At 68.4% G+C, this 54,220-nt stretch carries 51 protein-coding genes, 1 tRNA gene and 1 pseudogene; 26 read left to right on the forward strand and 27 right to left on the reverse strand.

Annotated features, from left to right (window positions below):
• Nucleotides 1-52: 52 nt before the first annotated feature.
• The 4 genes from WG922_RS05045 to WG922_RS05060 all read left to right on the forward strand — a co-directional run bounded on the left by WG922_RS05045 (nt 53) and on the right by WG922_RS05060 (nt 3,265).
• On the forward strand, nt 53-1,024 hold the full coding sequence (locus WG922_RS05045) for a Bug family tripartite tricarboxylate transporter substrate binding protein (protein ID WP_340281093.1): 972 nt from the start codon (nt 53-55) through the stop codon (nt 1,022-1,024).
• 7 nt (nt 1,025-1,031) lie between these two features.
• Nucleotides 1,032-1,754 (forward strand): nuclear transport factor 2 family protein, encoded by a 723-nt coding sequence (locus WG922_RS05050; RefSeq protein WP_340281095.1) that lies wholly within the window; start codon nt 1,032-1,034, stop codon nt 1,752-1,754.
• 182 nt (nt 1,755-1,936) lie between these two features.
• Entirely contained in the window at nt 1,937-2,299 is a 363-nt protein-coding gene (locus WG922_RS05055) for a PA2779 family protein (RefSeq protein WP_340281097.1), read from the forward strand.
• Nucleotides 2,300-2,314: 15 nt separating this feature from the next.
• On the forward strand, nt 2,315-3,265 hold the full coding sequence (locus WG922_RS05060) for a PA2778 family cysteine peptidase (protein ID WP_340281098.1): 951 nt from the start codon (nt 2,315-2,317) through the stop codon (nt 3,263-3,265).
• 133 nt (nt 3,266-3,398) lie between these two features.
• On the opposite strand, the gene WG922_RS05065 is transcribed toward WG922_RS05060, so the two are convergent.
• From WG922_RS05065 to rfbC, 6 genes are all read right to left on the reverse strand, one after another.
• On the reverse strand, nt 3,399-4,367 hold the full coding sequence (locus WG922_RS05065; RefSeq protein ID WP_340281099.1) for an NAD(P)-dependent oxidoreductase: 969 nt from the start codon (nt 4,365-4,367) through the stop codon (nt 3,399-3,401).
• A gap of 29 nt (nt 4,368-4,396) precedes the next feature.
• Nucleotides 4,397-5,584: a mandelate racemase/muconate lactonizing enzyme family protein gene (locus WG922_RS05070; protein ID WP_340281100.1), complete on the reverse strand. Its 1,188-nt coding sequence runs from the start codon at nt 5,582-5,584 to the stop codon at nt 4,397-4,399.
• Between the two features lie 214 nt (nt 5,585-5,798).
• Nucleotides 5,799-7,151: a Rieske 2Fe-2S domain-containing protein gene (locus WG922_RS05075; RefSeq protein ID WP_340281101.1), complete on the reverse strand. Its 1,353-nt coding sequence runs from the start codon at nt 7,149-7,151 to the stop codon at nt 5,799-5,801.
• Nucleotides 7,152-7,198: 47 nt separating this feature from the next.
• Nucleotides 7,199-8,176, reverse strand: a complete 978-nt coding sequence (locus WG922_RS05080) for a Bug family tripartite tricarboxylate transporter substrate binding protein (RefSeq protein WP_340281102.1) — start codon at nt 8,174-8,176, stop codon at nt 7,199-7,201.
• A gap of 24 nt (nt 8,177-8,200) precedes the next feature.
• Nucleotides 8,201-9,175 carry a Bug family tripartite tricarboxylate transporter substrate binding protein gene (locus WG922_RS05085; RefSeq protein ID WP_340281103.1) on the reverse strand — a complete coding sequence of 325 codons (975 nt, stop codon included), beginning with the start codon at nt 9,173-9,175 and terminating at the stop codon, nt 8,201-8,203.
• A 52-nt stretch (nt 9,176-9,227) separates the two neighbouring features.
• Nucleotides 9,228-9,779: a dTDP-4-dehydrorhamnose 3,5-epimerase gene (gene rfbC, locus WG922_RS05090; protein WP_340281105.1), complete on the reverse strand. Its 552-nt coding sequence runs from the start codon at nt 9,777-9,779 to the stop codon at nt 9,228-9,230.
• A gap of 136 nt (nt 9,780-9,915) precedes the next feature.
• On the opposite strand from rfbC, the gene WG922_RS05095 reads away from it, so the two are divergent.
• The 4 genes from WG922_RS05095 to WG922_RS05110 all read left to right on the forward strand — a co-directional run bounded on the left by WG922_RS05095 (nt 9,916) and on the right by WG922_RS05110 (nt 14,404).
• Complete coding sequence (locus WG922_RS05095; protein ID WP_340281106.1) at nt 9,916-10,896, forward strand: DODA-type extradiol aromatic ring-opening family dioxygenase; 981 nt, start codon at nt 9,916-9,918, stop codon at nt 10,894-10,896.
• Between the two features lie 64 nt (nt 10,897-10,960).
• The gene (locus WG922_RS05100; RefSeq protein ID WP_340281107.1) at nt 10,961-11,932 is read left to right on the forward strand and encodes a PDR/VanB family oxidoreductase; all 972 of its coding nucleotides are present in this window, start codon (nt 10,961-10,963) and stop codon (nt 11,930-11,932) included.
• 61 nt (nt 11,933-11,993) lie between these two features.
• Complete coding sequence (locus WG922_RS05105) at nt 11,994-12,854, forward strand: IclR family transcriptional regulator (RefSeq protein ID WP_340281108.1); 861 nt, start codon at nt 11,994-11,996, stop codon at nt 12,852-12,854.
• A gap of 47 nt (nt 12,855-12,901) precedes the next feature.
• Nucleotides 12,902-14,404, forward strand: a complete 1,503-nt coding sequence (locus WG922_RS05110) for a carboxylesterase/lipase family protein (protein ID WP_340281110.1) — start codon at nt 12,902-12,904, stop codon at nt 14,402-14,404.
• 175 nt (nt 14,405-14,579) lie between these two features.
• On the opposite strand, the gene hemW is transcribed toward WG922_RS05110, so the two are convergent.
• The 5 genes from hemW to WG922_RS05135 form a co-directional block, all read right to left on the reverse strand.
• Nucleotides 14,580-15,767: a radical SAM family heme chaperone HemW gene (hemW, locus tag WG922_RS05115; protein ID WP_340281111.1), complete on the reverse strand. Its 1,188-nt coding sequence runs from the start codon at nt 15,765-15,767 to the stop codon at nt 14,580-14,582.
• A complete protein-coding gene (gene rdgB, locus WG922_RS05120; RefSeq protein ID WP_340281112.1) occupies nt 15,764-16,366 on the reverse strand; it encodes an RdgB/HAM1 family non-canonical purine NTP pyrophosphatase in 603 nt (200 codons plus the stop codon). Before rdgB ends, hemW begins: the two co-directional genes overlap by 4 nt.
• Nucleotides 16,367-16,515: 149 nt before the next feature.
• A complete protein-coding gene (gene rph, locus WG922_RS05125) occupies nt 16,516-17,268 on the reverse strand; it encodes a ribonuclease PH (RefSeq protein ID WP_340281113.1) in 753 nt (250 codons plus the stop codon).
• Nucleotides 17,269-17,284: 16 nt separating this feature from the next.
• Nucleotides 17,285-18,187, reverse strand: a complete 903-nt coding sequence (locus tag WG922_RS05130; protein ID WP_340281115.1) for a PP2C family protein-serine/threonine phosphatase — start codon at nt 18,185-18,187, stop codon at nt 17,285-17,287.
• 16 nt (nt 18,188-18,203) lie between these two features.
• Nucleotides 18,204-19,211: a serine/threonine protein kinase gene (locus WG922_RS05135; RefSeq protein WP_340281117.1), complete on the reverse strand. Its 1,008-nt coding sequence runs from the start codon at nt 19,209-19,211 to the stop codon at nt 18,204-18,206.
• An 80-nt stretch (nt 19,212-19,291) separates the two neighbouring features.
• On the opposite strand from WG922_RS05135, the gene WG922_RS05140 reads away from it, so the two are divergent.
• The 4 genes from WG922_RS05140 (at nt 19,292) to WG922_RS05155 (ending at nt 23,440) form a co-directional block, all read left to right on the forward strand.
• On the forward strand, nt 19,292-20,215 hold the full coding sequence (locus WG922_RS05140; protein ID WP_340281119.1) for a YicC/YloC family endoribonuclease: 924 nt from the start codon (nt 19,292-19,294) through the stop codon (nt 20,213-20,215).
• 8 nt (nt 20,216-20,223) lie between these two features.
• A complete protein-coding gene (gene gmk / locus WG922_RS05145; protein ID WP_340281120.1) occupies nt 20,224-20,844 on the forward strand; it encodes a guanylate kinase in 621 nt (206 codons plus the stop codon).
• 21 nt (nt 20,845-20,865) lie between these two features.
• The gene (rpoZ, locus tag WG922_RS05150; RefSeq protein WP_340281121.1) at nt 20,866-21,069 is read left to right on the forward strand and encodes a DNA-directed RNA polymerase subunit omega; all 204 of its coding nucleotides are present in this window, start codon (nt 20,866-20,868) and stop codon (nt 21,067-21,069) included.
• A gap of 106 nt (nt 21,070-21,175) precedes the next feature.
• The gene (locus tag WG922_RS05155; protein WP_340281122.1) at nt 21,176-23,440 is read left to right on the forward strand and encodes a RelA/SpoT family protein; all 2,265 of its coding nucleotides are present in this window, start codon (nt 21,176-21,178) and stop codon (nt 23,438-23,440) included.
• 11 nt (nt 23,441-23,451) lie between these two features.
• Here WG922_RS05155 and greB read toward each other — a convergent pair whose 3' ends face one another.
• Nucleotides 23,452-24,021, reverse strand: coding sequence for a transcription elongation factor GreB (gene greB / locus WG922_RS05160; protein WP_340281124.1), 570 nt, complete (start codon nt 24,019-24,021; stop codon nt 23,452-23,454).
• Between the two features lie 113 nt (nt 24,022-24,134).
• On the opposite strand from greB, the gene WG922_RS05165 reads away from it, so the two are divergent.
• A complete protein-coding gene (locus WG922_RS05165) occupies nt 24,135-24,881 on the forward strand; it encodes a hypothetical protein (protein WP_340281126.1) in 747 nt (248 codons plus the stop codon).
• A 46-nt stretch (nt 24,882-24,927) separates the two neighbouring features.
• Here the strand turns inward: WG922_RS05165 and WG922_RS05170 are convergent, their stop codons facing one another.
• Nucleotides 24,928-27,408 (reverse strand): sensor domain-containing protein, encoded by a 2,481-nt coding sequence (locus WG922_RS05170; RefSeq protein ID WP_340281127.1) that lies wholly within the window; start codon nt 27,406-27,408, stop codon nt 24,928-24,930.
• Between the two features lie 176 nt (nt 27,409-27,584).
• Between WG922_RS05170 and WG922_RS05175 the strand changes: the two genes are divergently transcribed.
• Complete coding sequence (locus WG922_RS05175) at nt 27,585-28,025, forward strand: response regulator (RefSeq protein WP_340281128.1); 441 nt, start codon at nt 27,585-27,587, stop codon at nt 28,023-28,025.
• 306 nt (nt 28,026-28,331) lie between these two features.
• Here WG922_RS05175 and WG922_RS05180 read toward each other — a convergent pair whose 3' ends face one another.
• Together WG922_RS05180 and WG922_RS05185 are read right to left on the reverse strand one after the other, a co-directional pair.
• Nucleotides 28,332-28,583 (reverse strand): hypothetical protein, encoded by a 252-nt coding sequence (locus WG922_RS05180; protein ID WP_340281129.1) that lies wholly within the window; start codon nt 28,581-28,583, stop codon nt 28,332-28,334.
• Nucleotides 28,584-28,832: 249 nt separating this feature from the next.
• A tRNA-Arg gene (locus tag WG922_RS05185) sits at nt 28,833-28,909 on the reverse strand.
• A gap of 309 nt (nt 28,910-29,218) precedes the next feature.
• Between WG922_RS05185 and WG922_RS05190 the strand changes: the two genes are divergently transcribed.
• The gene (locus WG922_RS05190) at nt 29,219-30,679 is read left to right on the forward strand and encodes a cytochrome ubiquinol oxidase subunit I (protein WP_340281130.1); all 1,461 of its coding nucleotides are present in this window, start codon (nt 29,219-29,221) and stop codon (nt 30,677-30,679) included.
• The gene (gene cydB / locus WG922_RS05195; protein WP_340281131.1) at nt 30,676-31,689 is read left to right on the forward strand and encodes a cytochrome d ubiquinol oxidase subunit II; all 1,014 of its coding nucleotides are present in this window, start codon (nt 30,676-30,678) and stop codon (nt 31,687-31,689) included. Before WG922_RS05190 ends, cydB begins: the two co-directional genes overlap by 4 nt.
• A gap of 51 nt (nt 31,690-31,740) precedes the next feature.
• Here cydB and WG922_RS05200 read toward each other — a convergent pair whose 3' ends face one another.
• The 3 genes from WG922_RS05200 to WG922_RS05210 all read right to left on the reverse strand — a co-directional run bounded on the left by WG922_RS05200 (nt 31,741) and on the right by WG922_RS05210 (nt 34,756).
• On the reverse strand, nt 31,741-32,460 hold the full coding sequence (locus WG922_RS05200; protein ID WP_340281132.1) for a MarC family protein: 720 nt from the start codon (nt 32,458-32,460) through the stop codon (nt 31,741-31,743).
• The gene (locus tag WG922_RS05205) at nt 32,457-34,061 is read right to left on the reverse strand and encodes a BCCT family transporter (RefSeq protein WP_340281133.1); all 1,605 of its coding nucleotides are present in this window, start codon (nt 34,059-34,061) and stop codon (nt 32,457-32,459) included. Before WG922_RS05205 ends, WG922_RS05200 begins: the two co-directional genes overlap by 4 nt.
• Nucleotides 34,062-34,534: 473 nt before the next feature.
• Nucleotides 34,535-34,756 carry a hypothetical protein gene (locus tag WG922_RS05210; protein ID WP_340281134.1) on the reverse strand — a complete coding sequence of 74 codons (222 nt, stop codon included), beginning with the start codon at nt 34,754-34,756 and terminating at the stop codon, nt 34,535-34,537.
• A 507-nt stretch (nt 34,757-35,263) separates the two neighbouring features.
• On the opposite strand from WG922_RS05210, the gene WG922_RS05215 reads away from it, so the two are divergent.
• The 4 genes from WG922_RS05215 to WG922_RS05230 are packed head-to-tail and all read left to right on the forward strand — an operon-like array spanning nt 35,264 to nt 39,644.
• Complete coding sequence (locus tag WG922_RS05215; RefSeq protein WP_340281135.1) at nt 35,264-36,259, forward strand: Bug family tripartite tricarboxylate transporter substrate binding protein; 996 nt, start codon at nt 35,264-35,266, stop codon at nt 36,257-36,259.
• A gap of 24 nt (nt 36,260-36,283) precedes the next feature.
• Nucleotides 36,284-37,807 (forward strand): choline-sulfatase, encoded by a 1,524-nt coding sequence (gene betC / locus WG922_RS05220; protein ID WP_340281136.1) that lies wholly within the window; start codon nt 36,284-36,286, stop codon nt 37,805-37,807.
• Nucleotides 37,804-38,841, forward strand: a complete 1,038-nt coding sequence (locus tag WG922_RS05225; RefSeq protein WP_340281137.1) for a LacI family DNA-binding transcriptional regulator — start codon at nt 37,804-37,806, stop codon at nt 38,839-38,841. The genes betC and WG922_RS05225 overlap by 4 nt, the downstream gene beginning before the upstream one ends.
• Nucleotides 38,826-39,644 carry a phosphodiesterase gene (locus WG922_RS05230; RefSeq protein ID WP_340281139.1) on the forward strand — a complete coding sequence of 273 codons (819 nt, stop codon included), beginning with the start codon at nt 38,826-38,828 and terminating at the stop codon, nt 39,642-39,644. The genes WG922_RS05225 and WG922_RS05230 overlap by 16 nt, the downstream gene beginning before the upstream one ends.
• A gap of 36 nt (nt 39,645-39,680) precedes the next feature.
• On the opposite strand, the gene WG922_RS05235 is transcribed toward WG922_RS05230, so the two are convergent.
• Together WG922_RS05235 and WG922_RS05240 are read right to left on the reverse strand one after the other, a co-directional pair.
• Nucleotides 39,681-40,472, reverse strand: coding sequence for an alpha/beta fold hydrolase (locus tag WG922_RS05235; RefSeq protein ID WP_340281140.1), 792 nt, complete (start codon nt 40,470-40,472; stop codon nt 39,681-39,683).
• Between the two features lie 81 nt (nt 40,473-40,553).
• Nucleotides 40,554-41,531 (reverse strand): LysR family transcriptional regulator, encoded by a 978-nt coding sequence (locus tag WG922_RS05240; protein WP_340281141.1) that lies wholly within the window; start codon nt 41,529-41,531, stop codon nt 40,554-40,556.
• A gap of 96 nt (nt 41,532-41,627) precedes the next feature.
• On the opposite strand from WG922_RS05240, the gene WG922_RS05245 reads away from it, so the two are divergent.
• The 5 genes from WG922_RS05245 (at nt 41,628) to WG922_RS05265 (ending at nt 47,716) form a co-directional block, all read left to right on the forward strand.
• Nucleotides 41,628-42,812, forward strand: coding sequence for a flavin reductase (locus WG922_RS05245; protein WP_340281142.1), 1,185 nt, complete (start codon nt 41,628-41,630; stop codon nt 42,810-42,812).
• Nucleotides 42,812-43,942, forward strand: a complete 1,131-nt coding sequence (locus WG922_RS05250; RefSeq protein ID WP_340281143.1) for an LLM class flavin-dependent oxidoreductase — start codon at nt 42,812-42,814, stop codon at nt 43,940-43,942. The genes WG922_RS05245 and WG922_RS05250 overlap by 1 nt, the downstream gene beginning before the upstream one ends.
• Before the next feature lie 41 nt (nt 43,943-43,983).
• On the forward strand, nt 43,984-44,970 hold the full coding sequence (locus WG922_RS05255; protein WP_340281145.1) for a Bug family tripartite tricarboxylate transporter substrate binding protein: 987 nt from the start codon (nt 43,984-43,986) through the stop codon (nt 44,968-44,970).
• Between the two features lie 94 nt (nt 44,971-45,064).
• Nucleotides 45,065-46,615: an acetolactate synthase large subunit gene (locus tag WG922_RS05260; RefSeq protein ID WP_340281147.1), complete on the forward strand. Its 1,551-nt coding sequence runs from the start codon at nt 45,065-45,067 to the stop codon at nt 46,613-46,615.
• Nucleotides 46,616-46,732: 117 nt separating this feature from the next.
• A complete protein-coding gene (locus tag WG922_RS05265; RefSeq protein WP_340281148.1) occupies nt 46,733-47,716 on the forward strand; it encodes a Bug family tripartite tricarboxylate transporter substrate binding protein in 984 nt (327 codons plus the stop codon).
• A 39-nt stretch (nt 47,717-47,755) separates the two neighbouring features.
• On the opposite strand, the gene WG922_RS05270 is transcribed toward WG922_RS05265, so the two are convergent.
• On the reverse strand, nt 47,756-48,490 hold the full coding sequence (locus WG922_RS05270; protein ID WP_340281149.1) for a hypothetical protein: 735 nt from the start codon (nt 48,488-48,490) through the stop codon (nt 47,756-47,758).
• Between the two features lie 137 nt (nt 48,491-48,627).
• Between WG922_RS05270 and WG922_RS05275 the strand changes: the two genes are divergently transcribed.
• Entirely contained in the window at nt 48,628-49,713 is a 1,086-nt protein-coding gene (locus tag WG922_RS05275; RefSeq protein ID WP_340281151.1) for an SDR family oxidoreductase, read from the forward strand.
• Between the two features lie 483 nt (nt 49,714-50,196).
• On the opposite strand, the gene WG922_RS05280 is transcribed toward WG922_RS05275, so the two are convergent.
• From WG922_RS05280 to WG922_RS21960, 6 genes and pseudogenes are all read right to left on the reverse strand, one after another.
• Complete coding sequence (locus WG922_RS05280) at nt 50,197-50,409, reverse strand: hypothetical protein (RefSeq protein ID WP_340281152.1); 213 nt, start codon at nt 50,407-50,409, stop codon at nt 50,197-50,199.
• Between the two features lie 857 nt (nt 50,410-51,266).
• Entirely contained in the window at nt 51,267-51,815 is a 549-nt protein-coding gene (locus WG922_RS05285) for a contact-dependent growth inhibition system immunity protein (RefSeq protein WP_340281154.1), read from the reverse strand.
• A 351-nt stretch (nt 51,816-52,166) separates the two neighbouring features.
• The gene (locus WG922_RS21955; protein WP_445322793.1) at nt 52,167-52,466 is read right to left on the reverse strand and encodes an EndoU domain-containing protein; all 300 of its coding nucleotides are present in this window, start codon (nt 52,464-52,466) and stop codon (nt 52,167-52,169) included.
• A pseudogene (locus WG922_RS05290) lies at nt 52,424-52,870 on the reverse strand (hemagglutinin repeat-containing protein); the annotation flags it as partial. The pseudogene WG922_RS05290 and the gene WG922_RS21955, both read right to left, overlap by 43 nt.
• Before the next feature lie 117 nt (nt 52,871-52,987).
• Complete coding sequence (locus tag WG922_RS05295; RefSeq protein WP_340281157.1) at nt 52,988-53,233, reverse strand: hypothetical protein; 246 nt, start codon at nt 53,231-53,233, stop codon at nt 52,988-52,990.
• Entirely contained in the window at nt 53,230-54,093 is an 864-nt protein-coding gene (locus WG922_RS21960; protein ID WP_445322794.1) for an EndoU domain-containing protein, read from the reverse strand. The genes WG922_RS05295 and WG922_RS21960 overlap by 4 nt, the downstream gene beginning before the upstream one ends.
• Between the last annotated feature and the right edge of the window lie 127 nt (nt 54,094-54,220).

The following is a 54,220-nucleotide window of genomic DNA, read 5'->3' on the forward strand; positions in this document are numbered from 1 at the left end:
GTTTCCGAGAAGTCGCTTGGACGGTCAACGCGCGGCTTCTAGACTGGGGCACATGGACACACTGCGTCGACTGATGGTTTTCTCGGGCCTTGGTCTGGCTCTCACGCCCTTGCATGCGCAGGCCCCCTGGCCGGTGCCGGGCCGGCCGATCAGGCTGGTGGTGCCCGCGCCTGCGGGTGGTCCCGGCGACGTCGTCGCGCGCATGCTTGCACGCGAACTCGGCGAGAGCCTCGGGACGCCGCTGCTGGTCGACAACAAGCCAGGAGGCGCGAGCATCCCCGGCGCGATGGATGTGGCGCGGTCCGCTCCCGACGGACACACGCTGCTGTTGACCCTCAACACCACGCACACGCAGGTACCGCACCTGTACGCGCGAGTGCCCTTCGATCCTTTTGCCGATTTCACGCCGATCTCGCCGGTCTACCGCGGCCACTCGATCCTTGTGGCGCACCCGTCGTTTCCTGCCGCCAGCCTGCCGGAGGCCATCGCGCGCAGCCGCTCACAGTCCGTGGCGTTCGGCTCGCCCAGCCCGGGAACGACGGGCCACCTCTACATCGAGATGCTGAACGCCGACCATGGCGCGCGCTTCGTGCACGTTCCGTACAAGGGCTCCAGCCCGGCCCTGCAGGACCTGCTGGCGGGGCACCTGTCCCTGCTGTTCGATTCGCCTGCCACGTCCTTGCCCCATGTACGCGCCGGTCGGCTGAAGGCGCTGGCGAGCACCGGGCCCACCCGCCTCGCGGCAGTGCCCGACGTGCCCACCGCAGGCGAGCAGGGCATCGGCGGGCTCGACCGCGGCACCTGGATGGGCGTGTTCGGCCCGGCGCGGCTTCCACAGTCCGTGGTCGCGCGATTGAACGAAGCGATCGCACGGACGCTGAAATCGTCGCAGCTGCGCGCGCAGTTCGCCGCCATGGGCGTGGAGCTCGAACCGGCCACGCCGGAAGCTTTCGCCAACCTCATTCGCGCCGACTACGAGAGCTGGGGGCAGTTGATCCGGCGCATCGGCTTGAAGCTCGATTGACACCGTCATGAACGCCTCACCGCAGGACGACCTCATGCTGCGCCGCATCGCGGCGCTCGAAGCCGAACTGGTGCAGGTGCAGCGGCGCCTGGCCCGCGCCGAAGACATCGAACTGATCAACAAGCTGACGCGCATCTACGGCTACTACCTGGACAAGGCGCTCTGGGACGAGCTGCTTCCGCTGTTCACCGACGACTGCGAAGTGGAGATTTCCGCGCTCGGCGTCTACGTGGGTCGGGCGCAGCTCGAGAAGCTGTTCAAGGAATTCCTCGGCCAGGGCCCCGCACGCAGCGGCCCGAACGGCCTGTTGTGGGGCCAGCTGTACAACCACATGATGGTGCAGGGGGTGGTGCACGTCGAAGAGGACGGCCGTCGCGCGCATGGGCGCTGGCGCTCGTTCATGCAGTTGGCCGAGTTCGGCAAGTACGGCCGGTGGGGAGAGGGCGTCGAGACCTTCTCGTATGAAAAGGACGACAGCGGCCGGTGGCGGATTGCCAGGATGCACTTCTACCGGACGTTCCACACGCCCTACGAGGAAAGCTGGGCCACTGCGGTGTCTGCCAGGGGCGGCCTGCTGCAGGCCGTCCGGCCCGACCGTCCGTCCACGGAGAACTACGAGCCCTGGCCGGGTGTGTACATCCCGCCGTTCCACTACCCCAACCCGATCACGGGGCGCGCCTGGGTACCGGTGCCGCCGGCACGCGAGCAGGATCGCGGCGAGCGCTCCTGATCGGCCTGCGCGCGCTGAGGTGCTCTGGCCGCGCCCGGGCGCCGGTTCCGCATCTGCATCTCATCCACCACGCAGCCGAGACACGCGCCTGCGGCAGCAACTTGAGTCCCTTGTTACCTCCGGCACGAATGGTTGACCTCGGGCGCTCCCTAGCATGGCCTTTCAACTTTGGAGGTTCCAGCATGAAGAAGGCAGGCATTCATTCGTCCCGCGCAGTCGCCGTCGCCCTGGCGGCGGTGCTGTCCTCGCAGGTGCCGTTCGCGCAGGCCGAGATCGTCGATACCGACGCGCTCGCCGCTCCGACGCAGGCCGACCTGGACCGCGCCAAGGTGCGCGAGTTCATGGACCGCGCCAACGTCAAGGAGCGCATGCAGGCCATGGGCATCACCGGCATCGTGGCGCGCGACCGGGTCGCGTCGCTCAGCGAGGCGGAAGTGCATGCGATGGCCGAGCGCATCGAGACCATGCCCGCGGGCGGCGCCCTCACCACGCAGGACTGGATCCTGGTCGCGCTGGTCGCCCTGCTGCTCGTCGTGGCGCTCTGAGTGCCGGCGCAAGCGATGCGTGCGCGCTGGCGGGCAGCCCTGCTGGCGCTCGCCTTTGCGGGCCTGTCCGGCTGCGCCTCGTTCCAGCCGCCGCCCGAGTGGGGCAGCGGCCTGGCGGGGTCGGCGCGCGTCGAGCGCGTCGAGCTGGCGTCCGTGCCCTTCTTCCCGCAGGAGGAGTTCCAGTGCGGCCCGGCTGCGCTCGCCACCGTGCTGCAGAACGCCGGCATCGCGCGCACGCCCGAGCAGCTGGTCGAGCAGGTGTACCTGCCGCAGCGGCAGGGCAGCCTGCAGGTTGAACTGCTCGGCGCCTCGCGGCGGGCGGGCGCCGTGCCCTACGTGCTGCGCGCCCAGCCGGACGAGTTGTTGCGCGAGGTGGCCGCCGGACATCCGGTGGTGGTGCTGCAGAACGTGGGCTGGCTCACGCCGCAGTGGCACTACGCGGTGGTGGTCGGCTACGACCTCGCCGAAAAGACGCTGACGCTGCGCTCCGGCACCGAGAAGCGCATGGTGATGCCGCTCGAGGATTTCGACCGCACCTGGGCCAAGGGCGGGCGCTGGGCCTTCGTGGCGCTGCCGCCGGACCGGCTGCCGGCCACCGCGAACGAGGCCGACTGGGTGGCATCGGTCGCGACCTTCGCGCGGGTGTCGCCGACCCACGGCCCGACCGCCTACCGCACCGCGCTCGGCGCCTGGCCGAAGAACCTGTTCGCCCGCCTCGCGCTGGGCAACTCGGCCTATCGACAGGGACAGCTCGGCGAGGCGGCGAGCCACTACCGGCAGGCGACGGTGGACCACCCGCAGTCGGCCGACGCCTGGAACAACCTCGCGCAGGCCCTGCACGAGCAGGGCCAGTCGGCCGACGCCGCGCAGGCAGCCCGCCGCGCCGTTTCCATCGGCGGCCCGCGCATGGCGACCTACGCGAAGACGCTGAGCGCGATCGAGGCCGGCGGGACGCGGACGCAGTGACGCCGTGACGCCGTGATCGGCGACCGCGGCGGGTTGCGCCGCGCCGCGGACGGCGGGAGCAGCCGTGGCAGGCTCCTGGCTGCTGCTGCCTCGCATCGGGCTGCCCAGACTGCCGCGCCGCGGCCAGGCCGCCTCAGCCTCCGATGCGGTGCGCGAGCGTGCCGTCGCTTGCGAAGCTGCGCAGGTTCTCCACCGCGCCGTGCACGATGCGGGCGACCGTGGCGGGGCTGCCGGATCCGCCGAAGTGCGGCGAGATGATCAACCGGGGACAGCCCCACAGCGGGTCGTCCGCCGGGAGCGGCTCGGGGTCCACCACGTCCAGCGCGGCGCCCCCCAGGCGGCCGGCGTGCAGCGCATCGGCCAGCGCCTGCTGGTCGAGCAGCCCACCGCGCGCCACGTTGACCAGCAGCGCGCCGGGCCGGCAGGCGGCGAGCGCCCGCGTGTCGATGAGGTGCCGCGTCTGGGCTGCGAGTGCGATCGCCAGCACCACGGCGTCGCTGCGGCCCAGTGCTTCGTGCAGTGCCTCCAGCGGCAGCGCTTCATCGACCAGGCCGTCCCAGCGGCTTGCGCGCGAGAGCCCCAGCAGGCGCGCGCCGAAGGGCCGCGCGCGCCGGGCGAACTCCTTGCCGATGTGGCCGTCGCCCACTACGGCCACGGTCTTTCCCTCCAGCGACCAGGCGGCAGAGGCGGGCGGCACCCGGTCCCAGCGGCGCTCGGCCTGCTGCGCCAGCACCTGGGGAATACGCCGGCCCAGTGCGAGCAGCAGGGCCATGGCGTGTTCGGCGACCGCCGGCGCCGCGGCGCCGGGCGCCTGGCCGAGCTGCACGCCGGACGGCAGCCCGGCGGCCTCGAAGCCTTCGCGGCCGGCGCTGATGAAATGCAGCATGCGCACGCGGCTGCCGGCTGCGGTCAATGCCTCCACGACCTGGCGCGCATCGCCCTCGGGCGCGTCGGCCAGCACGGCGGCTTCGGCGCCATGCAGCGCGCCCAGGAAATCGGGCAGCTGCTCGACGATCTGCAGCTCGATGCCGGGCAGCGCCTGCAAGGCCTTGGTGAGTTCCTGCCTGGCCAGTTGGAGCCGGGCCCAGTAGACGGTGCGCATTGCGGAAGTCCTTTGTCGTTGCGGTCTGGTCAGGCGCGGCGGACCGGGTGCGCGCGCAGTGCGTCTTCGTCCACCTCGGCGCCCCAGCCGGGGCGGTCGGGCACCCGCAGGGCGCCGTCCACGAGTTCGGGCGGGTGGGTGACGAAGCTGCGGGTCCAGGGGGCTTCGTCGGGGCGCAGTTCCATGATGCGCAGGTTCGGCACCGCGGCGCAGAAATGCAGGCTCATGAGGTTGCCCAGCTCACCCACCGGGTTGTGCGGGGCGACATGCGTCTCGTGGGCATCAGCGAGCGTGGCGATGCGCAGCGATTGATGGACGCCGTTCCACAGCGGATCGACGATGGCCGTGTCCACGCCGCGCCCGGACAGGTAGGGGCGGTACTCCTGCAGGCCGTGCAGCGATTCGAGCGACGCGATGGGCGTGCGGGTGCCGCTGCGCACCAGGGCCAGCGCCTCGGGGTCGCGCACGTCCAGCTCCAGCCAGAACAGGTCCAGCGGTTCAAGGCGCCGCGCGATGCGCAGATAGCCTTCGGTGCGTTGACTGAAACTCAGGTCGAGCATCAGTCCGCAGTCGGGGCCGATGCCCGCCCGCAACGCGAGGAGCTGGTCCTCGATGGCCTGGAGCTCGCGCGCGCCGATGCTGCGTTCGAGCACGCCCGCTCCGATGCGAAAGCCGCCGTTGAACATGACGGGCCCTGCGTCGCCGAAGTACACCGGGTTGGTCTTCACGGCACGGAAACCCTGGGCCAGCGCCTCCCGCCCGAGTCGGGTGAAGTCGTCGAGCGTGCGCACCGGCTCGTAACCCAGGCGCTCGTACAGCGCGGCGTGGCGCACGCGGTAGCTGCCGCAGTGCGTCCAGTACACCGGCACCGTCTCGCGCAGCGGACCGCCGAAGAGCCGGCACACCGGCACTCCCAGCGCCTTGCCGGCGATGTCGAGGCAGGCGTTCTCGATGGCTGCCACCGCCTGGTGCGACAGCCCGCCGCCCACCAGCCGCGTGGTCACGAGCAGGTTCTCGCTCACGCGCGCCCACTGGCGCGGATCCATGCCGATCGCGTGCCGTCCGAAGCTGTGGATCAGCGGGGCCAGCGTGCCGCCGGAGAAGCCGTCGTAGAACTCGGACCATCCGACCAGACCCTCGTCGGTGCGCAGCTTCAGGTAGGAGCAGGTGCGATAGCCGCCGTCCGCTTCCAGGGTTTCGAGCCCGACGATCTTCATGGCGAGGCGGCCGCACCGTTCACGTGGCAGGCAGGTGTGCGCGTGGCGAAGGTGGCGACGCCGGCGATCGGGGGCGCCTGTAATCGGGCGCTCCCGAGCGCACGCAGTTGCGGCGCACGCACCGACCACCGCATCGGCTCACGCACCGAGCCGTTCACCCGTTCTGGTGCCACCAGCGTCGTCAGCCGCCGTACCAGCCGTCCTGCCGGCCGCGTCACTTGGCCATCGCCAGAGCGGGTGCCGGGGCGCTGGCGGGTGCCGGCACCGTCGCGCGCTCGGCATGCCGCATCTGCTCGTCGTAGGCCGCCTGCCACTCCACCGTGTCGGGCGCTTCGAAGTAGCCGCTGCGCGCGCCCATCATCACTTCGGGCTGCTCCACGCCAGGCGCCTGGCCGGTTTCCGCAAAGGCCCGCGCAGCCTGCAGTGCGCGCCGCCGGGTGCGCGCGATCATCAGGTCGCCCGGACCGAGGTGCTCGCGCCCGTGGTCGGTGATGGGGCCCATGCTCTCGGTGACCGCCTGGTCCTGCAGGCCGATGTGGTCGATGCCCGAGTAGATGCGGTTGGTGCGCTGCGCCTCGCGATCGATCAGCCAGTCGTTGGTCTCGTCGGCGACGACGCGCCAGCGGTCGAGCCAGCCGGTGCCGCGCGGGTGGAAGTCGGGTTGCGGCCGGCTGCCCCCCAGGGGCTGTCCGTGTCGCAGCGGCTCGTTGGTGTTGCGCAGGTTCGGCACGCGGCGCCGCCAGAAGATCATCATGGTGTGATGGTCGTCCAGCGGCACCCAGGCGCGCGCCTGGATGTTCACCGGGAAGTCGCCCTGCGGCGTCTGCGTCCAGAACGGGTACATGTAGTTGGCGAAGCGCCAGTACGTGGTCTGCGGCCGCACGGTGCGATAGGCGCCGTAGTTGGTGCCCCAGGGCGTGTCGCGCACGTGGTACTGGGGGGCACGCTCGGAGGCGGTGTGCTCCAGCGGATGGCCGGGCGGGACGTCCTCGGGATCGAGGTGGCCCACGTGCAGGAAGCCGAAGTGCGAGGTGTCGATGTCGCCTTCGAGTGCCTGCATCCAGTTGCAGCTGCGCATCATGAAGCTGATGTCCACCTCGCCCTCGGGCAGCAGCGTGGCCTCGACCTGCGGCAGCGGCGGCGGTGCCTCCTGGCGCGGCCCCATGTAGACCCAGATGATCCCGTTGCGCTCGGCGACGCGGTAGGCACCGGCCTTCACCTTGTCCTTGAAGCACTGCGCCGGCGGAATGCTGGGCATATCGACGCAGCGGCCCTCCACGTCGAACTTCCAGCCGTGGTAGATGCAGCGGATGCCGCCTTCCTCGTTGCGCCCGAGGAAGAGCGAGGCGTTGCGGTGCGGGCACATGTGGTCCATGACGCCCACGCGGCCGTGGGTGTCGCGGAACGCGATCAGCTTCTCGCCCAGCAGCATGAGCCGCATGGGCGTGCCGTCGGCTTCCAGCTCGCTCGACTGCGCGGCCGGAATCCAGTACTGCCGCATGAAGTTGCCCATGACCGTGTCCGGTCCGACCCGGGTGAGGTCTTCGCTGTCCTTGCGTGATTTCATCGTGCGTGACTCGGAAAAAGGGAAAACAAGGGGAAACGGCGGCGCACTCAGAGCGACTGCGGCTTGTAGCCGCTGGCGCGGGCGAGTTCGCCGAATTTGCGCCGCTCGCGCGCGAGGTACTCGGCGAGCTGGCCGCCGTCCATCGGCAGCAGGGTCATGCCCTGGCCGTCGAGCTTCTGCTTGGCTTCGGAGTTGCCGAACATCGGCTGCAGCGCGGCGTGGATGCGGGCGGCCTGGTCGCGCGGGAAACCGGCGGGGGCGAACAGGCCGGTGGCGTTTTCGATGACCACGTCCAGCCCGGCCTCCTTCATGGTCGGCACGTCCGGCACCAGCGGCGAGCGCTGTGCTCCGCTGGTGGCCACCAGCTTGATCTTGCCGCTCTTGTGCATCGGCACCAGCGGGCTGGTTCCGGTGATCAGCATGGGCAGGCGGCCGGAGCTCAGGTCGATGATGCCGACGCCGCTGTCCTTGTAGTGCACCGCGTTCATCGGCACGCCCGCCGCGATCGACAGGGCGATGCCGGCGAAGTGCGAGGACGAGCCCGCGCCCGGTGCCGCGCCGTACACGGCGGCCTGCCCCCTGTCCCGCGACCAGCCGATCAGCTCGCGCAGGTTGCCTGCATTCGTCATCGGCCCGGTGGCCAGCCCCAGGTCGAACCAGCTGATGCCGGCGATGGGCGTGAAGTCGGCGACCGGGTCGTAGTCGAGCTGGGTGTAGATGTGCGGGTAGATGGCGAACAGGCTGCTGGTGGACAGCATGAGGGTGCGCCCGTCGGGCGCCGCGCGCTTGAGTTCGCCCAGGGCGACGCGGCCGCCGGCGCCGAGCTTGCTGGAGACGACCACGGGCCGCCCGAGCGCCTCGCGCAGGTGGTCGGCTACGAGGCGCGCCGTGAAATCGACGGATGAGGCGGCGCCGACCAGGATGGTGATGGGTGCCTTGTCGTCCGACTGCGCGAAGCTGCTGCTGGTGGCCATCGCCAGGCCGCCGGCGGCCAGGGTCTTGAGGGTGGTGCGACGGTTCTGCATGGTGCGTGTCTCCGTGCGAGGCGCTCAGGCGTCCTGCCGGACGAAACCGCTGGCCTTGGCCAACTGCTCGAAGTGCTTGCGCTCGGCCGCATGCGACGCGGCCACCTCCTGCGGACCGGCCTTCCATGGCGTCATGCCCTGGCCGGCCAGCTTCTCGCGGACGTCCGGCTTGTCGAGCATCGGGGCGATGGCATCGTGCAGGCGCCGCACCTGCTCGGGCGACATGCCCGCGGGGCCGAACACGGCGGTGGTGGTGGAGGTGCTCACGTTGACCCCCGCCTCGCGCGCGGTGGGCACCTCGGGCACCAGCGGCGAGCGCTTGTCGCCCGACACCGCCAGGATGCGGATCTTGCCGGCCTTGTGCATTTCCACCAGCGGGCTCAGCCCGGTGATGAGCATGGGCAGGCGCCCGGCGGCGAGATCGACGATGCCGACGCCGCTGTCCTTGTAGGCGACGTGCGTCATGGGCACGTCGGTGGCCATGCTCACGTTGATGCCCAGGAAGTGCGAGAGCGATCCATTGCCCGGCGCCGAGCCGAACACGGCGCTCCCGGCGGGTCGCTTGCGCTGCCATTCCATCATTTCCTTGAGCGTCGTCGCGCCGCTCTGCGGGCCGGCGGCGATGGCGACGTCGAAGGAGCCGATGCCAACGATGGGCGTGAAGTCGCCTACCGGGTCGTAGTCGAGCTTGTTGTAGACCTGCGGATAGATGGTGAACGGCCCGCTGGTGGCGAAGACCAGGGTGCGCCCGTCCGGCGCGGCGCGCTTGGCTTCGCCCAGCGCGACCCGCTGCCCCGCGCCCAGCTTGCTCACCACCACCGCGGGGCGGTTCAGCGATTCGCGCAGCTGCTCGGCGATCAGGCGCGCCGTGAAATCCATCAGCGATGCCGCCCCCACCAGCACGGTGGTCGGCGAGTTGTCCTGCCCGAACACGGGCGCTCCGGCAACGGTGAGGGCGCCGGCGGCAATGCCCTGGAGCGCGGTGCGGCGAGTCGTCATGGGAATCCTCTTGGTCTCGATGGGTGGAGGGAATCCGGCGGCAGGTGGGCCGTCAGAACGGGCTGTCGAGGGCGGCCAGCGCGGGCCACTGTCGATCGGCGGGGAACACGTATGCGGGCTCGTCTGCGCAGGGCCAGGGGATGGCCAGCGCCGGGTCGTTCCAGAGCAGGCCGGCGGCGAAAGCGCGGTCGTTGTAGTCGGTGAGGCGGAAGGTGATCTCGGTGTCGGGCTCGAGCGTGCAGAAGCCGTGCGCGAAGCCGGGCGGCACGTGCAGCTGCCGCCAGTCGCCCTCGCGCAGCTCGACGCTGGCGTGCGCGCCGTAGGTGGGCGAGTCGCGCCGGATATCGACACACACGTCCCAGATGCGCCCGCGTGCCACGCGCACCACCTTCACCTGCGCGTGCGGCGGCCGCTGGAAATGCAGGCCGCGCACGGTGTGCCGCAGGCGATAGCGCGAGGCGTGCTCCTGCACGTACGTCCCGCCCGCACCAACGCGCTCGAACCCGCGCGCGCTGTAGTAGACGCTGTAGCGCCCGTGCTCATCCGAGCTCTGTTCGGGCTCGAGCACGAAAAGGCCCTCGGGCCCCAGCGGGGTTGTCTCCATGTGCTTGCCGAATTCCTGTGCGGACGGTCTTGATCTGGATCAAAATATAATTCCATTTTTGGATTTACGGCTCCAATCAACCCTCGGGATATCCCGGGCATCCCCGGTCATTCCGGTCATCCGCACCGCACTACGCATGGCTCAACTCGTCCTCGGCATCGGCACCTCCCATACCCCCATGCTCAATGCACCGGTCGAGGACTGGGGGCGTTTCATCGAGCGCGACCGCATGCGCCAGCACCTCACGCGCGAGGGCCGGCCGGTCTCCTACCAGGAGCTCGAGCAGCTGGCCGGCCCCGGCATGGCGGCGCAGATCACACCCGAGGTGTTCGCGCAGCGCCACCAGGCGGCGGCCGCAGAGGTCGAGCGGCTGGGCGCGGTGCTGCGTGCCGCACGGCTGGACACGCTGATCGTGGTCGGCGACGACCAGAAGGAGCTCTACGACGACGGCAACATGCCTGCGATCCTGCTGTACCGCGGCGCCAGCATCCGCAACGTGCCGCTGCGCGAGCATCCCGGCCCCGACTGGGCGCGCGCCGCCTCTGCGCGCTACTTCGAGCCGGACAGCCCGCGCGAGTACCCGGTGGACACGCAGCTGGCGATGCATCTGATCGGCGAACTGATGGAGGAGTTCGACCTCTCCTGCGCCGACCGGCTGGCCGACGGCCAGGGCGAGGGGCACGCCTTCGGTTTCGTGCACAAGCGCCTGCTGCAGGGCGCCGACTTGCCGGTGGTGCCGGTGTTCCTCAACACCTACTACCCGCCCAACCAGCCGACGCCCGGGCGCTGCTGGAGGCTGGGCCAGGCCATCCGGCGCGCCGTGGAGCGGCACCCCGGCGACGCGCGCGTCGGCATCCTCGCCTCGGGCGGCCTGAGCCACTTCACGGTCGATGAAGAGCTGGACCAGCGCGTGATCGAAGCGCTGCGCGCCAAGGACGGCGCTGCGCTCGGCGCGCTGCCGCGCGAGCGGCTCAACGCCGGCAACTCCGAGATCCGCAACTGGATCTGCATGGCGGGGGCGGTGGAACACCTCGCGCTGCGGCACCTGCAGTACATCCCCGCCTACCGGACACCCGCCGGCACCGGGACGGGCCTGTGCTTCGCGCACTGGGATTGACCGGACCGGCCGACGTGACGCACACACGAATGTCCATGGCAAGAGCACCCGCCGGGGCCCACGCATGACGACCCACGGCGACGACCCGGGACTGGTGACCCTCGCGCTGCGGCTCGACGCCATCCGGCGGGCGGCCGACGGCATCCACCTGCTGGAATTCGTGCGCCCGGACGGCGCACCGCTTCCGCCGTTCACGGCCGGCGCGCACGTCGATCTGCACCTGCCGGGCGGGCTGGTGCGGCAGTACTCGCTGTGCAACCCGCCGCACGAGACGCACCGCTGGGAGCTGGGGGTCAAGCGCGACGCCGCCAGCCGCGGCGGCTCGCGCTGGCTGCACGAAGATCTGCGGGTCGGATCGCAGCTGCAGGTGGGGCTGCCGCGCAACCATTTCCCGCTGCACGAGGACGCCGCTTCTTCGGTGCTGATCGCCGGCGGCATCGGCATCACGCCGCTCGCCTGCATGGCGCAGCGCCTGCAGGCCCTGGGGCGGCCCTTCGCGCTGCACTACGGCGTGCGCCAGCGCCAGGACGCGGCCTTGCTGGACCGCATCGATGCGTCGGCGCTGCGGCTGCACGTGGATGCCGAGCACGGCGGCGCGCCGCTCGATGTCGCCCGCGTGATCGCACAGGCGCCGGCCGAGGCCCACCTGTACTGCTGCGGACCCGGACCGATGCTCGACGCGTTCGAAGCCGCCGCACGCGCGCAGGGCCGCCCGGCCGACAGGGTGCACCTGGAGCGCTTCGCCCCGGTACAGCCCGCCGCCGTGGGAGGCGGCTACACGGTGCGGCTCGCCCGCGCGCAGCAGGAGGTGGAGGTGCCCGCGGGGCAGACCATCCTGGAAGCGCTGCGCCTGCACGGCATCGAGGTGCCCGCTTCGTGCGAGCAGGGCATCTGCGGCACCTGCGAGACCCGCGTGCTGTCGGGCACGCCCGACCACCGCGACTCGCTGCTGTCCGACGAGGAGCGCAGCAGCAACCGCGTGATGATGATCTGCTGCTCGGGCAGCCGCGATCCGCTGCTGGTGCTGGACCTGTGAGGCCCCTGCCGTGGCGGCGCCGCTAGACTCGCCCGCTGACCGATTCATGAGGAGAGGTGCGGTGGGACGTCCTGCGCGCCACGAGAAGCCGGTGCTGCCGGACTATTCCGAAGGCATCCAGATCAAGACCGAGGACGAGGATCCGCGCTTCAACAATGCGCTGGCGCGCGGCCTGGCCATCCTGCGGGTGTTCCAGTTCGACCAGGCGCTGCTGGGCAACAACGAGATCGCCGAACTCACGGCCATTCCCAAGGCCACGGTCTCGCGCCTGACCTACACGCTCACGCAGCTGGGCTACCTGCGCTATCGCGAGGCGTTCGGCAAGTACGAGCTGGCCGCCGGCGTGGTGGGCCTGGCCTACCCGTACCTGGTGAACATGCCGGTGCCGTCCATCGCCCGGCCGCTGATGGAGGAGCTGGCCGAACGCAGCCGCACCAACGTCGGCCTGGCGGTGCAGGAGGGCCTGAGCATGCTGTACCTCGAATACGCGCTGGGCGAGACCAACCCCAGCCGCCGGCAGCGCGTGGGTTTTCGCGTGCCGCTGGTCCGCACCTCCATGGGCCGCGCGTGCATCGGCGCCATGGACCGCGCCGCGCGCGCGCGCCTCTACGACGAGCTGCGCGCCAGCTACCGCAAGGAGTGGCCGGCGCTGCAACGCGAGCTCGACGAGGCGGTGCTCCAGGTCGAGACCCGCGGCTGGTGCGTCGCGGCTGCCACCTTCGATCCGTTCACCGGCTCGGTCGCGGTGCCCTTCGTGCACGGCGACGGGCGCACGCTGCTGGCCTTCAACTCGACGGCGTCGGTGCGCACCCAGACGCCGGCCGTGATGGAGCGCAACGGCAAGCGCCTGCTCGAACTTGCCGCCGAAGTCCGCCGGCGGCTGCTCACCGCCAGCCCGGCCCCGAAGCTCGGCCTGGGGTGAGCTGCCGCCCTTCCCTGCTTGCTGTCTTCATTCCACTTCCCGCCGCCATGACCGCGAATCCACGCGCTTCCGATCACGCCGAGGACGATGCTGCCGCGCCGGTCGTCTCGACCACGCTGGGCCGCTTGCGCGGGCGCCTCGTCGCGCCGCCGGGGCAAGCGCCGGTGCATGCCTTCACCGGCATCCCGTATGCGGCCCCACCGATAGGCCCGCTGCGCTGGCGGCCGCCGCAGCCGGTGCAGCCCTGGCCGGGGACACGCGAGGCCACGGGCTTCGGCCCCGACCTGCCGCAGGCGCCGAACGCGCGGCTGCGCGGTCCGCACCAGGACGAGGACTGCCTCTACCTCAACGTCTGGACGCCGGCCCGGCATGACGGCGCCGCGCTGCCGGTGCTGGTGTGGATCCACGGCGGCGGCTTCGTGGGCGGCAGCGGCTCCGACGCGCGCAGCGACGGCGCGCGCATGGCCGCCGAGGGTGCCGTGGTGGTGAGCGTCAACTACCGAGCCGGCCTGTTCGGCTATCTGGCCCACCCGGCGCTCAGTGCCGAATCGCCCGAGCGCGTGAGCGGCAACTATGGGCTGCTCGACCAGCTGGCGGCGCTGCGCTGGGTGCGCGAGCACATCGCGGCGTTCGGTGGCGACGCCTCGCGCGTCACTGCGTTCGGCGTGTCGGCCGGCTCGGCATCCATCGCACTGATGCTGGTCTCGCCACAGGCGCGCGGCCTGTTCGACCAGTGCATCCTGCACAGCCCCGGCGCCGGGCGGCCGCTGGCGAGCCTGGAACTGGCGGAACGGACCGCGGCCGAAGCGCTCGGAGGCGACCTCGCCGCCCTGCGCGCCCTGCCGGCGCAGGCCCTCTTCGAGCGCACGGGGCGCATGTCCCCGCGCGTGCGCGGCCTCACCACCCCGCGCGTGCTGCGCCCGATCCGCGACGGCTGGCTGCTGCCCGAAGACGAGCGGCCGGCCCTGCGCGCCGGCCGCTTCCAGCGCCTGCCCACCATCGTCGGCAGCAACCTGGACGAAGGCAGCCTGCTCACGCGCGACTGGCCTCAGCGCGACCTGGCAGCCTGGCGCACGCTGGTCGAGGCGAATTTCGGCGCTGCGACGGACCAGGCGCTCGCCCTGTATCCGGCGGCAGACGACACCCAGGTGCGCGCGCGCGTGGCCGAGCTCTTCGCCGACACGCAGTTCAACTACGGCACGCGCCTGATCGCGCAGGCCATGGCAGGCGCCGGGCAGCCGACCTGGCGCTATCTCTTCACGCGCCGCGGCGCCGGCCAGCCCGACGGCCCGCACCATGGTGAAGAGGTGGCGCACGTGTTCGGCAACCTCGGCGAGGCGGCGCAGCCGATGGATGCGGCGCTGTCGGATGCGATGCGGCGCGCCTGGGTGCGCTTCGCGGCCACCGGCTCTCCCGAGGCCGCCGGATCGCTCGACTGGAAGCCGTATCGCCCCGCGGACGACAACCACCTCGCCTTGGGCGACGCGATCGCGCCGGGACACGGCTGGCGTGCGGAACCCCTGGACTTCCTGGAACGCTTCTACGGTTGATCCTCGGCGGGCGCGGCACGACCGGATCGGAACGCTGCTTACGTTTCCACGCCGCGGCAACCGCAGCAGATTCCAGGGTGGCAGGCTTGCAGCAGCAGGACACAGGCGATCGCTGCTGCGGCCGCTGCTGCCTTCGCTGCGCGGCACGCCCGACACGCAGGCGCAGTCGGGAGGCTCAGTCGCCCAGAAACAAGGCCTGCAGGTCCGACAGGAAGTCGAAGCCGCGCACGGTCGGCTGCACATGGTCGAGCGTGCGCACCACCAGCCCCTTGCGCTCGGCCTCTTCCAGCGGCGCCTGGATGGCGCTCACGGGCAGCCCCGTGCGCTCGGTGAACGCGCGCAGGGCAAAGCCCTCCTTCAGGCGCAATGCGTTGAGCATGAATTCGAAGGGCAGCTCGGCGCGGGCGACCTCGTGCTCCTGGGCGAGCGGCGTTCCCGCGAGCGCCTTCTCCATGTACATGCGCGGTTCGCGCCAGCGCACCTGGCGCACCACGCGGTGCGGGAAACTGAGCTTGCCGTGGGCACCGGCGCCGATGCCGAGGTAGTCGCCGAACTGCCAGTAGTTGAGGTTGTGCCAGCAGCGGTGGCCGGGCCGCGCATACGCCGAAATCTCGTAGCGCTGCAGGCCGGCGCCCTCGGTCATCTCGGTGATGCGGTCGAGCATGGCGTAGGCCGTGTCCTCGGGCGGCAGCTGCGGCGGAAACTTGGCGAAGTAGGTGTTGGGCTCGAGCGTCAGGTGGTAGATGGACAGGTGCGGCGGCAGCATGGCCAGCGCCTGGGTCACGTCGCACTCGAGCTGCGCCAGGCTCTGGCCGGGCAGCGCGTACATCAGGTCGAGATTGAAGGTGTCGAAGGCAAGCTGCGCCTCCTCGCACGCCGCGATGGCCTGGGCGCGGTCGTGGACGCGGCCGAGCGCCTTCAGGTGCGCGTCGTCGAAGCTCTGCACGCCGATCGACAGGCGGGTGACCCCGGCGGCGCGGAAGGCGCGGAAGCGGTCCTTCTCGAAGGTGCCTGGATTGGCCTCGAGCGTGATCTCGCAACCGGCTTCGAGCCTGCAGCGCGCCCGGATGTCGCCCAGCAGCCGGTCGATGCCCTCGGGCGAGAACAGGCTGGGCGTGCCGCCGCCGATGAAGATGCTGTGCACCGGGCGCCCCCACACGAGCGGCAAGGCACTGTCGAGGTCGGCCACCAGCGCATCGAGGTAGGCGCGCTCGGGCAGTTCGCCGCGCGACTCGTGCGAGTTGAAGTCGCAGTAGGGGCACTTGCGCAGGCACCAGGGCAGGTGCACGTAGAGCGACAGCGGCGGCAGCGCGCCGAGCTGCAACGTGCCCGGGCGCAGGTAGTGCTGCGTGGCGTCGGTCACCAGCGCTCCCGCATCAGCCGGGCCATCTGGCGGGCGGCCTGCCCGCGGTGGCTGTGGGCGTTCTTGACCTCGGGCGGCAGCTCGGCGAAGGTCTTGTCGAACGCCGGAAGGAACATCACCGGATCGAAGCCGAACCCATTCGTGCCGCGGGGCTCGCGGGTGACCTCGCCTGCGGCGCGGCCGACGGCGATCAGCGGTTCGGGATCGTCGGCGCTGCGCAGCGCGACCAACGTGCTCACCAACGCGGCGCTGCGGTTTTCGACGCCGCGCATCTGCTCGAGCAGGGCGCGCACGTTGTGCTCGTCGCCCTTGGGGTAGCCGAACTGCGTGGCGTAGAAGGCGGTATCGACGCCCGGCAGCCCACCGAACGCATCGACGCAGAGGCCGGCGTCGTCGGCCAAGGCCGGCAGGCCGCTCGCGCGGGCGGCGTGGCGCGCCTTGGCCAGCGCGTTCTCGACGAAGGTGCGGTGCGGCTCCTCGGCCTCGCCGATGCCGAGCGCGGCCTGCGCAACCAGGGTAATGCCCAAGGGCGCGAGCAGCTCCTGCAGCTCGGCCAGCTTGCCTCGGTTGTTGGAGGCGAGAACGAGCTTGGGGGGCACGTCAGTGCTCCAGGACGCGGCGAGGCGTCCGATTGCCGCGACCGCTCGCGCAGGCAAGCCGGTCCACGGCGCGACCCGCTGCGGCGCACTGCGGGCGCGCGCGCCGCGGGCAGGAGATCCTGCAGGTGCTGTGCGTCAGGGCCATCACGTCAGGCTCGTTGCAAACCCGCAAACGGCTGCGCGAGCGCCAGCCGCTGCAGCTCGACCAGTTCGGCGATGCCCTTGTCCGCCAGGCGCAGCAACGCGTCCATCTCGGCGCGCGTGAAGGCGACGCCTTCGGCCGTTCCCTGCACTTCGACGTAGTGGCCGGCGCCGGTCATCACCACGTTCATGTCGGTGTCGCAGGCCACGTCTTCGACGTATTCGAGATCGAGCAGCGGCGTTCCCTGCACGATGCCCACGGACACTGCAGCGACGGGCATGCGAATGGGCGAGGCGGCCAGCTTGCCGCTGGCCAGCAGCACGGCCACCGCATCCTGGGCCGCCACGAACGCGCCGGTGATGGCGGCGGTGCGGGTGCCGCCGTCGGCCTGCAGCACGTCGCAGTCCAGCGCGATGGTGCGCTCGCCCAAGGCAGCGAGGTCGAACACTGCGCGCAGCGAACGGCCGATGAGACGCTGGATTTCCTGGGTGCGCCCGCTTTGCTTGCCCCGCGCCGCCTCGCGGTCGCCGCGCGTATGCGTGGCGCGCGGAAGCATCCCGTATTCGGCCGTGACCCAGCCCTCGCCGGATCCGCGCTTGTGCGGCGGAACGCGCTCCTCCACGGAGGCGGTGCACAGCACACGGGTCTGGCCGAACTCGACCAGCACCGAGCCTTCGGCGTGAATGGTGAAGCCGCGCGTGAGGCGCACGGGGCGAAGCTGGTCGGCGGCGCGGTTGCCGCTGCGAACGAAGGCTGTCATGAAGGAGAGAGGCTTTCTAGCTTTTCCGGGCGGCCGAGCGCCGGATGGCTTCGTTGATTTCGGCGATGGAACGCTCGATGGCCGCGTCGTCGAGGTCGTCGATCAGCGTGTCGAGCACACCCGACTGGATGGTGGAGGCGAAGACGCCGTCGCTGATGCTGTCGGTGGAGACGCCGTGGCTGGACTCGAACGCGTCGGGCGTTTCCCATTCGAGCGCGACAACGGTGACGTTGTCCGAGTGCGGGCCGCCGCTGCGTAACGCCGCCTCGACCAGGTCGGGCACCGCATCGGAGACCGGCTTGGCCGACAGCTGTCGCACGATCTCCGCGTCCGAAAGGCTGCCCCAGAGCCCGTCGGAGCACAGCAGCAGCTTGTCGCCCTGCTGCAGGCTCATGGGGCCGGTCACGTCGAATACCGGCTTGGTCGGCGAGCCGAGGCAGGTGAACAGGATGTTGCGGTTCACCTGCTCCAGGCGGATGACGCCGGCAGCGTGCTGCTCCAGGTAGGAGTGGTCGCGCGTGCGCGTCAAGAGCTGGCCGTCGCGCACCAGGTACAGGCGCGAGTCGCCGCAGTGCACCCAGGTGGCACCCGAGCCCTGCACGACGGCGGCCACCAGGGTGGTGCGGGGCGTATCGAGCATGCCGCGCTCGCTGGCATAGCGCACGATCTGCTGGTGCGCGGCCATGAGCGCGGCGGCGAGGAATTCACCGGTGTTGCGCACCTGCGGGCGCGCTTCGCGCTGGAACAGCGCAGAGACGGTCTGCAGCGCGAGCTGTGCGGCGACCTCCCCCTCGGGGTGCCCGCCCATGCCGTCGGCCAGCACGAACAGGCCCGATTCGCGCGTGTAGCAATAGCCCATGCGGTCTTCGTTCTTCTCGCGACCGCCTTTGCGGCTCACCTGGAACACCGAGAACTTCATGATCGAGCCTCCGCGCTCATTTGGCCTTGGCGCCGAAGGCCGTGACCCCGCGCACCGTCTTGCGGGTGTCGGAGACGATGTTGTCGATCTGCAGCCGCATCTTCTCGGCGACCGTGAGCTTGGTGTAGCGGCGCTCCCCTTCCCGGCTGAGTTCTTTCTGGAGGGCGAAGACGGACTGCGGCCGGGACAGTGCATCCAGCGACATGCACCACTCCACCACCTCGATGAGGTTGTCCGAATAGACACCGCGAAGGCGCGAGAGAGCCAGGCCCAGGCGGTCCTTGTCGAGGCGCTGCGGCGCGTCGTTGGGCGGATAGCCCTGCATGCAGGCGTAGATGCAGGCGCCGATGGCGTAGATGTCGGTCCAGGGGCCCATGGACGAATCGCGCCGGTACATCTCGGGTGCGGCGAAGCCGGGCGTGTACATGGGCCGGATGAAGTTGCCCTCCTTGGAGAGAACCTCGCGCGCGGCGCCGAAATCGATCATCACGGCGCGGTTATCGTCGGTGATGAAGATGTTGGCGGGCTTGATGTCCAGGTGCAGCATCTTGTGCTGGTGAACGATGCGCAGCCCGCGCAGGATCTCGTCGAATAGCGAGCGGATGGTGGACTCGCGAAAGACCTTCTGCTTTTTCAGCTCGCGGGCGGTGATGACGAAGTCCTGGAGGGTCGCGCCCTCGAGGTAGTTCATCACCATGTAGACGGTTTCGTTTTCGCGAAAGAAGTTGAGCACGCTCACCACCGATGCGTGCGAGATCTGCGCGAGTGCCCGGCCTTCCTCGAAAAAGCTCTTGAGACCGAGGCGATAGAGCGACAGCTTCTCCGGCGCCACCTGCGGCAGCAGCTCGCCCGGGGACCGGCTGGCGAGCGAGGACGGCAGGTATTCCTTCACCGCCACCTGCTGGCCTTCGCTATCGACGGCCAGGTAGACCATGCCAAAGCCGCCCGCCGAAAGCTTGCGCACTACCCGGTAGCCACCGATGACGGTGTCCGGCGGCAACGGCGCAGGTTTGACCTTTGACATAATTTGGGGCTTGGCGGGCCAAAGACACAGGGCCGTCGAACACCGCATTCCGCCCCGTCCACGACCCCTGAGAATCCTCGATGGCAGTTTACAGCATGACCGGTTACGCAAGCGCCCAACTGAGCGGCGCCCGGGAGCCGGCCGGCGGCGAGGACAGGGTCGCTTCGCACGCCCGCCTGGGCATCGAACTGCGCTCGGTCAACAGCCGCTTCCTCGACCTGTCCTTCCGCCTCTCCGAGGACCTGCGCCAGCACGAACCGGCGCTGCGCGAGCTCCTGCAGTCACGCTTGAAGCGCGGCAAGGTGGAGGTGCGCGCCGGCATGGAGACGACCGGCGACGACGCCGTGCGAGAACCTGCACCGCGCCAGCTGCAGCGGCTCGGCGCGCTGCAGGACATGGTGCTCGGATGGCTGCCGCAGGCGCGTCCTCTGAGCGTGTCGGACGTGCTGCGCCTGGCCGGCGACGGCCCCCGCGCGGGCGACTTCGGGCCGTCCCTGCAGCAGCTGGCGCGACAGGTGCTCGACGAGCTGCTTGCGGCACGCGCTCGAGAGGGGGCGCGGCTGGTCGATATGCTGCGCGGCCACCTCGGGCAGCTGCGCGCGCTGGCCGAACAGGCCCGCCCCCTGGTGCCGCAGCTGGTCGAGCAACAACGCAATCGATTCCTCGAACGCTGGCAGGAAGCCATGGCGCTGGGCGGCCAGTCGGGCGGCGCCTCGTCCTCCGAAGCCGCGCAGGACCGGGCGCTGTCCGAAGCGACCGCCTTCGCGATCCGCATCGACGTGGCCGAAGAACTCACGCGCCTGGCCGCGCATCTGGACGAGATCGAGCGGCTGCTGGACAAGGGCGGCGAGATCGGCAAGCGGCTCGACTTCCTGATCCAGGAGCTGCACCGGGAAGCCAACACCCTGGGCTCCAAGTCGGCTGCCCTGGAGCTCACCCGCATCTCGGTGGACATGAAAGTCCTCGTCGAGCAGATGCGCGAGCAGGTGCAGAACATCGAGTAACCTCACCCATGGACTATCCCGGCAACCTGTTCGTAGTCGCCGCCCCCAGTGGGGCCGGCAAGTCGAGCCTGGTCAAGGCCCTGATGGAGCTCGACTCGCAGGTGCAACCCTCGGTCTCGCACACCACACGCGCTCCACGCGGCCAGGAAAAGCACGGACGCGAGTACTTCTTCGTCTCTCCCGGCGAATTCGACTCGATGGTGCTGGGCGGCGCTTTCGTCGAATGGGCGCACGTGCACGGCAACCGCTACGGCACGTCCAAGAAAGCCATCGAGGAGCGCATCGCCACCGGCGCCGACGTCGTGCTGGAGATCGACTTCCAGGGCGCCCTGCAGATCAAGCGCATCTTCACCAACGCCGTGCTGGTCTTCATCCTGCCGCCGAGCTGGGACGAACTGCGCTCGCGCCTCGAGCGCCGCGGCGAAGATTCCGCCGAGGTGATCGAGATGCGACTGAAGAACGCGGCCGAGGAAATGGCGCAGGTCCGGGAATTCGACTTCGTTATAATCAACGAGTTGTTCGAGCGCGCGCTCTTCGATCTCAAAGCTATCGTTCACGCGCAGCGACTCAAGTTCTCGGCCCAGCGCCGCACCCGGGCCGACACCTTCAAGGCCCTCAACATCCTCTGAAATTCCTGGAGCAGCGAGAAAATGGCCCGTATCACCGTTGAAGACTGCCTGAAAAAGATTCCGAACCGCTTTCAGCTCGTGCTGGCCGCCACCTACCGCGCGCGAATGCTGAGCCAGGGGCACGCACCCAAGATCGAAAGCAAGAACAAGCCGGGCGTCACGGCACTGCGCGAAATTGCCGATGGCAAGGTCGGCCTCGAAATGCTGAAGAAAGTACCGGGCTGACACCGACACCCCTGCGCCTGACGCGCCGCAACAAAAGGCACCGCCGTGGCGGTGCCTTTTTGTTTGCAGGCCCGGGCGACGTCAAGCTGCACGCTACATTTAGGCCATGAGTGCGGTGCTCGACCCCTCTTCCGGCCGCCGGCAGCCTGCAACGGCTCCTACGCCCCCCAGCCCCGCGGCCGTGAATGCCGCGGCGGCGAGCTTCGCCGCGCTCACCGACTGCCTGGGCTACCTCGATCCCGCGGATGTCGAGCAGGTCCGTCAGGCATACCGCTTCGCCGACGAGGCGCACCTGGGTCAGATCCGCGCGAGCGGCGAGCCCTACATCACCCACCCGATCGCCGTGGCGGCGCAGTGCGCCGAATGGAAGCTCGATGCGCAGGCCCTGATGGCGGCGCTGCTGCACGACGCGATCGAGGACTGCGGCGTCACCAAGCCGGAGCTGATCGAGCGCTTCGGTGCCGCCGTGGCCGAGCTGGTGGACGGCCTGACCAAGCTCGACAAGCTGCAGTTCGACACGCGCGAGGAGAACCAGGCCGAGTCGTTTCGCAAGATGCTGCTGGCGATGGCGCGCGACGTCCGGGTCATTCTGGTCAAGCTCGCCGACCGCACCCACAACATGCGCACGCTCGACGACATGCCGCGCTCCAAGTGGGCGCGCATCTCGTCGGAAACGCTGGAGATCTACGCGCCGATCGCCCACCGCCTGGGCCTGAACCAGACCTACCGCGAGCTGCAGGAACTGGCGTTTCGCCACCTGCTGCCGTGGCGTCACGCCATCCTGAGCAAGGCGGTGGCGAAGGCGCGCAGCCGCAGGCGCGACCTCATCCACAAGGTACAGCGCGAGGTCGAGCAGGCATTCGAGGCGCTCGGAATGAAGATCAGCCTCGCCGGGCGCGAGAAGACGCTGTACTCCATCTACCGCAAGATGGACGAGAAGCACCTGAGCTTTGCGCAGGTGACCGACATCTATGGCTTTCGCGTGATCGTGCCCTCGGTGATCGACTGCTACACCGCAATGGGCATCCTGCACCAGCTCTACAAGCCCGTGCCAGGGCGGTTCAAGGATCACATCGCCATTCCGAAAGTGAACGGCTACCAGTCGCTGCACACCACGCTGGTCGGCCCTTCGGGCGTGAACGTCGAGTTCCAGATGCGGACCGAGGCGATGCACGTGGTGGCCGAATCGGGCGTGGCCGCGCACTGGCTGTACAAGGCCGAGTCGCAGCAGGCCGAGGCGGGTGACCGCCTGGGAACCAAGTGGCTGCAGTCCCTGCTGGACATCCAGCACGAGACCCGCGACGCGGCGGAGTTCTGGGACCACGTCAAGATCGACCTCTTCCCCGATGCGGTGTATGTGTTCACGCCGCGCAGCCAGATCATGGCGCTGCCGCGCGGGGCCACCGTGGTGGATTTCGCCTATGCGATCCACAGCGACATCGGCGACCGTACGGTGGCGGCCAAGATCAACGGCGAGCAGGTGCCGCTGCGCACCGAGCTTAAGAACGGCGATGTGGTCGAGGTGGTGACTGCGGCGGTCTCCACCCCCAACCCCGCGTGGCTCGGGTTCGTGCGCACGGGGCGGGCACGCTCGAAGATCCGGCACCACCTCAAGACCATTTCACAGGCCGAGTCGCACGAGCTCGGCCAGAAGCTGCTCACCCAGGCGCTGCGCGCCGAGGGGTACGAGCGGCTGCCGCCCGAGAACGACGAGAACCAGGCTCTGTGGGACAAGCTGCTGCGATTCACCGGCAACCGAACGCGTGACGAACTGCTCACGGACCTGGGCCTGGGCAAGCGCATCGCCAGCATCGTCGCCAAGCGCCTCGTCACCCTGCTGGCCGAGACGGGCGGCAAACGCGACGCGCTGCTCCTCACGCGCGAGCGCTTCACCGCGCACGAGAACGTTTCGCAGGGCGCGGTGACGCTCGACGGCAGCGAGAACGCCTCGGTGCAATACGCCACCTGCTGCCGGCCGGTGCCGGGGGACCGCATCGTGGGGTACCTGGGACGCGGGGAGGGCCTGGTGGTGCACACCGAAGACTGCGGCGTGGCCCGGCGCCTGCAGCACAAGGATGCCGAGCGCTTCATCGGCGTGGAGTGGTCCGACGAGCCGGTGCGCGCCTTCGAGGCCCAACTGCTGGTCACGGTATCCAACGGCAAGAGCGTGCTGGCGCGGGTCGCATCGGCGCTGGCGAGCGCCGAGGCGGATATCACCCACGTGGACATGGACGACGAGCGCGCGCAGGACGCCTGCGACCTGCGCTTCGTCGTGGCGGTGCGCGACCGCGGCCACCTCGAATCCGCCATGCGGACGCTGCGGCGCACCCCGGCGGTGATCCAGGTACGCCGGCCGCGCCCTGGGAGCTGAGCGGGGCGACGCTAGGTGCCCTCCTCCTGCCCTGGCGCCGGATAGCGCACCGACAGCACCTCCACATCCTGCACTCCGGCAGGCGTCTGCAGGCGCACCACGTCCCCCTCGCGCGCCTTGAGCAGCGCACGCGCGATCGGCGCGATCCAGCTCACCTGGCCCTTGCTGCTGTCCGCCTCGTCGATCCCCAGAATGGTGATCTCGCGTTCAGCACCCTCCCCGTCGGCGTAGCGCACCGTGGCGCCGAAGAACACCTGGTCGCCACCGTGGTGCACGCTCGGGTCGGTTACCTCCGCCAACTCCAGCCGCTTGGTGAGAAAGCGGATGCGCCGATCGATCTCGCGCAGCCGCTTCTTGCCGTAGAGGTAGTCACCGTTCTCGGACCGGTCGCCGTTGCTGGCCGCCCAGTGCACGATTTCGACCACCTTGGGCCGCTCGTCGTCGATCAGGTGCAGCAACTCCGCCCGCAGCCGCGCATAGCCTGCGGGGGTCATGTAGTTGCGCGTGCCGGCAGGCACGCCAGGGGCGGACGGCTCATCCTCGTCCTCTGCCTCGGTCTCGCGCGTGAAGGCCTTGCTCATGGCGGAAAGGATAGCGCGCCGTGCATGAGGCAATTCGTCGCAATCCGCTTCCTACACCCGAGCCGGCCCCTGCCCGACAGCTGCCGAGACTGTCTCGCCGACACAATCGCGCGATGCGCACAGACACCATTCCTGGGCCCGGAGCGGATATGCCCGCAGGCGCCGATGAGACCGCTGCGGGAACGCAAAGGCCTGCGCCGGCTTCGGAGGCGGCGCGCTACGGCGTGCTGCGGCGACTCGGCCCCGCGCTCAAGCACGACATGGTCGTCAACCTGCAGGCGGTCGCCATGATGAGCGAGGTGCTCGGCGCGAAGCTCGAACGTGGCGTGCCCTCGCAAAGCGAACTGCAGAACAGCATTGCACGCATCCACCGCCTCGCCCGTGAGGCGGTCGCCAACTGCCTGAAGGTGGTGGGCTGGATCGAGCCGGCCGAGGACGAGGTCATCGGGCTGCGCGAAGGCGTCGAGGAAAGCCTTGCGCTGGTGCGCAGCAATTTCAACTTCCGCGGATTCTCGCTGCGCACCGACCTGCCGGCCAATGACCTGGAAGTCTCGCGCGTGCTGCTGCGGCACCTGCTGCTGGCGTCGCTGATCCACCTCACCGACGCGGCCCAGGGCGCGGGCGAGGTGCTCGTGCGCGGTGAGATCGCGGCCGGAAGCGTCGTGCTCACCCTGCAGTTCAAGGACGGCGGCGGTGGCGACGCCATGCCTTTCGAGCCCGGCTACCGGCAGCTCGACTGGGCCGATGTGCAGGCGCTGGCGGATGCCGAGTCGGTGCAGCTGCGCCGGGAAAAGGATCGCATCGTGATCCGACTGCCGCGCATGGTGGCCACCACGCCTCTGCAGATCGTGCCGCTGTAGCGCACTGCGGCCAGCCGCATGCGCCGGCCGCTCGCCCGCTGCGGCATCAGAGCGCGGCGTGCTGGGCGGTGGCGGCCGCGTTTTCGTCAATGAAGCTCTCCAGCTGCTCCAGCGACACCGGCTTGCAGTACAGATAACCCTGGAAGCCGTCGCAGCCGTGCTGCGCCAGGAAGTCGCGCTGGGCCTCGTTCTCCACGCCTTCCGCGACCACGCCCAGATGCAGGCTCTGCGCCAGGCCGATGATGGTGCGTGCGATCGCTGCATCGTGCGCATCGGTGAGCACGTCCTTGACGAACTCGCGATCGATCTTGAGCTGGTCGAGCGGCAGGCGCTTCAGGTAGGCCAGCGACGAGTAGCCCATGCCGAAGTCGTCCAGCGACAGGGCCACCCCCATGCGCTTGAGGCTTCCCATCTTGGCCACCGTGATGTCGAAGCCGTCCGCCAGCAGCGTCTCGGTCAGCTCGAGCTTGAGCTTGTTGGGCGTCACGCCCGATTGGGCGATCGCCTCCATGACTCCATCGACGAACTCGGGGTGTCGGAACTGCCGCGCGCTCACGTTGACCGAAATGCTCAGGTGGGCGCGGTCGGGCCGCGTTGCCCACTGGGCGAGCTGCTCGCAGGCGCGGTCGAGCACCCAGCGGCCTATGGTGAGGATCAGGGTGGTTTCCTCGGCCGTGGGGATGAACTGGTCGGGCGGCACGCATCCACGCTCGGGATGCATCCATCGCAGCAGCGCCTCGGCACCCGTCATGCGCCCGTGCAGATCGACCTGCGGCTGGTATTCGAGCCGGAACTGCTTCGCACGCCAGGCTTGCCGCAGGTCGGCTGCCAGTGCGGCACTGGCGCTCGCGACCGCCTGCATCTCGGGGTCGAAAAAGCACACCGTGTTGCGCCCGGCACGCTTGGCCTGGTACATCGCGAGGTCGGCCTGCTTGAGCAGCTCGCTCACCGTGCTCGGGCCGCTGCCGAACACCGTCACGCCGATGCTGCAGGTGCTGTGGTGCAGGTAGCCGGGCAAGACATAGGGTTCGCCCAGCGCCGCAAGGATGCGCTCGGCGACCGCGGAGGCGGCGAGCTCGGCCTCTCCCGCTTCGCCCCGTCGCGGCTGCAGCAGCACGACGAACTCGTCGCCGCCCAGGCGCGCCACGGTATCGTCGGCCGACACGCTGGCGCGCAGGCGGTCGGCCACCTGCTGCAGCAGCACGTCGCCCTTCTGGTGGCCCAGAGAGTCATTCAGGACCTTGAAGTTGTCCAGGTCGATGAACATCAGCGCACCCTCGCCCGGCTGGTCGCGTCGCGCGATCAGCTTGTTCAGCCGGTCCAGCAGCAGCTGCCGGTTCGGCAGGCGGGTGAGGGCGTCGTAGAACGCCAGGTACTGGATCTTTTCCTCGTTGGCCTTGCGCTCGGTGACGTCGCGGCCCACCGCCACCCAGTGCGTGAGCTTGCGAGCCTTGTCCCATACCGGAGAGATGTCCAGATCGACCCAGAACGGCTCGCCGTCCTTGCGGTAATTGATGAGATCGACGCGCACGGGACGCCACTGTTCGAGCGCGCTGCGCACCAGATCGAGCCGGTCGCGCTGGGTCTGCGGCCCCTGCAGGAAGCGGGGCGAGCGTCCGATCACCTCGTCGCGGCCCCACCCGGTGCGCGACTCGAAGGCGTCGTTCACGAACACGATGCGCGGTCCCGGCTCGTTGAAGGGCCCTGCCTCCGTAATGATGACGATGTCGTTCAGTCGCGCGATGCTGCCTTCGAGCAGGCGCAACTGCTCCTGCGATTTGCGGCGGCTGGTCACGTTGCGCAGGTGCAGCGCCAGGCCCGCGCCGAAGGGCTGGCCACGCAGCTCGATCCAGTCGCTCTGGCGCGCATCGAGCTCCTCCAGCTCCAGCGGTCGCTGCTGCTCCAGGGCGGCCCGCACGCGCTCTTCCACGCGCAGGCGCGCCGTCTTCTGGAACACGCTCCAGAGCCCGCGCCCCAGCAGGCCGCTGGAAGGCTGCGCGAGCAGGCGCTCGGTCCGCTCGTTGACAAAGGTGAAGCGACCTTCGCGATCGATCGTGGCAAAGGCATCGCCGCCTTCGCCGCCGAGGCCCCAGCCGGCCGTGTTGCGCAGGAGACTCCCGCCGGGCACCCCCCGGGGGGTGAGTTCCACGGCCGCACCTTCGACGCGGAGCAGTTCGCCGGCGGCATCGCGCACGGCATGTCCCAGCAGACGCACCCAGGCGCGGCGATGCGCGTAGGTGAGCACCTGTACCTCGCGGTCGAAGGGTTCGCCCTGCTGCGCGCAGCGGCGCACCAGGAACTCGACCTCGTCGCGCCACTCGGGCGCCACGAACTCGAAAGCCTGCTCGCCAGCCGGCACGTAGTCCCCGGGCGCCTCGAGCATCGCCGCCATGCGCGATGACCAGGCGAGGGTTCCGCTGGCGGGCTCGAGGCTCCACAAGCCGGCTTCGGTCGCCTGCTCGAGCAGGCGAACAAAACTCGGGGACGGCTCCAGGTGGTGTGCGGAGGAAGCGGCGGGTTCGTGCACGATGTGGCTGAAAAGGCGGTGCGCCTCGACAGCGGCGATGTTACGCGCCCGGCCGCGGCCGCGCCGCATTCGGTCGGTAGCGTCCTACAGTACGTCGCGACGCAGTCCGTACGGACTCAACAACAATGCGACTAGAGTGGTAACGACTTGCTACCTATGAATGTGCCTCCCCCCGCATGCAAGCCGCCAATCTCCGCGCCTTCGTGGTCGAAGACAACCCGACAATCCGCGAGAACCTCGTGGGGACCCTGGAGGAACTCACCTGCGTGCGCGTCGTGGGCACCAGCGGCACCGAGGACGAGGCCGTCGCCTGGGTAGGCGCGAACGCCGAGGGCTGGGATCTGCTGATCGTGGATCTCTTCCTGCAGCGCGGCAGCGGCATGCACCTGGTCCAGAAGCTCTCTGCCCGCCGGCCGGGGCAGAAGGTCGTGATCTTCAGCAACTACGTAAACGCGAGCGTTCGCAAGCGCTGCGCCCAGCTGGGCGTCGATGCCGTGTTCGACAAGTCCACCGAAATCGATTCGCTGGTGGACTACTGCGTCCGGCACTGCTACCTGAAGGCCAACGAAGGCGCGCAAGCCGCACAGGTGGTTCCCTCCGGGAAGGATTCGCCCTGAGCCGAGCCCGGTGGCCGGCGGCGCGCCGGAAGCTGAGGTCGATGACGAAGAGATGCGCACCCGCTGGATGCACGAGGGGAGAAATTGCTGCTGCGTGGAGACAACCGATATCGGCCGCGCTGTGCAGCCGTGCTGCAAGGCGCCCGCATGTCGCTCGGCATAGCGAGCAGCTCGCAAAGCGTGGACTTTGCGGGGACGACAGGCACTACCGCACACCCTTTCGCACCGGATTGCCCAGGCCGGGGCAGCGGCGTGCGCATAGCCCACCGCCACCGCCCGCCAGATGCGGGCGGCGAGCGCGTAGCGTCAGCGACCGACGCCAGGTGCGCCGGTGCCTACCGAGCCGCCGGCGCCGGTAGCGCCAGGTCCAGACGTACCCTGCGTGCCGCTGGGCATGGTGGTGTTCGGGCCTGCGGTGCCGCGCGGCATGGTGCGGCTGTCGGATGCGCCGGCACCCATGCGGCTGCTCTCGCCCCAGTTGGCACAGCCGGCCATCATGGCGGCACCCAGTGAAAGGCCGATCACGCCGGCGATACGGGGAAGGGAAATGCTTCGCATATGAATCTCCAAAGTTGAAGGACACGAGGCCCTGGTGGATGGGACAGTGATGCGAGTGTGAACAGCCCAGGCGCGTCCATGGGTGACATGGACTAAGCGCGGTGACCACACGTAGCTCGACAGGCCGCGTGCTCTGGACTGCCTCGGCGTGCCGTTGCACGCATGGGCTACCGCGCGCCCGCGACCGGGGCAGGCCGGCGGCCCAAAGAAAAACGGGTCAGTTCCGAAGAACTGACCCGTTTCAAAGGTTGGTGCGGCTGGCAGGATTCGAACCCACGACCCCTTGGTTCGTAGCCAAGTACTCTATCCAACTGAGCTACAGCCGCTGAGCCCGCAAGTATATCAGCGTTTTCCGGGCCCTCGAACGGGTGGGCAGGCTCTCTTTCAATTTCTGCCTTGGGTCGCGTGCACCGCGGCGCCGCGCTGGTGCACGCGGGCACTACGGGCGTGCCCCTGCGGCATGCCTTTCTGCCGTGCCTTGTTGTCACGCAACTCATGTCGTCCGGCAGCCGCGCAGGAGACAAGAATGGTTGCGATTTCCCGCGCGCAAGCGGCGCCACAGCCGCGCATGGGGTGCCTACACTGGCCCCGCGACCGCGCGCCATCCCGTGCGCGGCGACGAGCCACGAGACGCCATGGAAACTGTCTTCGGCATGGACGCGGTGCTGCTCTCTCGCATCCAGTTCGCCTTCACAGTCGCCTTCCACATCATCTTCCCGGCCTTCACGATCGGGCTGTCGGCGTTCATCGCCACGCTGGAGATCATGTGGCTGCGCACGGGCCGCCAGCACCTGCACACCCTGGCGCGCTTCTGGACCAAGGTTTTCGCCGTCTCCTTCGCGATGGGCGTGGTCTCGGGCATCGTCATGGAATACCAGATCGGCACGAACTGGAGCCGCTTCGCCCACGTGTTCGGCAACGTGCTCGGTCCGCTCTTCAGCTACGAGGTGCTCACCGCGTTTTTTCTGGAGGCCAGCTTCCTCGGAGTGATGCTGTTCGGCTGGAACCGGTTTCCTGCCTGGCTGCACGCGCTCGCATCCGTGGTGGTGGCGCTGGGCACGGCGCTTTCGGGCTTCTGGATCCTCTCGGCCAACAGCTGGATGCACACACCCGCCGGCTACGAGCTGCGCGACGGCATCACCTACCCCGTCAACTGGCTGCAGATCATCTTCAACCCGAGCTTTCCGTACCGCTTCACGCACATGATGATCGCCACCTACCTCACCACCTCGCTGGTGGTGGTGGCGGCCGGCGCGCGCTACCTGTTGCAGGGCAAGTTCCGCGAAGAGTCGATGACCATGCTGCGCATGGGCCTCGGCATGATTGCCGTGCTGGCTCCGCTGCAGGCGGTTGTGGGCGACCTGCACGGGCTCAACACGCTCAAGCACCAGCCTGCCAAGGTGGCCGCCATCGAAGCCCACTGGGACGGGGACCGGCCGGCATCGCTGGTGCTGTTCGCCTGGCCCGACGTGGACGCCGAGCGCAACCGCTTCGAAGTGGCTCTGCCGAACGTCGGCGCCCTGATCCTCACCCACCAGTGGACTGGCCTCTTCCCTGGGCTCAAGGACTTCCCGCGCAGCGACCGCCCGCCCGTGGTGCCCGTGTTCTTCAGTTTCCGGCTGATGGTGGGGCTGGGCTTTTTCATGATCGGCATCGGCCTCTACGGCAGCTGGCTGCTGTGGCGGGGGCGCCTGGAGCAGACGCGATGGTTCCTGCAGTTGCTGAGGCGCTGCTGGCCGCTGGGCTTCGTTGCGCTGCTGGCCGGCTGGATGGTGACCGAGATCGGCCGCCAGCCCTGGATCGCCACCGGCATCCTGCGCACTGCCGACGCGGTGTCGCCGGTCACGGCGGCGCAGGTTGCGGTGTCGCTCACGCTGTTCGTGCTGGTGTATTTCGTGGTGTTCGGCGTAGGCATCTGGTATGTCTGGCGCATGGTGCGCAAAGGTCCCGCGCCGTCGCTGTCGGGGCCCGAGACGCTACCCAACCGGCCACTCGCAGGGGGCCAGCCCGAAGACAAGGAAGCCGTACCCACCGACCTCTCCGGCGCGGACACCGGTGGGCCGGGCGGGCCGTCGATCCGCGGAGGCCCAGCATGACCGACATGGCCGAAATCCTGCCGGTCATCCTGGCGCTGCTGCTGGGGTTCGCGGTGGTGATGTACGTGGTGCTCGACGGCTTCGACCTCGGCATCGGCATGCTCTTTCCCTTCTACCGCGAAGAAGCCGAGCGCGACCTGGTGATGAACTCGGTCGCGCCTTTCTGGGACGGCAACGAGACCTGGCTGGTGCTGGGCGGGGTCACGCTCTGGGCCGGGTTTCCGCACGCGTTCGCGGTGATCATGCCGGCCATGTACGTGCCGGTGCTGGTGCTGCTGCTCGCGCTGATCTTTCGCGGCGTCGCCTTCGAGTTCCGCTGGGTCGCCAAGCCGCGGCACAAGGCCTGGGACTGGTCCTTCGCCATCGGCTCCATCCTCGCGGCGTTCGCGCAGGGCATCACGCTGGGCGGCATCCTCGAGGAAATTCCGGTGGTCGATGGCCAGTTCGCCGGCCGCCCACTGGGCTGGCTCTCGCCGTTCAGCCTGATGTGCGGCCTGGCCGTGGTGTCGGGCTACGCGCTGCTCGGCGCCACCTGGCTGATGATGAAGACCACCGGGGTGGTCGAGGAGCGCGCGCGCAAGCTGGGGCCGGTGCTGCTGCTGGTGCTGCTCGGTTTCGTCGCAGTGGTGAGCGTGTGGACGCCGCTGCAGTTCGAACGCATCGCGCAGCGCTGGTTCAGCATGCCCAACGTGTTCTTCCTGCTGCAGGTGCCGGTCGCCACCGCGCTGTTTTCGTGGCTGTGCTGGTGGGGCATGCGCAACGGCCGCACCGTGCTGCCTTTCATCAGCGCGATCGCCATCTTCCTGCTGGCATTCCTGGGGCTGGTGTTCTCCAACGTGCCCTACCTCGTGCCCCCCACCATGACCGTCTGGGACGCCGCCGCCTACCCCGGCTCCCAGGTCTTCTTCCTCATCGGCGCGTCCATCCTGCTGCCGATGATCCTGGCCTACACGGTGCTGGTGTTCTGGCTGTTCCGGGGAAAACTCGGGCCGGGCGAGGGCTACCACTGAGCGCACGCGCGACCACACCGGATTGCACGTGCTCGCGGTGGCGGTGTCCGCTCACCGTGCAAGTGCCTCCACCGGACCGCCCTGCGCAACGATCGGATGGATCACGGAACTCAGCAGCTCCTGCACACCGTCCCACACGATCTGCACGCCCAGGCACAGCAGGATGAAGGCCGCCAGGCGCAGGAACACCATCGTGCCGGCCTCGCCCAGCGGCCGCAGCAGCTGCTGGGCATAGCGGAATGCGAAGTACATCAGCACGCCGCAGGCGCCCAATGCCAGCACGCCGCCGCCGATGCGCGCGAGCGAAATCGCCACGACCGGATCGGGCAGCGACACCCCCACGGTGATCGCAGCTGCGATCGACCCCGGGCCGCAGCTGATCGGGAAGGTCAGCGGATAGAAGGCCTGGCGGCTCGCCTGCTCCGGCGAAAACGCCTCCGCCAGCTCCACGCGGTTGTCCACCGTGGCCGGCGTCACCGTGAGCAGCCGCCAGGCCGCCGACGCCACGATCAGCCCGCCGCCCACGCGCACGATCGCCAGCGAGATGCCGAAGAAGTCCAGCACATACGAGCCGACCAGCATCGAGCCGAGCATCAGCAGCACCATGTTGCGCGCGATGCGCCGGGCGAGCAGCGCGCGCGTGTCGTCGCTGGCGCCCTCGGTCAGGCTCAGGAAGATCGGCGCGGTCGCGGCCGGGTTGAGGATCGGCAGGATCGCGGCGAGCGCGAACAGGAAGCCGCGACTCACGGCGGCCGCAAGTTCCCAGGTCATGGGGCTTGCGTGCCCCGCCCGGTCGGTGGCGCGGTCGTCGGTGCCGTCGATCTCGGCGTGGCCGAAGTCGCGGCCGCCGCTCCGTCGGTCTCGGACATGGCGCGCAGCCGGCGCCGCAGGGCCCGCTCGCGCCGGTCCTGCTCGGTCCAGTCCTCCTTGACCCCACGCCAGAGCGCAATGGCCATCAGCACGATCACGCCCGCGAACGGCAGCGCGAACACGATGGTGGCGGTCTGGACGGCCTTGATGCCACCGGCCAGCAGCAAGGTGATGGCGATGCCGGCCACCAGCACGCCCCAGATGATCTTCACGCGCGCCGGCGGGTTCTCGTCGCCCTTGGTGCTCATCATTCCGAGCACCAGGGTGGCGGAGTCGCCCGAGGTGACGAAGAACACCAGCACCAGCACCGTGGCCGCGGCCGAGAGCAGCGGCGAGAAGGGCAAGGCATCGAACATGGCGAACAGGGCCGTGGACACATCGCTCTTGACCGCCTCGGCGATCGGCACCTTCTGCATGATCTCCAGGTTCAGGGCCGTGCCGCCGAACACCGAGAACCATACGAAGGCGGCCAGCGTGGGCACGGCGACGCTACCGAGGATGAACTCGCGGATGGTGCGGCCGCGCGAGACGCGGGCGATGAACAGCCCCACGAACGGCGACCACGAGACCCACCAGGCCCAGTAGAAAACCGTCCAGCCACCCACCCAGGTGCTGTCGCGGAACGGTGTCATGCGAAAGCTCATGCGCAGGAACTCGGACAGGTAGGCTCCCAGCGTGGTCGTGAAGGTATCGAAGATCGCCACGGTGGGGCCGAACAGCAGCACGGCGAGGGCGAGCAAGCCGCCCAGCATGAGGTTGAAACTCGAGAGCCACTTGATGCCGCGTGTCACGCCGGTCACGGCCGATGCGATGAACAGCACGGTGGTCACCACGATGATGCCCACCTGGGAGGCCGAGCCGATCGGCAGTCCGGCGAAGGCGTTCAAGCCGCTGTTGATCTGCAGGGCACCCATGCCGAGCGAGGCGGCGACACCGAAGGCGGTCGCGATCACCGCCAGCACGTTGGCCAAGGGTCCGAGGAGCGCGAGCGGCTTCCACGGAAGCGAACGCACCGACGTGCTGACCAGCGCCGATCCGCCGCGCCGGAACTGGAAGAACGCGATCGACAGCGCCACCACGCTGTAGACCGCCCAGGGGTGCAGGCCCCAGTGGAAGAAGCTGTAGCGCATGGCCGCGTTCGCCGCCTCGGGCGTGTTGGGGGCGATGCCCGGAGGCGGCGTGCCGTAATGCGAGATCGGCTCGGCGACGCCCCAGAACACCAGCCCGATACCCATGCCCGCAGCGAACAGCATCGCGAACCAGGCACCGGCGCCGAACTCGGGCTCGTCATCCTCACCCCCCAGCTTGAGATCGCCGTAACGACTGAACGCCAGCACCACCGCCATCACCACCAGCGCGAACACGATCCACAGGTAGAACCAGCCGAAGTTGCGTGTGATGAGGGCCAGCGCGGTGTCGAAGACGCTGCCCAGGTGGTCGGGCGCAACGACGCCCCACAGCACGATGGCAACGATGAGGCCGGCGGAGACGATCAATTCCATGGGGGACCCTTGTTGTTGTTGTCCTTGTGCGCACGCACCGTGTCACCGGCCGACGTGCCCGCGATGGGTCAGTCTAGCGAGCTGCGTCCTGCACGGGGCTCATGCGGCCGCCACCCCGCGTACGGCAGCGCAGGCGGCCGTGCGCGCTCCGGGCGGAGGGCTTGCGGCAGCTCTGCCGCTCAATTGGGCACGCCGTGCGCCGAGCAGTGCGAGGCCCGGCGGGCATCTGTGGCATCGCGCCATCTCGCGCGCGGCACTCGGCACACGCTGCGCGTGACGCCCGGACCTGCCGCACCCTTGCAGCGCGCGAGAGCGCGGGGTGCGCCTGGTCGGCAGCGTCGGCCCTCAGGCGGCAGCGCTTGCGCAGCGGCAGCTTGCCGCGGACCCGAGGCACGGGAGGACGGCGCACCATCCGCCGACGTATGGATGCGCGTGCTGCACGCCGCATGCACGCGATCGCGGCGCGTATCCGATCAGCTGCGTGCTTCCTGCTGCTGCGCGCGCGCGGCGCGTACCTGCGCATCGAGCGCCGCCACGCACGAGTCCCACAAGGCCCAGTCGGCATCGCCCCCGTCGCCTTGCACGACCTCCGGCGGCGCATAGACCTCCGGCAGCCCCTCGCCCTGCGGTGGTGCGCTTGCCGCCTGCGCGGTGTGGCGCTGGGGCTCCCGCGCCGTCAACAACGACCTGATCATGCTTGTCTGCCTCCGCTGTCCTGTCGAGGCATTGTGAAAGCGCCGTGGCGCGCGTGGGGCGCGCCCGCATGGCTCGGTCGGGCTATTGCCGGGCCTCGAGCCAGCGCCTTCGGGCGCAGCGCCGGGGACCACGCACTGCACCGCCCATGCCTGCATGGCTGCGCTCCGCGAGAGCAGTCAGGGCCCGGCGCACGCCGCCTCGCGGGCACCTCCCACGCGCTCGCCTCTCGTGGGTGCCCCGCATTTGCGCGCAAGACCGTGGCGCTGCTGGCCGACAAGAGCACGACTGGGCCCGCGGGGAACAGAACGGTGCATGCCGACGACGGCGAGCAATTGGAGCGCCGGAGCGCGCATTCGGCGTGCGCCGGCCGGTGGCGCGGCAGCAGGCGTCGTACCGTGATCGAGGCCGGCACACCGCCTACCCGGGTTTCCTCGCCCTCCCCACCTCGTCACGATCGGGTCACAATCCGCCCGCAGGATGTAAACGTTTTCAGAAAGGATCGCGCCATGCATGCTTCCCGCCGTCACCTGCTGTCCCGTTTGTCCCTGCTGGCCTGCGCGCTCGCGCTGCCGCTCGCACCCGGCGTTGCCGCGGCACAGGACACCTTCCCCTCGAAGCCCGTGCGCATCGTCGTGCCGTTCGCAGCCGGGGGTGGCGTGGACATCCTCACGCGGGTGCTCGCGCAGCACCTGTCGGAAGCGATCAAGCAGCCCGTCACGGTGGACAACCGCACCGGTGCCGGCGGCAACGTCGGCGTGGAACTCGTCGCCAAGGCACCGCCGGACGGCACCACCCTGGTGATGGCCACGACCGGCACGCACACCATCAACCCCGGCCTCTACAAATCGCTGCCCTTCGACGCCGAGAAGGACTTCGTGCCGATCACGACGGTGGCCTCCGTCCCCAATCTGCTGGTGGTCAACCCGAAGCTGCCTGCGACCAACGTCAAGGAGCTGGTGGCGCTGGCGAAATCACAGCCGGGCAAGCTGAGCTATGCCTCGTTCGGCAACGGCACGGCCAACCACCTCTCGGGCGCGATGTTCACGTCCATGGCAGGCATCGAGGCGGTGCACGTCCCCTACAAGTCCGCTCCGCAGGCAGTCACCGACCTGATCGCCGGACAGACCGCATTTGCCTTCGTCAACACGCCGCTGGCGCTGCCCCACGTGCGCGCCGGCAAGCTGCGTGCGCTGGCCGTCACCGGCGCCAGGCGCTCGGCCGCCACGCCCGATTACCCGACCATGAGCGAGGCCGGGGTGCAGGGCTTTGTGGTGGAGTCGTGGTATGGCCTCATGGCGCCCGCCGGCACGCCCTCCTCCACCGTCGAGCGCCTGCACAAGGAAGTGCTCGCCGTGCTGGCGAAGCCTGAAGTTCGCGAGTTCTTCGCCAAGCAGGGCGCCGACGTGGTGACCACGAGTCCCGCAGAGTTCGCCGCCCAGATCAAGTCCGAGAAGGCGCGCTGGGCCGATGTGATCAAGGCCGCCGGCGCCAGCATCGACTGAGCCCGGGACATACGCATAGCCGACATGCGCAGCCAGCCGAACATCCTGTTCATCCAGGTCGACCAGATGGCGGCCGCCGCCCTGCGACCCTACGGAGGGCAGGTGGTGCGCGCGCCGCACATCGACGCACTGGCAGGGCGCGGCGCGGTGTTCGAGGCGGCCTATTGCAATTCGCCAATCTGCGCGCCCTCGCGCTTTTCGATGATGACGGGCCGCCTGCCGACCTCCATCGGCGCGTACGACAACGCCAGCGAGCTGCCGGCGGCGACGCCCACCTTTGCGCACCTGCTGGCCCACGCCGGCTACCGCACCATCCTTGCGGGCAAGATGCATTTCATCGGGCCCGACCAGCTGCATGGGTTCGCCGAGCGCCTGACCACCGACATCTACCCCGCCGATTTCGCCTGGACGCCCAACTGGGCTGCGGGCCCGCGCGACAAGCCCTCGGGCATCAGCATGGTCAACGTGCTGCAGGCAGGCCCCTGCGTGCGCAGCCTGCAGATGGACTACGACGACGAGGTGGAACACCTGGCGGTGCAGCGCCTCTACGACCTCGCGCGCGAGCCCGGGCGCAAGCCCTTCTTCCTGGCCGTGTCCTTCAGCCATCCGCATCCGCCCTACACCGCCGGCCAGCCCTGGTGGGACCGCTACGAACACGACGCCATCGACATGCCGACCGTGGCCGCCATCCCGGTGGAGCAGCGCGACATCCACAGCCAATGGCTGCATGTCTCGCACGGAGCCGACGTGCAGCCGGTCAGCGACGAGCAGGTGCGCAACGCGCGGCATGCCTACTACGCCAACATCTCCTACATCGACGACAAGGTCGGGCGCCTGCTACGCACGCTCGCCGACTGCGGCATGGAGGACGACACCATCGTCGTCTTCACCTCCGACCACGGCGAGATGCTCGGCGAGCGGGGCATGTTCTACAAGCAGACGTTCTTCGAGCCCTCGGCGCGGGTGCCGCTGATCGTGCGGCACCCCGAAGTGGGGGGCGCAAGCCGCATCGCGACGCCGGTGTCGCTGATCGACCTCCTGCCCACGCTCATGGATTGGACCGGCGGCGCGCGCGACTGGCCCGAACCGCTGGACGGCGCCAGCTGGCAGCCGCTGATGCAGGGATCGACCCCCGAGCGCCGCGTGCTGTGCGAGTACACCGACATGGGTGTGATCGCACCGGCACGGATGATCCGCACCGGCACGCACAAGTACATCCACACGCATGGGCATCCGCCGCAGCTCTATGACCTGCAGGCCGATCCCCATGAGCTCACCGACCTTGCGGGCCGGCCTGAGACCGCGCAGCTCGAAGCGCAACTCGCCCATGCGGTGCTCGAGGGCTGGGACGCCGACGCGGTGCTGGCCGACGTGCTCGCCAGCCAAAGGCGGCGCCTGTACCTGCGCGACGCCGCGCGGCTGATCGAGCCGCGCCCGAGCTGGGACTACCAGGCGAGCCGCGACGACAGCCGGCGCTTCGTGCGCGCGCACGGTGCCGCCGGCGCCAAGGCGCTCGCGCGCTTTCCGTTCGTTGCACCGCCGGCATGAGCATCGAGGCGGTCGCTCGCGAAGCCGGCGTATCGGTCGCCACCGTCTCGCGCGTGTTCAACGCGCCCGACCTGGTGCGCGCGCCCACGCGCGAAAAGGTTCGCCAGGTCGCGCTGCGACTCCACTACCGCGCCAACACCAGCGCGCAAACCTTGCGCACGCAGCGCAGCAAGGTCATCGGCGTGGTGCTGCCGACGCTGCGCAACCCGGTCTTTGCAGAGTGCCTGGAAGGCATCGCCACCACGGCGGCCGAGCACGGCTATTCGATCATCCCCGCGACCACCAGCTACCGCGTCGAAGACGAGGAAGCGGCGGTGGCGTCCCTGAGCGGGCGCAGCGTGGACGGCATGGTGCTGGTGGTCGCCAACCCCGCCACCTCGCCGGCCCTGCGGCGCCTGGCCGCGGCGAAACTTCCGTACGTGCTCGCGTACAACCGGCACCGCCGCCATCCCTGCGTGTCGGTGGACAACGAGGCCGCCGTCGCGGAGGTGGTGCGCCTGCTGGTGGCGCGCGGCCACCGGCGCATCGCGATGGTGAGCGGTGAGTTGGCGGCGTCCGACCGGGCGCAGCAGCGCCACGAAGGCTTCGTCCGCGCCATGCGCGAGTGCGGGCTTCCAGACGGCGAGCTCATCGAGGTTCCCTTCATGGACCACGCGGTCCGGCACCTCACGGAGTTCCTGCAGCGGCGGGGGCACCGCCCCACCGCCTTGTTCTGCTCGAACGACCTGCTGGCGATCCGCACCGTCCGCGCCGCGTCGCAACTCGGCCTGCAGGTGCCGCACGACCTCAGCGTCGTGGGCTTCGACGGCATCGAACTCGGCGGCGACCTGACGCCCTCCCTCGGTACCGTCGTGCAACCCAACCGCGAGATCGGCGTCGAATGCGTGCGGCTGCTCGCAGCGGCCATGCAGTCGGGCACGCCGGTTGCCGCCAGCGACAGCCGCACGGCCCCCCACGTTTTTCGAGAAGGCGAATCCATCGGGCCCGGCGCTGCGGCCACGGGGGCGCCGCTGACACCATGCTTGTCCAACTGACCGACCTCCACATCCGAGAGCCGGGGCGCCTGGCCTACGGCCGCATCGACACCGCGCCCTACCTGCGCACCGCCGTGCAGTCCGTGCTGCGGCTGCGCCAGCGCCCCGAGGCCGTGGTCATCACCGGCGACCTTACCGATTTCGGCCGCGCCGCCGAGTACGCCCACCTGGCCGAACTGCTGGAGCCGCTGCAGATGCCGGTCTACCTGCTGCCTGGAAACCACGACGACCGCGACCAGATGCGGCGCAGCTTTCCGCACCACGCGTGGCTCGGCCCCGAGGGGAGCTTCCTGCAGTACTCGGTGCAGGTCGGCAGCTTGCGGCTCATCGCGCTGGACACCTGCGAGCCCGGTGCGTCGCATGGCACGCTCGACGCGCAGCGGCTGCAGTGGCTCGAACAGGAACTGCAGGCCCGCAAGGACGAGCCGGTGGTGATCGCCATGCACCACCCGCCGTTCCAGACGCTGATCGGGCACATGGACGACATCGGCCTGCTGCAGGGCGCCGCGCAGCTGGAAGCGCTCGTCGCGCGCCACCCCAACGTGGAGCGCGTGATCTGCGGCCACCTGCATCGGGCCATCGACGTGCGCTTCGGCGGCACCATCGCCTGCACCACCCCCTCCCCAGCGCACCAGGTCGCGCTCGACCTCGACCCGCAGGCCGCGTCGCGCTGGATGCTGGAGCCGCCCGGCTTCCGCGTGCTGGCGCAGGACGACGGCGGACGCGTGGTGACGCACCTGGCCGCCTCGGGCGACTTCGCCGGACCCTACCCGTTCCACGACGGCGGGCAGCTGATCGATTGAGATCGTGCGGCCAGGAGGCGGCGTCTCGGCGCCGCTTCAGCCCGCTGCCGCACGCGCCTCGCAGATGGCCTCATGCAGTGCGGCGCAGAACGCCTGCGGGTCGTCGATCATGGGGAAGTGTCCGCAATCGGTGAGCACCTTGAGCGGCGCTCGGGGCAGCAGCTCCGCGTAGGCGCTCTTGCTGCCGAACACCGGCCCCTTGTCGCCGATGACCACACAGGCCGGGGCGTGCATGCGCTGCAGGTGCGCGCGCGCATCGAACTGCCGCAGCGCCCACATCACGTCCATCATGCGCCAGCTGCCCGCTTTCAGGCGGTCGATGTTCCAGCGTTCCAGCAACTCGGGCGTGAGCTTGCGCAGGCGCGGCGCCACCTCGGCTTCGCCCTGCTGCAGGAACGCGAACATGCGCTCGGTGCGCGCCCACTGCGCTGCCCACTCGCGCTCGCTGCGAAGCGGTGCCTCGATGATGGCGACGCTGAGCGCGCGATCGGGGGTTATCGCCCCTGCGGCCAGCGCGATCATTCCGCCGATCGATGCGCCGCCGATGTGCGCCTTCTGGATGCCCAGCGAGTCCATGAACGCGACCACGGCGTCCACGTAATCCAGCACCGAGAGATGCCGGTTCGGGCCGGGCTCGGAATCACCGTGCCCGGGCATGTCCCAGGCAATGCACCGGTACTTCTGCGCCAGCAACGGCAGGGCGGCATCGAACTCGTGGTGCGAGCAGCCGTTGCTGTGCATGAGGATCAGGGGCTCGCCGGCGCCCTGCTCGACGTAGTGGATGCGCCCGTAGCGCGTGGAGGTGAAACCTTCTTGCTGCTGCTGCATCGTTGCCCCGACTGTGAATTGCGCTGCAAGCATAGGCAAGGAAGCGGCTCGCGCAAAAATGATCTTGCGTGATCGGGCGGATCACTTCTTCTGATGGGAGCGGCGTCGGGCGGGCTGCTCAGGTTCGGCGCGCAGCATGCGAATGGCCTCGTCCTGCAGCTTGACCGTCTCGGCCTGCAGGGTGCGGGCGAAGGCGATCGCCGGCGGCGCCAGCGGGTGGCGCGCGCGCTCGATGCGGAACAGCTCCAGCATCAGGGGCGGATTGACCAGCGGATTGACCACCGCCGGGCCATGCGCGTACTCCTCCAGCATCGAGATCCCCGGATGCACCGAGACCCAGTCGCGCGTGTGCGCCACGAAGTCCCGCGCGGCGAGCGCACTGTCGATCTCGATGCGCTCGACCACCCGCGCGCCGGTGGAGACGATGTAGGTTTCCAGGTGGCGGCGGCGCGCCTGCAGCGGGCTCGGCATCACCATGCGCAGGGCGCTGATCTTCCCGAGCTCGACCGGTGCTCGGTGGGGCAGATCCACCCCGGAGCGTGGTCCGGACACCAGGAACTCGGGCGTGCGGGCAAAGAGCGTGCTGCGCATGCCGGTCTCGGGCGTGAAACCCGGCACCACGCCGAAGTCGAGCTCACCGGCGCGCACCTTCTCCGCGACGATGTCGCTGTAGGCATCGATCACCCGCACGATGACGTTCGGGTGCGAGGCCTTGAAGCTGGCCAGCGCGGGCGCCGTCGCGCTGCGCGTCATGGTCGGGGTCAGGCCGACGATGACCTCACCACTGAGCTGCGAGCCCTGCGCGCGCAGGTTGTGCCGCGTCTGCTCGTGCGCGCGAAGCACTTCGATGCAGCCGGCGTAGTAGGTATCTGCAATAGGGGTGGGCGTGACGCTGGTGGAGGTGCGCACGAACAGGGTGATGCCGAACTGGTCTTCCAGCTTGCGGATGTGCTGGGTCACGCCCGACTGCGTGGCGTTCTCGCGCGCGGCAGCGGCGGTGAAGGAGCGCTCCTCGTACACCGCCACGAAGAGGCGCATCCGCAGGAGCGTATCGACCACGGCACCGATCAAGTTAGTTGATGAAGGTCATGATATCAAATCATTTTCTTTGCGAGCGGCGCGCGCTTACGGTTGCAGCACCAGACAAGGGAAGCGATGAAAGTGTTCGAAGCGCCCGTGCGTGGGCCGGTGGGCGGCTCCGCGACCTCCGCCATACCACCAGCGGTGGACACCCGCGAGCTGCGGCGGGTCCTGGGCGCTTTCGTCACCGGCGTGACCGTGATCACGACCGTGGACCAGGAAGGCCGCGCCTTTGGCGTCACCGCCAACTCCTTCACTTCGGTTTCCCTCGATCCACCGCTGATCCTGTGGAACCAGGCACTGAAGGCCCCCAGCCACCCCGCTTTCCGCGACGCCCGGTACTTCGCCGTGAACATCCTGGCCGAGGACCAGGTGTGGGTCTCGCAGCGCTTCGCCACGCCGCGCACCGACAAGTTCGAGGGTGTTCCGGTGCGCAGCGGACTCGGCGGCGTGCCCTTGATCGAAGGCTGCGCCGCCTACCTGGAGTGCAGCAAGGAAGCGAACTACCCGGGCGGCGATCACGCGATCTTCATGGGCCGCGTGGAAAGCTTCCGGCACGACGCGCGCCAGCCGCTGGTGTTCGGCAACGGTCGCTATCTCTGCGCCCAGACCAACGAGATCGGGCACGGCAGGCCCGACCTCGCGGAGGAAGGCCAGGCGCAGCTGCACGCGGTGCGCATCGCCAGCCGGGCGCTTGCCGAACTGTCGGTGCAGCTGCAGGGGCGCGTGGCGCTCGCGCTCGCGGTGTGGGGCAGCTACGGCCCCACCGTGGTGCGATGGGAGCCGCCCCACCAGCAGCAGCACCAGCCCGACCTGCGGGTCGGCGTGGTGTCGCGCCTGCTGACATCGGCCACCGGCCTCGCCTTTGCAGCCCACATGCCGCGCGAAGCCGTCGCACAAGCGCTCGACGCCGAGTGGGCGGCCCTGCCGCCGCAAGCCGAAGGCGTCCCGCGAACCCGCGAGGAACTCGACGCGCTGCTCGCGGAGGTGCGCATGCGCAGCATGTCGCGCGTGGTCGCAAGCCCGCACTTCATGGGCACCTACAGCACGCGCATCAATGCCTTCTGCGCGCCGGTGTTCGACCTGCGCGGCCGCATCCTGCTGGGGCTCACGGCCACCGGCACCCCCGATGTACTGCCGCACGACTGGAACTCGGCCGTGCCGGCGGCGCTGGCAGCCACCGCGGCATCCCTGTCGCGCCAGTTGGGCCATGCCCCCGAGGCTTCCGCTCCATTTACCCAACAACCTGGAACACCCTGATGAAACTCGGCATGTTCATGATGCCGGTGCACCCCCTGCACCGGGACATGACGCAGACACTGCGAGAGGACCGCGAAGCCATCATGCTCGCGGACAGATTGGGCTTTCACGACGCCTTCGTGGGGGAGCACCTGACGGACCAGGCGGAGAACATCACCAACAGCATGATGTTCCTGGCGACGCTGATCCACTCCACGCGGCAGATCAAGCTGGGCACCGGGACGAGCAACCTCTCGCACATGCACCCGACGCTGATCGCAGCGCACGCGGCGATGTTCGACCACCTCGCACAGGGCCGCTTCATCTTCGGCATCAGCCCCGGCGCACTGGCGTCGGACGCCGAGGCCTTGGGCATGCTGGGTGAAGACCGCAACAAGCTCTTCGCCGAGGCCATCGACGTGATCCTGGAGTTGTGGAGCCGCGAGCCGCCCTACGACATCGACCTGCCGGGCAACCGCTTCAAGGTGACGACGCGCCAGAGCATGAACTTCCCGGTGGGTGTGGGCATCGTCGCCAAGCCCTTCCAGTCGCCCCGGCCCGAGATCGTGGGCACGGTCGTTGCGCCCTTCTCCAAGGGCGTGGTCGCGATGGGCGAGCGCGACTTCCACCCGCTGTCGGCCAACTTCCTGCTGCCCAAATGGGTCAAGACGCACTGGGCCAATTACGCCGAGGGCAAGCAGAAGGCCGGCAACCAGCCGGACGCGCGCGAGTGGCGCGTGGCGCGCACGGTCTTCGTCGCCGACGACGATGCCACCGCGCGCGCCTATGGCCGCGACGATCCGCAAAGCCCGTATCGCTTCTATTACAGGCAGCTGCTCACCAAGCTCATGAAGTCCAAGCGCCACGAGGTGTTCAAGGAGCATCGCGATCAGCCCGACGCAGAGATCACGCTGGACTATGTAGTCGACAAGCTGTGCATCTGTGGAACGGTGAACCAGGTGGTCGATGAGATCCTGGCGCTGCGCGAGGTGACCGGCGACTTTGGCGAGCTGGTCTATGCGAGCGTCGATTGGGCGGACGAACGACTGGGAAGGCGCTCCATGCAGCTCATGGCGGAAGAGGTGATGCCGCGCGTGAACGCCGCGATCCAGTCGGGCCAACGCAACGCTTGTGTCGTGACAGCGGCGTAACGGCTGGCGCGCATCAACGAAAGAAACATTCCAAGGAGACGATGAAGATGCTGACCCCGAAGTTCGGCGCCGCATGGCGTCAGGCCCTCACCGGTGTGTGCTTGGCCGTCGCGGCCGCAGGCGCGTACGCGCAGGCGTGGCCATCGAAGCCGGTGCGGTTGATCGTGCCCTATGCGGCCGGAGGCTTTTCCGATCAGGCGGCGCGCGCCATCGGCAAGGCCTTGTCCGACGATCTGAAGCAGCCGGTGGTGATCGAGAACCGCGGCGGCGCGGGTGGTCGTATCGGCGCGGAGGCGGTCTCGCGCATGACGCCCGACGGCTACAACCTGCTGCTGACGACCAACGGCACGCACACGTACATGGCCGTGACGGAGAAGTCGCTCTCCTACGATCCCGTCAACGACTTCACGCCCATTTCCCAGATCGCCTCCTATGGCCTGCTGATGGTGGTGAACCCGTCGGTGCCGGCAAAGAACGTCAAGGAGTTCATTGAGTACGCCAAGGCGAACCCGGGCAAGCTGAGCTACGCGAGCTCGGGGCCCGGAAGCGGCCTGCACTTCGCCGGAGAAGTCTTCAAGTCGATGACCGGCGTGCAGATGACCCACGTTCCGTACAAGGGCTCGGGGCCGGGCCTGCTGGACGTGATCGCCAACGTGTGCCAGGTCATCTTCGCGGGCGAGGCCAAGCCGCACATCGATTCGGGCAAGGTCCGGCTGCTCGGCACCACCAGCGCCCGGCGCGATCCGCGCTACCCCGATGTGCCGACCGTCGCAGAAGGCGGATTGCCGGGCTACGACCTCACCTACTGGGTGGCGCTGTTCGGCCCCAAGGACCTGCCGGCCGATGTGCGCGAGCGGCTGTCGGTGGCGATCAGGAACATCATGAAGGACGAGGCGCTGCAGAAGCAGTTCGCCAGCATGGGCCTGGTGCCGGTGGGCAGCACGCCGGAGCAGCTGGTCAGCCAGATCCGCACCGAAACCAGCAAGCTGCGCGAGGTTGCGGTGCAGTCCGGCATCGTCAGCCCCTGATCGTGCGCCCTGCGCAGGGCCCCGCGACGGGGCCTCGTTCTTTCCCCTGTGCCTGTGCTCGTCGCACAGGCCTTCCCACGCAAGGAGCCTGGTCATGAACGGCGCCGACGCGCTCTGCGCCACCCTGCTGGCCGCAGGCATCGACACCTGCTTCGCCAACCCCGGCACCTCGGAGATGCACTTCGTGGCCGCGCTCGACCGCCAGCCGAGGATGCGGTGTGTGCTGGGCCTTTTCGAGGGCGTGGTCACGGGCGCGGCGGACGGCTACGCCCGCATGGCCGAGCGCCCCGCCGCGACCTTGCTGCACCTGGGGCCCGGGCTCGCGAACGGGCTCGCCAACCTGCACAACGCGCGGCGCGCGAACACGCCGATGGTCAACATCGTCGGCGATCACGCCACCTACCACCTGCAGCACGACGCGCCGCTCACCTCGGACATAGAGGGCCTGGCGCGGCCGATGTCGCACTGGGTGCGCTCGGTGCGCAGCAGCGACAGCGTCTCGGCGGATGCGGCGCAGGCCGTGGTGGAAGCGCGCACGCATCCGGGCCGCATCGCGACACTGATCGTCCCCGCCGACACGACCTGGAACCCGGCCACCGGCCCTGTCGTGACCGCCCCCGCGCCGGTGCCGCGGCAGCGCGTGGACGCGACCGAACTGCGCCGCGCCGCCGACATGATCCGCTCGGGCAAGCGCACCACGCTGATGCTCTCGGGCGTGGCGTTGCGCGAGAAGGCGCTCCTCGTGGCGGCGCGGATCGCGCAGCACACGGGCGTGCAGCTGCTTGCCCAGCAAAGCAACGCGCGCATGGAACGCGGCGCTGGCCGGCCGGCCATCGAACGCGTCCCCTTCTCCACCGAGCTGGCGGTTTCGCAGCTGCGGGAGGTCGAGCAGCTGGTTCTGGTCGGCGCCAAGGCGCCGGTGGGATTCTTCGCCTATCCCGGGCAGCCAAGCGTGTTGACGCCGAAGGACTGCGCCATCCATACCCTCGCGAGCCCGGCGCACGATCTGCAGCACGCCCTGGAATGGCTGGCCGACGAGCTGGGTGTTCCGACAAGCCTTGCGCCTTCGACGCCGGAGCTCGCGCGCCCCGCACTGCCCGAAGGCACCCTGACCGCGCAGGCCGTCATGACGGCTTTGGCGGCGCTGATGCCGGAGAACAGCATCCTGTGCGACGAGTCGGTCAGCTCGGGGCGCACGCTGTTCGGTTTCACCCACAACGCACCGCGCCACGACTACCTGCAGATCACCGGCGGCTCCATCGGCATCGGCATTCCGCTGGCCACCGGTGCCGCCATCGCCTGCCCCCAGCGCAAGGTGATCTGCCTGCAGGCGGACGGCAGTGCGATGTATACGGCGCAAGGGCTCTGGACCCAGGCGCGCGAACAGCTCGACGTCGTGACGATCATCTTCTCCAACCGGTCCTACGCCATCCTGCGCAACGAGTTGAAGGCGCTGGGCGCAGGCGAGCCGGGGCGCAACGCCCGCCGCATGCTGGAGCTGGACCAGCCGCCGCTGGATTGGGTGCAGCTTGCGCGCGGCATGGGGGTCGAGGGCACGCGCGCGACCTCGGCCGAGGCATTCCGCGAGGCGTTGCGCCGCGCGCTGGCAGAACCGGGCCCGCATCTGATCGAGGCCGTGCTGTGAAGGGCTTCGTGCTCTCGCCGGCATCGGGCGCACTCACTGGCTGCCTCACTCACTCAGCATCGTTTTTTCAGCACGCGGCGCGCTCGCCTCGGGTGGCCGCACTTACCAGGAGACGTCGTGAATCACCGAAGAACCGCCTTGCGTTGGATCGCTGCCATGGTTGCCGGATCGGGCGTGCGCGGCGCCCTGGCCCAGCCGACGGCGTATCCCTCGCGCCCGATCACCATGCTGCTGCCGCTGGCCGCCGGAAGCGCGGGCGACGTCGCACTCCGCGTGCTCGCCCAGAAGATGGCCGAGAACCTGCGACAGGGCGTGGTGATCGAAAACCTGCCGGGCGTGGCGGGCCTGCTCGGCACGGAGCGCGTGGTGCGCGCGCCGGCCGACGGCTACCTCATCGGCGGCATCGGTGACAGCGTCTTGAACTATGCGGCCAACCTGGCGCCGAAGCTCAACTTCGATCCCCTGAACGACCTGGAGCCGGTGGCCCTGGTGGCGACCATCCCGTGGACCCTGGCCGTCAACCCGCAGATCGGCCCCAAGACGCTGCGCGAGTTCATCGCCTTCGCGCGCGCGAACCCCGGCAAGCTGGACTACGCATCCACCGGCATCGGCAGCGCGTCGCACGTGGGCATGGAGATGCTGGCCGCGCAGGCCGGCATTTCGCTGCACCACGTTCCGTACAAGGGCGCCACGCCGGCCGTCAACGACGTGGTCGGCGGACAGGTGCCCGCCGTGTTCTCGGCTGTGTCGGTGGTGTTGCCCCACGTCAAGAGTGGCAAGCTGGTGGCGCTGGGCGTGCCGCTCGAGAAGCGCTCGCCCCTGCTGCCCGACGTGCCCACCTTTGCGGAGGTCGGCATTCCCGATTTCAAGTTCGACACCTGGGTGGCGCTGTTCGCGCCCAAGGGCACGCCGCGCGCCGTGATCGACACGCTCAATGCCGAGACGGGCAAGGCCCTGGCCGACCCGGCGGTGCGCGATCGCCTCGTGAGCCTGGGCCTGGAGCCAAACACGGCTACCCCCGACGAGATGCGCCGCATCGTCGCCAGCGGGCACGCCCGGGTGGCCGCCATCATCAAGAAGGCGAACATCCGAGCGGAGTGAGGGGAGTGAGGCGGCGGCGAATCGCGGCTCGCCTGCGCGTCACGCAGGCGGCCAGATCCGCTCACCGATGAAAGGCGACCCAGGAGCGTGAACGCTTGCCCGCGTGATCTTGTTGGTCCAGTGTGTCGGGTCGAGCGCCAGCGACTCGTGCGGCCGCTCGAAGTGCTCCAGCCGGTGGGCCAACGATTCGAACTCATAGAGGATTCCGTGCTTGGGCCAGCCCGCGACGCCACTCCACTTGCGCGTGCGCACCACGCCCGCCATCTTCGCCATGGAAGGAAGGCGGTACTGCGCGTACCACCGGATCAGGTCGAACTCGGATTCGATGGAGCGCGGCTGCAGGGTTCCCATCTGGATGGCCGGCGCCGGTGCGCTGTCGCCGGTCTGCACGCTGCGAGACGGACCATCGACGCCCGCCTCCAGCGTGAACGCCGCCGATCGCAGGCCCTGGCGCCAGGCGAGCATCTGCCCGAAGCCTTCGGGCATGGGCGCTTCGGTGAACTCGGGAACGAAGAACGCGTGCGCATTGGCGGCCCCGGCGAGCACCAGGTATTGCGAGCCGTGGCCGATGTCTTCGTCCTCGGTGTGGCTCACCACCGTCTGCTTCACCTGCGACATCTGCGCGCCACCACCCGCATAGCGGTAGTGGGCCACCCAACGGATGCCGGGCAAGGTGTTCAGAAAGGGCAGATAGCTCTGGTGCGTCCAGTCAAGGATGCGCTGCGCATCACCTTGCGGCAGGTCGTACCAGCTTGCCCAAAGGCCTTCGCTCATGTGTCGTCCTTCATGTCGCCCTTCATGTTCGCGGGCAGCATAGATCGCGTGGCGCCGCGCAGGCAAATCATCATGTGCGATGGCACCGTTCACTTCAAATCATTTGACCTGCGGCCCGCCGAGGCCGGGAGCGCTTCATGAGCACCAAGACCCTCCTCATCGCCGGCGCCACCGGCATCGTCGGCAACGCAGCCATCGAACACTTCTGCTCGCAACCGGGGTGGAGGGTGGTCGCACTGTCGCGGCGCACGCCGCCCCCGCGAGAAGGCGTCACGCACATCAGCGTCGATCTGACCGACGGCGCCGGCTGCCGCGCCGCGCTTGCGCAGTGCCCCGGCATCACCCACGTGCTCTACGCCGCGCTGTACGAAAAGCCCAGCCTCCTCGCGGGCTGGACCGACGACGAGCAGATCCGCATCAACGAGGGCATGTTGCGCAACCTGCTCGATGCGCTGGAACAGACCGCCCCCGGTCTGCAGCACGTGACGGTGCTTCAGGGCACCAAGGCCTACGGATCGCACGTCGGCCGCGTGCCCGTACCGGCCAAGGAGCGCTGGCCGCGCATGCGGCACCCCATCTTCTACTGGCAGCAAGAGGACCTGCTGCGCGAGCGGCAGTCGCGCGCGGCCTGGAACTTCACCGTGCTCAGGCCGCAGATCGTGCTGGGCTACGCGCTTGCCAGCCCCATGAACATCGTCGCCGCCATCGGCGCCTACGCCGCTATCCAGCGCGAGCTCGGGCGGCCCTTGGCGTTCCCCGGAGGCGGCCGCTATGTCAACGCCTGCAGCGACAGCCGCCTGATCGCCCAGGCCGTGGAATTCGCCGGCGCCTCGCCGGCGGCCGCCAACGAGACCTTCAACGTCGTCAACGGCGACGTGCTGGTCTGGCACGACATCTGGCCGGCCATCGCGGCCCACCTGGGCATGGAAGCGGGCGAAGCGCAGCCGATGAAGCTCGCCGAGGAAATGCCCCGGCACGAAGACGTCTGGGCCCGGGTGGTCGAACGGCACGGGCTGCAGCCGCTGTCGCTCGCCGAGTTGATCAACAGCTCCTGGCAGTTCGCCGACCGGAACTTCGCCTATGGGCAGGACCACCCGGACGACCGCGTGGTCAGCCCGATCAAGCTCCGGCAGGCGGGGTTTGCGGGGTGCCAGGATACGGAGGACAGCATTCTTTATTGGTTGACGCGGATGCGGGAGGCGCGGCTGTTGCCGGGTGGGTGACGAGGTGCGGTTTAGTAATTTCGCGACGACTGCATGTCGAATGTCGATATCGACCTGCTGCGTGTCCCCGGGCGTACCCGGGGCGGATGCTCGCTATCAAAGTGCGCCGCGAACTGCCCAAGCGCCAATTGAGCAGCATAAAGCATCAACAATAAAGAAATTCCAATTCCAAAGCGCGCGGCACCAAATACCTCAGCACCACTTGCGACCCAGAACGACCGGAGTCGTAGTCGGCGAACTGAGTTCGCTTGATCTGGGCGAACTGGCGAGCCATGGTAATGAGACTGATGTAGGGCAGCCCGAGCGCGAGGCCGCGCCAGAACACGCCCACCTGACGGCTTAGGTACTGGAGAAGGGTGGGACGCGTCTTGTAATCAAAGCCTCAATGAACATCACCAAAGGCAGACTCAGAACATTCATAACGACTCACCTTCAAAGCGAGCTCTGCCAATTCGGGTTTACCCCGCCGCGTTCCCCAGTCTGTTAGTCGCCGTCACTGCCGATGATCCAGCTTACATCAAAGTCTGTAAGTTGATTCTCTAACTGCCTTGCGTTTTCGAACCAATAGTCGAAGATCTTTTCGCGTGACGAGAGGATTAAATAGAAACCGCCCGTCGCCCCTTCCGAGTCATCAGCGACTTCTATTTTCCAACCTTTGTAATTGCCGCTGCAAACGATTCCAGTACGGACAATCATACGGTTAGTCCTTATATGGAACGTGATTGTTGAATATGTAGCGACTTGTCGCTGGATCCCGCCTCGAATGCACGTGCGGCACTCCGGGATTGTGCCCCCCAGTTACGCAGGATCGATACGAACTCCCGCGTTCCATCACTGCTATGAAAGACACCTGATCCGGGTCGCCCGCGCCCGAGACGGGGCGGCTACCGGCGATACCGCCGCTGGCGCCGCCCAGGCCGATGCCCGCTCCCGAAGGGCCTATCGACTCGGTGCCCGCACCGCCGCCCACGCTCACGCCCACGGCCCTGCCGTCGTAGCGGGCCGTGTTCGCCGATCCGCGTCCGGCGCGACGCCCGCGAGCACGCCCCCAGGTGCAGCGACCGCGCGGCTTGCACGCTCGACGATTCGCCTCGGACGTCAATCACGAGCAAGCCGCGTGAGGGGAGCGGGCCCGTCGCAGTTGCGCCCGGATGCGTCATCGCCTTTTCTAGTCAGTGCTCAGCTGGGGATACTTCACGCCAAGGGCTTCTGCTGCTTGCTTAATCAATTCAAGCGCCTAGAGACTTGCCCGTTCGCTGGTGTGTTCGGTGGTGAGGGTGCCGAGCCTGACCTTCGGCGACGTCGGCAACCAAGGCGCTCACAAGCGGCCCGATGCGATGGAAGGTGTGAACTGGCACGTCGCGGCGGCACTTCGGGCATGTGGCGGTTCGCTAGCGTGTACTGAAGAAGAACACGGCACAACTGGTCACCCTCTTCGCGCAGTCGAATCTGTGGACGGCGCGCGACGCTACTGGCGCTCGATGGAGTAGTCAGTGTGAAAACGGCGAATGCCGGTTGAAGACGGCATGAATGCGCTGCGCAGCTGGCCCGCATCAGGAAACGGCCTTCTTCAATTCGCTTGCCAAGCTCTTAAGCCATGCTCCTGCATCTACTCCATCCCCACTCGGGAGGTAATAACAACCCAAATCTTTTATCAATGCCCTCTCTAGTTCATTGCCGTCCTCGTGCTCACCCACATAGCGATATATCTGTGCAACGATTGCTTCGAGCATGCAGCTGTTTGGAGCACTCCCAAGGAATTGCGCGACAACTTCTCGGGGCCCAGAGGCCTCTAGATCCCAATCCTCATGGAAGTATCCACTGAGAAAAGATCTAAGCTCTTTGAACTCATCTGCTTTCATCGCGTCGGGTATCCCATAATTATTCGCCACCCACCTCAGCTGGGGATACTTCACGCCGAGGGCTTCCGCTGCTTGCTTGATCAATTCGAGAGCCTCAGGCGACGGCCGATACTTCGCTTCCCTCATCTCGAAGATGAAGACGTCATACGATAAACCACACTCACCGAAGTTAATGAAGCGCTGTATTTCTTTGATAGCGGCTGGCTCTAACCGGCGACTATCAAGGTTCAGTGATTTCAAGAGCAAGTGCTAGTTGAGCCGTCCTTTCAAGGGGGCCCATAGTTACGGGGTACCCGACGAATTTGCCAAGGAATGCACGATGAGCCTATCGGTTCAGGGCACCCTAATCGCTGCTCAGCTTCGGGTACACGATGCGCAAGGATCGCGCAATATCCCGAATTAGACTCAACGCATCAGCCGAAGGTGAATAGCATCCGTTTTCGATCTCAAACACGATGGCATCGTAAGCCAGTCCGCACTCATTGTGTTCTATATCCTGCTTCATGTATTTGGCCACGTTCGGCCGCAGATTTCGCACTTCAGACGCCAAAAATCGCATGAGCAAAATTTCGGCTAACGGAGCTTTCGTCATTACCAATCTTTCGGCTGCTTCACTGGGTAGGCGGTAACGATCCGTCCGTTGCGCACCCCTGGCGGCTCAGTAATTACTAAAATTTCGACGCTATCTCGAACTCCAGTAATTCTTAGACGCCCGTTGGGTTGCTGGACTGCTTGCAAAGACGGATCAGTTGCGATATCCGACACAATCTCAAGAATTCTATCGGCGTCCCAACTCCTCGGAAATGGCGTCTTTCCAGGGGCACCTGGCCAGAGGTGCGCACGTCGCGCTTGGCGGCGATGACCGCGTCTTGCTGGGCCACCACCTGCGATCCGATGACGAGCGCGTCGCGGCCGGCTCGGATGGTTACGCTCTCGCCGGCCACTAGCGTGCCTTCTGCCAGGCGCTGCGTGCTGCGTTCTTCGCGTTCGTCGGTTCGGCTGGAGAGGAAGCCGCGGCGTCGGGCCAAGCTTTCGCGCTCGCTGGTGTGTTCGGTGGTGAGGGCTTCGAGCTTGACGTCCCGGCCGGCGACCAGGCTGGTCTCGCCCCGGTCGCTGGTGATCTTCGCGCCTCGCGCGGTGAGGTCTTCGCTTGCCACGACGGTGACATTGCCCCCGGCCCGCACGGTGCCGTCCGAAAGGCTTTGATGCGACTGCGCCGCCCGCTCGTAACCCCTGCCGTGCACGGCCGACTGCTGATCGACCGCGTGGCTGTCCACCGCGGCGCGGATGTCCACGTTGCGCCCTCTCAGCGTGAGGTGCTCGCCGGCGTTCAGGTCGCTGCCGATGGCACGCTAACGCTTTTGCGCCTCATCGTCGGCATTGCCGCGGCCTCAGAGTTGATCGCTGCCCCGTCAGTTGAAGCAGTAGTCGGGATACTTCACGCCCATGATCGTGCCTGCATCTACCAAGTATTGGAGCCCGCGAGCTGATAAAGCGGCATTACCAATCCGGACGTGATAAACGATTACATCGTATGCCAACCCGCACTCACCATGGTCAATGAAGTGCTTTGCTTCTTTGCACAAGTCCCGGGGCAATTTTTCTCCTTCGAGGCAGAGAAGTTTCATGAGCAGAGGTTCAGGATCTCCAGTGGTCATTTTGGATTTCTCGGCAAGTTGATTGGATAGCCTGTGACAATCCGTCCGCCGCGGGATGGGGGCTCAGTCACAACCATAATGGTGACGCCATCTCTGGTGCCGGTGACAAGCACCCGGCCCCTCGCACCTGTTTCACGGGCTGACGCTGGATCTCTAGCGATGTCGGAAATAGTTTGAAGAACTTGCTGTGAGCTCCAGGACTCAGGGAAAGATGTCTTGCCGGGTTGCCCCGGCCATAGATGACCGCCTCGATTGGGGCCTTCCCCCCACAAAATGTGCTCAGCACCTATTTCATCTATAAGCGGCGGAAGATGAGCAGAGGGACGTCTTTCGCCACTACTCAGCGTCAGATTGGATGCTACGCCCCCAACTTCTACCGGGGAGACGGTAGTCGAGCCTCCAGGCGGCTGTTCGACTGCGCGATACCCACTCGTTCTGCGATTCCCCAGCGGATCCTCCACCGCAGGCGACGCGGTCACGATCGCCGGCCGCGGCCCAGGGTTCGGGCTAGCAGTGTTGCCACCGGCCGCATCGGGCCGCTGAGGCTCATATCCCGGGGGCGGGGTGTTCGCGTCTTCAGCGTTTGCCAGCCGTCTGATGTCCTCAACCGCGGCCGCACCCAGCACGGCAACCGCGCTCATGCAGACGTTGCTGGCGACGCACTGGCGTGCGGCAACCACACCAGTTGCCATCAGGCCTTGGAGGATGCCCGGAACGGCCGCCGCGCCGTTATTGGCTGCCTCGTTGAATGCTGCTGCTCCCGCTGCGTCGCCACCTACGGCAGCGGCCAGGGTAGTTGCAGTTCCTTGCACCAGCACGTCGGCGATCGGCCGGGGCACACCGGCTTGCGTCAGCGCCATCTGCAGGTGCGGCCCGATCTGCGAGGTTGCACCTGCGGCAAGAGCACCGACGTGGCCGCCGCTGATGGCGCCGATGGCAGCGTGACCCCCCGCGCGGCACGCCCCCTGCGGACTCCAGCATTCCTGT

Origin of the sequence: Ramlibacter sp. AN1015, from assembly GCF_037726105.1 — a bacterium.
Taxonomy (GTDB): domain Bacteria; phylum Pseudomonadota; class Gammaproteobacteria; order Burkholderiales; family Burkholderiaceae_C; genus Ramlibacter.

Coding starts and splice junctions, on each gene's coding strand:
- WG922_RS05235 (WP_340281140.1), bottom strand. CDS start 40,472: ATGCAGCAGCAGCAAGAAGGTTTCACCTCCACGCGCTACGGGCGCATC.
- WG922_RS05215 (WP_340281135.1), top strand. CDS start 35,264: ATGCATGCTTCCCGCCGTCACCTGCTGTCCCGTTTGTCCCTGCTGGCC.
- WG922_RS05045 (WP_340281093.1), top strand. CDS start 53: ATGGACACACTGCGTCGACTGATGGTTTTCTCGGGCCTTGGTCTGGCT.
- betC (WP_340281136.1), top strand. CDS start 36,284: ATGCGCAGCCAGCCGAACATCCTGTTCATCCAGGTCGACCAGATGGCG.
- WG922_RS05055 (WP_340281097.1), top strand. CDS start 1,937: ATGAAGAAGGCAGGCATTCATTCGTCCCGCGCAGTCGCCGTCGCCCTG.
- WG922_RS05080 (WP_340281102.1), bottom strand. CDS start 8,176: ATGCAGAACCGTCGCACCACCCTCAAGACCCTGGCCGCCGGCGGCCTG.
- WG922_RS05100 (WP_340281107.1), top strand. CDS start 10,961: ATGACGACCCACGGCGACGACCCGGGACTGGTGACCCTCGCGCTGCGG.
- WG922_RS05155 (WP_340281122.1), top strand. CDS start 21,176: ATGAGTGCGGTGCTCGACCCCTCTTCCGGCCGCCGGCAGCCTGCAACG.
- WG922_RS05210 (WP_340281134.1), bottom strand. CDS start 34,756: ATGATCAGGTCGTTGTTGACGGCGCGGGAGCCCCAGCGCCACACCGCG.
- WG922_RS05230 (WP_340281139.1), top strand. CDS start 38,826: ATGCTTGTCCAACTGACCGACCTCCACATCCGAGAGCCGGGGCGCCTG.
- greB (WP_340281124.1), bottom strand. CDS start 24,021: ATGAGCAAGGCCTTCACGCGCGAGACCGAGGCAGAGGACGAGGATGAG.
- WG922_RS05110 (WP_340281110.1), top strand. CDS start 12,902: ATGACCGCGAATCCACGCGCTTCCGATCACGCCGAGGACGATGCTGCC.
- WG922_RS05180 (WP_340281129.1), bottom strand. CDS start 28,583: ATGCGAAGCATTTCCCTTCCCCGTATCGCCGGCGTGATCGGCCTTTCA.
- rfbC (WP_340281105.1), bottom strand. CDS start 9,779: ATGGAGACAACCCCGCTGGGGCCCGAGGGCCTTTTCGTGCTCGAGCCC.
- WG922_RS05255 (WP_340281145.1), top strand. CDS start 43,984: ATGAAGATGCTGACCCCGAAGTTCGGCGCCGCATGGCGTCAGGCCCTC.
- WG922_RS05085 (WP_340281103.1), bottom strand. CDS start 9,175: ATGACGACTCGCCGCACCGCGCTCCAGGGCATTGCCGCCGGCGCCCTC.
- cydB (WP_340281131.1), top strand. CDS start 30,676: ATGACCGACATGGCCGAAATCCTGCCGGTCATCCTGGCGCTGCTGCTG.
- WG922_RS05075 (WP_340281101.1), bottom strand. CDS start 7,151: ATGAAATCACGCAAGGACAGCGAAGACCTCACCCGGGTCGGACCGGAC.
- WG922_RS05065 (WP_340281099.1), bottom strand. CDS start 4,367: ATGCGCACCGTCTACTGGGCCCGGCTCCAACTGGCCAGGCAGGAACTC.
- WG922_RS05200 (WP_340281132.1), bottom strand. CDS start 32,460: ATGACCTGGGAACTTGCGGCCGCCGTGAGTCGCGGCTTCCTGTTCGCG.
- WG922_RS05135 (WP_340281117.1), bottom strand. CDS start 19,211: ATGTCAAAGGTCAAACCTGCGCCGTTGCCGCCGGACACCGTCATCGGT.
- WG922_RS05165 (WP_340281126.1), top strand. CDS start 24,135: ATGCGCACAGACACCATTCCTGGGCCCGGAGCGGATATGCCCGCAGGC.
- WG922_RS05260 (WP_340281147.1), top strand. CDS start 45,065: ATGAACGGCGCCGACGCGCTCTGCGCCACCCTGCTGGCCGCAGGCATC.
- WG922_RS05050 (WP_340281095.1), top strand. CDS start 1,032: ATGAACGCCTCACCGCAGGACGACCTCATGCTGCGCCGCATCGCGGCG.
- WG922_RS05205 (WP_340281133.1), bottom strand. CDS start 34,061: ATGGAATTGATCGTCTCCGCCGGCCTCATCGTTGCCATCGTGCTGTGG.
- WG922_RS05270 (WP_340281149.1), bottom strand. CDS start 48,490: ATGAGCGAAGGCCTTTGGGCAAGCTGGTACGACCTGCCGCAAGGTGAT.
- WG922_RS05275 (WP_340281151.1), top strand. CDS start 48,628: ATGAGCACCAAGACCCTCCTCATCGCCGGCGCCACCGGCATCGTCGGC.
- WG922_RS05060 (WP_340281098.1), top strand. CDS start 2,315: ATGCGTGCGCGCTGGCGGGCAGCCCTGCTGGCGCTCGCCTTTGCGGGC.
- WG922_RS05095 (WP_340281106.1), top strand. CDS start 9,916: ATGGCTCAACTCGTCCTCGGCATCGGCACCTCCCATACCCCCATGCTC.
- WG922_RS05175 (WP_340281128.1), top strand. CDS start 27,585: ATGCAAGCCGCCAATCTCCGCGCCTTCGTGGTCGAAGACAACCCGACA.
- gmk (WP_340281120.1), top strand. CDS start 20,224: ATGGACTATCCCGGCAACCTGTTCGTAGTCGCCGCCCCCAGTGGGGCC.
- rph (WP_340281113.1), bottom strand. CDS start 17,268: ATGACAGCCTTCGTTCGCAGCGGCAACCGCGCCGCCGACCAGCTTCGC.
- WG922_RS05070 (WP_340281100.1), bottom strand. CDS start 5,584: ATGAAGATCGTCGGGCTCGAAACCCTGGAAGCGGACGGCGGCTATCGC.
- WG922_RS05190 (WP_340281130.1), top strand. CDS start 29,219: ATGGAAACTGTCTTCGGCATGGACGCGGTGCTGCTCTCTCGCATCCAG.
- WG922_RS21960 (WP_445322794.1), bottom strand. CDS start 54,093: ATGGCGCTGACGCAAGCCGGTGTGCCCCGGCCGATCGCCGACGTGCTG.
- WG922_RS05280 (WP_340281152.1), bottom strand. CDS start 50,409: ATGATTGTCCGTACTGGAATCGTTTGCAGCGGCAATTACAAAGGTTGG.
- WG922_RS05245 (WP_340281142.1), top strand. CDS start 41,628: ATGAAAGTGTTCGAAGCGCCCGTGCGTGGGCCGGTGGGCGGCTCCGCG.
- WG922_RS05225 (WP_340281137.1), top strand. CDS start 37,804: ATGAGCATCGAGGCGGTCGCTCGCGAAGCCGGCGTATCGGTCGCCACC.
- rpoZ (WP_340281121.1), top strand. CDS start 20,866: ATGGCCCGTATCACCGTTGAAGACTGCCTGAAAAAGATTCCGAACCGC.
- WG922_RS05295 (WP_340281157.1), bottom strand. CDS start 53,233: ATGACCACTGGAGATCCTGAACCTCTGCTCATGAAACTTCTCTGCCTC.
- WG922_RS05130 (WP_340281115.1), bottom strand. CDS start 18,187: ATGAAGTTCTCGGTGTTCCAGGTGAGCCGCAAAGGCGGTCGCGAGAAG.
- WG922_RS05250 (WP_340281143.1), top strand. CDS start 42,812: ATGAAACTCGGCATGTTCATGATGCCGGTGCACCCCCTGCACCGGGAC.
- WG922_RS05140 (WP_340281119.1), top strand. CDS start 19,292: ATGGCAGTTTACAGCATGACCGGTTACGCAAGCGCCCAACTGAGCGGC.